Source organism: Pseudomonas sp. COR18 (assembly GCF_048568395.1).
GTDB classification, from domain to species: Bacteria; Pseudomonadota; Gammaproteobacteria; order Pseudomonadales; family Pseudomonadaceae; genus Aquipseudomonas; species Aquipseudomonas fuscovaginae_B.
Map to the genome: position 1 here is coordinate 6,685,540 of NZ_CP183808.1, position 57,004 is coordinate 6,742,543.

General features: G+C 64.3%; 48 protein-coding genes and 2 pseudogenes (2 of these 50 running past the window's edge). 23 read left to right on the forward strand and 27 right to left on the reverse strand.

The features are described 5' to 3' along the window. On the forward strand, positions 1 to 4,900 hold the 3' portion of the coding sequence (locus ACM62G_RS29960; protein ID WP_419736313.1) for a dermonecrotic toxin domain-containing protein. It extends 737 nt beyond the left edge of the window; only the last 4,900 of its 5,637 coding nucleotides appear in the window; the start codon falls outside the window, past its left edge; its stop codon occupies positions 4,898 to 4,900. 1 nt (position 4,901) lies between these two features. Here the strand turns inward: ACM62G_RS29960 and ACM62G_RS29965 are convergent, their stop codons facing one another. The 6 genes from ACM62G_RS29965 to ACM62G_RS29990 all read right to left on the reverse strand — a co-directional run bounded on the left by ACM62G_RS29965 (position 4,902) and on the right by ACM62G_RS29990 (position 11,326). Then, positions 4,902 to 5,609, reverse strand: a complete 708-nt coding sequence (locus ACM62G_RS29965; RefSeq protein WP_419736314.1) for a winged helix-turn-helix domain-containing protein — start codon at positions 5,607 to 5,609, stop codon at positions 4,902 to 4,904. A 128-nt stretch (positions 5,610 to 5,737) separates the two neighbouring features. Continuing rightward, positions 5,738 to 6,370 (reverse strand): TetR family transcriptional regulator C-terminal domain-containing protein, encoded by a 633-nt coding sequence (locus tag ACM62G_RS29970; RefSeq protein ID WP_054056935.1) that lies wholly within the window; start codon positions 6,368 to 6,370, stop codon positions 5,738 to 5,740. Positions 6,371 to 6,417: 47 nt separating this feature from the next. After that, positions 6,418 to 7,119 (reverse strand): NAD(P)H-dependent oxidoreductase, encoded by a 702-nt coding sequence (locus tag ACM62G_RS29975; RefSeq protein WP_419736315.1) that lies wholly within the window; start codon positions 7,117 to 7,119, stop codon positions 6,418 to 6,420. 128 nt (positions 7,120 to 7,247) lie between these two features. Then, positions 7,248 to 9,335, reverse strand: coding sequence for an acetate--CoA ligase family protein (locus tag ACM62G_RS29980; RefSeq protein ID WP_419736316.1), 2,088 nt, complete (start codon positions 9,333 to 9,335; stop codon positions 7,248 to 7,250). Between the two features lie 20 nt (positions 9,336 to 9,355). Next, positions 9,356 to 10,516, reverse strand: coding sequence for an acyl-CoA dehydrogenase family protein (locus ACM62G_RS29985; protein WP_419736317.1), 1,161 nt, complete (start codon positions 10,514 to 10,516; stop codon positions 9,356 to 9,358). Between the two features lie 18 nt (positions 10,517 to 10,534). Next, positions 10,535 to 11,326: an enoyl-CoA hydratase/isomerase family protein gene (locus ACM62G_RS29990; RefSeq protein WP_419736318.1), complete on the reverse strand. Its 792-nt coding sequence runs from the start codon at positions 11,324 to 11,326 to the stop codon at positions 10,535 to 10,537. Between the two features lie 341 nt (positions 11,327 to 11,667). On the opposite strand from ACM62G_RS29990, the gene ACM62G_RS29995 reads away from it, so the two are divergent. Continuing rightward, entirely contained in the window at positions 11,668 to 12,870 is a 1,203-nt protein-coding gene (locus tag ACM62G_RS29995; protein WP_419736319.1) for an MFS transporter, read from the forward strand. Between the two features lie 168 nt (positions 12,871 to 13,038). Then, positions 13,039 to 13,635, forward strand: a complete 597-nt coding sequence (locus ACM62G_RS30000) for an NUDIX domain-containing protein (RefSeq protein WP_273826142.1) — start codon at positions 13,039 to 13,041, stop codon at positions 13,633 to 13,635. A 6-nt stretch (positions 13,636 to 13,641) separates the two neighbouring features. Here ACM62G_RS30000 and nadE read toward each other — a convergent pair whose 3' ends face one another. From nadE to ACM62G_RS30015, 3 genes are read right to left on the reverse strand one after another with little or no spacing between them, the layout of a single operon-like run. After that, positions 13,642 to 14,469, reverse strand: a complete 828-nt coding sequence (gene nadE, locus ACM62G_RS30005; protein WP_054059121.1) for an ammonia-dependent NAD(+) synthetase — start codon at positions 14,467 to 14,469, stop codon at positions 13,642 to 13,644. A gap of 1 nt (position 14,470) precedes the next feature. After that, on the reverse strand, positions 14,471 to 15,700 hold the full coding sequence (gene pncB, locus ACM62G_RS30010) for a nicotinate phosphoribosyltransferase (RefSeq protein WP_419736320.1): 1,230 nt from the start codon (positions 15,698 to 15,700) through the stop codon (positions 14,471 to 14,473). 3 nt (positions 15,701 to 15,703) lie between these two features. Then, positions 15,704 to 16,357 (reverse strand): isochorismatase family protein, encoded by a 654-nt coding sequence (locus ACM62G_RS30015; RefSeq protein WP_054059123.1) that lies wholly within the window; start codon positions 16,355 to 16,357, stop codon positions 15,704 to 15,706. A gap of 168 nt (positions 16,358 to 16,525) precedes the next feature. Here ACM62G_RS30015 and ACM62G_RS30020 point away from each other — a divergent pair, with 168 nt between their 5' ends. The 3 genes and pseudogenes from ACM62G_RS30020 (at position 16,526) to ACM62G_RS30030 (ending at position 18,219) form a co-directional block, all read left to right on the forward strand. Beyond that, positions 16,526 to 17,071 carry an adenylyltransferase/cytidyltransferase family protein gene (locus ACM62G_RS30020; RefSeq protein WP_054059124.1) on the forward strand — a complete coding sequence of 182 codons (546 nt, stop codon included), beginning with the start codon at positions 16,526 to 16,528 and terminating at the stop codon, positions 17,069 to 17,071. Between the two features lies 1 nt (position 17,072). Continuing rightward, a pseudogene (locus ACM62G_RS30025) lies at positions 17,073 to 17,788 on the forward strand (NUDIX hydrolase). A 149-nt stretch (positions 17,789 to 17,937) separates the two neighbouring features. After that, positions 17,938 to 18,219 carry an NUDIX hydrolase gene (locus tag ACM62G_RS30030; protein ID WP_419737581.1) on the forward strand — a complete coding sequence of 94 codons (282 nt, stop codon included), beginning with the start codon at positions 17,938 to 17,940 and terminating at the stop codon, positions 18,217 to 18,219. Positions 18,220 to 18,305: 86 nt separating this feature from the next. Here the strand turns inward: ACM62G_RS30030 and ACM62G_RS30035 are convergent, their stop codons facing one another. From ACM62G_RS30035 to ACM62G_RS30045, 3 genes are all read right to left on the reverse strand, one after another. Further along, entirely contained in the window at positions 18,306 to 19,148 is an 843-nt protein-coding gene (locus ACM62G_RS30035; protein WP_273826139.1) for a PhzF family phenazine biosynthesis protein, read from the reverse strand. Between the two features lie 66 nt (positions 19,149 to 19,214). Further along, positions 19,215 to 20,189, reverse strand: coding sequence for a porphobilinogen synthase (hemB, locus tag ACM62G_RS30040; protein ID WP_054056483.1), 975 nt, complete (start codon positions 20,187 to 20,189; stop codon positions 19,215 to 19,217). Between the two features lie 173 nt (positions 20,190 to 20,362). Beyond that, complete coding sequence (locus ACM62G_RS30045) at positions 20,363 to 20,686, reverse strand: hypothetical protein (protein ID WP_273826138.1); 324 nt, start codon at positions 20,684 to 20,686, stop codon at positions 20,363 to 20,365. Between the two features lie 196 nt (positions 20,687 to 20,882). On the opposite strand from ACM62G_RS30045, the gene ACM62G_RS30050 reads away from it, so the two are divergent. Further along, positions 20,883 to 21,197: a hypothetical protein gene (locus tag ACM62G_RS30050; RefSeq protein WP_273826137.1), complete on the forward strand. Its 315-nt coding sequence runs from the start codon at positions 20,883 to 20,885 to the stop codon at positions 21,195 to 21,197. A gap of 241 nt (positions 21,198 to 21,438) precedes the next feature. Here the strand turns inward: ACM62G_RS30050 and rtcA are convergent, their stop codons facing one another. The 5 genes from rtcA to ACM62G_RS30075 form a co-directional block, all read right to left on the reverse strand. Next, on the reverse strand, positions 21,439 to 22,458 hold the full coding sequence (rtcA, locus tag ACM62G_RS30055; protein WP_273826136.1) for an RNA 3'-terminal phosphate cyclase: 1,020 nt from the start codon (positions 22,456 to 22,458) through the stop codon (positions 21,439 to 21,441). 12 nt (positions 22,459 to 22,470) lie between these two features. Next, positions 22,471 to 23,259: a nucleotidyltransferase domain-containing protein gene (locus tag ACM62G_RS30060; protein ID WP_273826135.1), complete on the reverse strand. Its 789-nt coding sequence runs from the start codon at positions 23,257 to 23,259 to the stop codon at positions 22,471 to 22,473. A 62-nt stretch (positions 23,260 to 23,321) separates the two neighbouring features. Continuing rightward, entirely contained in the window at positions 23,322 to 24,662 is a 1,341-nt protein-coding gene (locus ACM62G_RS30065) for a HEAT repeat domain-containing protein (RefSeq protein WP_419736321.1), read from the reverse strand. A gap of 4 nt (positions 24,663 to 24,666) precedes the next feature. Next, complete coding sequence (locus ACM62G_RS30070; RefSeq protein WP_419736322.1) at positions 24,667 to 25,893, reverse strand: RtcB family protein; 1,227 nt, start codon at positions 25,891 to 25,893, stop codon at positions 24,667 to 24,669. A gap of 390 nt (positions 25,894 to 26,283) precedes the next feature. After that, entirely contained in the window at positions 26,284 to 27,831 is a 1,548-nt protein-coding gene (locus ACM62G_RS30075) for a TROVE domain-containing protein (protein WP_419736323.1), read from the reverse strand. Positions 27,832 to 28,035: 204 nt separating this feature from the next. Between ACM62G_RS30075 and rtcR the strand changes: the two genes are divergently transcribed. The 6 genes from rtcR (at position 28,036) to ACM62G_RS30105 (ending at position 35,376) form a co-directional block, all read left to right on the forward strand. Next, positions 28,036 to 29,643, forward strand: a complete 1,608-nt coding sequence (rtcR, locus tag ACM62G_RS30080) for an RNA repair transcriptional activator RtcR (protein WP_419736324.1) — start codon at positions 28,036 to 28,038, stop codon at positions 29,641 to 29,643. A 173-nt stretch (positions 29,644 to 29,816) separates the two neighbouring features. Beyond that, on the forward strand, positions 29,817 to 30,260 hold the full coding sequence (locus ACM62G_RS30085; RefSeq protein WP_273826132.1) for a CBS domain-containing protein: 444 nt from the start codon (positions 29,817 to 29,819) through the stop codon (positions 30,258 to 30,260). Between the two features lie 369 nt (positions 30,261 to 30,629). Beyond that, positions 30,630 to 31,220, forward strand: coding sequence for a histidine phosphatase family protein (locus tag ACM62G_RS30090; RefSeq protein WP_239687877.1), 591 nt, complete (start codon positions 30,630 to 30,632; stop codon positions 31,218 to 31,220). A gap of 281 nt (positions 31,221 to 31,501) precedes the next feature. Continuing rightward, the gene (gene arnT / locus ACM62G_RS30095) at positions 31,502 to 33,193 is read left to right on the forward strand and encodes a lipid IV(A) 4-amino-4-deoxy-L-arabinosyltransferase (RefSeq protein ID WP_419736325.1); all 1,692 of its coding nucleotides are present in this window, start codon (positions 31,502 to 31,504) and stop codon (positions 33,191 to 33,193) included. Then, positions 33,190 to 34,755 (forward strand): ArnT family glycosyltransferase, encoded by a 1,566-nt coding sequence (locus tag ACM62G_RS30100; RefSeq protein WP_419736326.1) that lies wholly within the window; start codon positions 33,190 to 33,192, stop codon positions 34,753 to 34,755. Before arnT ends, ACM62G_RS30100 begins: the two co-directional genes overlap by 4 nt. Positions 34,756 to 34,851: 96 nt before the next feature. Further along, positions 34,852 to 35,376, forward strand: coding sequence for a DUF2867 domain-containing protein (locus ACM62G_RS30105; RefSeq protein WP_419736327.1), 525 nt, complete (start codon positions 34,852 to 34,854; stop codon positions 35,374 to 35,376). Between the two features lie 55 nt (positions 35,377 to 35,431). On the opposite strand, the gene ggt is transcribed toward ACM62G_RS30105, so the two are convergent. Continuing rightward, complete coding sequence (gene ggt, locus ACM62G_RS30110; RefSeq protein WP_419736328.1) at positions 35,432 to 37,159, reverse strand: gamma-glutamyltransferase; 1,728 nt, start codon at positions 37,157 to 37,159, stop codon at positions 35,432 to 35,434. 185 nt (positions 37,160 to 37,344) lie between these two features. Here ggt and ACM62G_RS30115 point away from each other — a divergent pair, with 185 nt between their 5' ends. Next, on the forward strand, positions 37,345 to 38,790 hold the full coding sequence (locus tag ACM62G_RS30115; RefSeq protein ID WP_419736329.1) for a SulP family inorganic anion transporter: 1,446 nt from the start codon (positions 37,345 to 37,347) through the stop codon (positions 38,788 to 38,790). 228 nt (positions 38,791 to 39,018) lie between these two features. Beyond that, positions 39,019 to 39,417, forward strand: a complete 399-nt coding sequence (locus ACM62G_RS30120; protein ID WP_419736330.1) for a hypothetical protein — start codon at positions 39,019 to 39,021, stop codon at positions 39,415 to 39,417. Positions 39,418 to 39,424: 7 nt separating this feature from the next. Here the strand turns inward: ACM62G_RS30120 and ACM62G_RS30125 are convergent, their stop codons facing one another. Next, positions 39,425 to 40,405: an arsenic resistance protein gene (locus ACM62G_RS30125; protein ID WP_419736331.1), complete on the reverse strand. Its 981-nt coding sequence runs from the start codon at positions 40,403 to 40,405 to the stop codon at positions 39,425 to 39,427. A 66-nt stretch (positions 40,406 to 40,471) separates the two neighbouring features. After that, positions 40,472 to 41,083, reverse strand: a complete 612-nt coding sequence (locus ACM62G_RS30130) for a LysE family transporter (protein WP_419736332.1) — start codon at positions 41,081 to 41,083, stop codon at positions 40,472 to 40,474. Positions 41,084 to 41,300: 217 nt separating this feature from the next. On the opposite strand from ACM62G_RS30130, the gene ACM62G_RS30135 reads away from it, so the two are divergent. After that, positions 41,301 to 42,515, forward strand: coding sequence for an MFS transporter (locus ACM62G_RS30135; RefSeq protein WP_419736333.1), 1,215 nt, complete (start codon positions 41,301 to 41,303; stop codon positions 42,513 to 42,515). An 11-nt stretch (positions 42,516 to 42,526) separates the two neighbouring features. Here ACM62G_RS30135 and ACM62G_RS30140 read toward each other — a convergent pair whose 3' ends face one another. After that, on the reverse strand, positions 42,527 to 43,882 hold the full coding sequence (locus tag ACM62G_RS30140) for an MATE family efflux transporter (RefSeq protein WP_419736334.1): 1,356 nt from the start codon (positions 43,880 to 43,882) through the stop codon (positions 42,527 to 42,529). A 396-nt stretch (positions 43,883 to 44,278) separates the two neighbouring features. Between ACM62G_RS30140 and ACM62G_RS30145 the strand changes: the two genes are divergently transcribed. Next, complete coding sequence (locus ACM62G_RS30145; protein WP_419736335.1) at positions 44,279 to 44,905, forward strand: hypothetical protein; 627 nt, start codon at positions 44,279 to 44,281, stop codon at positions 44,903 to 44,905. Positions 44,906 to 45,124: 219 nt separating this feature from the next. Here ACM62G_RS30145 and ACM62G_RS30150 read toward each other — a convergent pair whose 3' ends face one another. Continuing rightward, positions 45,125 to 45,997 carry a LysR family transcriptional regulator gene (locus tag ACM62G_RS30150; RefSeq protein WP_054056465.1) on the reverse strand — a complete coding sequence of 291 codons (873 nt, stop codon included), beginning with the start codon at positions 45,995 to 45,997 and terminating at the stop codon, positions 45,125 to 45,127. Positions 45,998 to 46,204: 207 nt separating this feature from the next. Here ACM62G_RS30150 and ampC point away from each other — a divergent pair, with 207 nt between their 5' ends. Both ampC and ACM62G_RS30160 read left to right on the forward strand, forming a co-directional pair. Next, complete coding sequence (gene ampC, locus ACM62G_RS30155; protein WP_419736336.1) at positions 46,205 to 47,374, forward strand: class C beta-lactamase; 1,170 nt, start codon at positions 46,205 to 46,207, stop codon at positions 47,372 to 47,374. A 43-nt stretch (positions 47,375 to 47,417) separates the two neighbouring features. Next, positions 47,418 to 47,819: a hypothetical protein gene (locus ACM62G_RS30160; protein WP_054056463.1), complete on the forward strand. Its 402-nt coding sequence runs from the start codon at positions 47,418 to 47,420 to the stop codon at positions 47,817 to 47,819. Between the two features lie 7 nt (positions 47,820 to 47,826). Here the strand turns inward: ACM62G_RS30160 and ACM62G_RS30165 are convergent. After that, a pseudogene (locus ACM62G_RS30165) lies at positions 47,827 to 48,728 on the reverse strand (helix-turn-helix domain-containing protein). Between the two features lie 172 nt (positions 48,729 to 48,900). On the opposite strand from ACM62G_RS30165, the gene ACM62G_RS30170 reads away from it, so the two are divergent. Genes ACM62G_RS30170 through ACM62G_RS30180 form a run of 3 tightly spaced genes read left to right on the forward strand, consistent with a single transcriptional unit; the run spans position 48,901 to position 52,690 of the window. After that, positions 48,901 to 50,259 carry a glutamine synthetase family protein gene (locus ACM62G_RS30170; RefSeq protein ID WP_054056461.1) on the forward strand — a complete coding sequence of 453 codons (1,359 nt, stop codon included), beginning with the start codon at positions 48,901 to 48,903 and terminating at the stop codon, positions 50,257 to 50,259. Positions 50,260 to 50,303: 44 nt separating this feature from the next. Beyond that, entirely contained in the window at positions 50,304 to 51,392 is a 1,089-nt protein-coding gene (locus ACM62G_RS30175) for a polyamine ABC transporter substrate-binding protein (RefSeq protein WP_054056460.1), read from the forward strand. Then, positions 51,389 to 52,690 (forward strand): NAD(P)/FAD-dependent oxidoreductase, encoded by a 1,302-nt coding sequence (locus ACM62G_RS30180; protein ID WP_419736337.1) that lies wholly within the window; start codon positions 51,389 to 51,391, stop codon positions 52,688 to 52,690. Before ACM62G_RS30175 ends, ACM62G_RS30180 begins: the two co-directional genes overlap by 4 nt. Positions 52,691 to 52,693: 3 nt before the next feature. Here the strand turns inward: ACM62G_RS30180 and ACM62G_RS30185 are convergent, their stop codons facing one another. The 4 genes from ACM62G_RS30185 to ACM62G_RS30200 all read right to left on the reverse strand — a co-directional run bounded on the left by ACM62G_RS30185 (position 52,694) and on the right by ACM62G_RS30200 (position 56,346). Beyond that, positions 52,694 to 54,295, reverse strand: a complete 1,602-nt coding sequence (locus ACM62G_RS30185) for an ABC-F family ATP-binding cassette domain-containing protein (protein ID WP_419736338.1) — start codon at positions 54,293 to 54,295, stop codon at positions 52,694 to 52,696. 264 nt (positions 54,296 to 54,559) lie between these two features. Then, on the reverse strand, positions 54,560 to 54,871 hold the full coding sequence (locus tag ACM62G_RS30190; protein WP_162491338.1) for an AzlD domain-containing protein: 312 nt from the start codon (positions 54,869 to 54,871) through the stop codon (positions 54,560 to 54,562). Continuing rightward, positions 54,871 to 55,569, reverse strand: a complete 699-nt coding sequence (locus ACM62G_RS30195; protein WP_419736339.1) for an AzlC family ABC transporter permease — start codon at positions 55,567 to 55,569, stop codon at positions 54,871 to 54,873. Before ACM62G_RS30195 ends, ACM62G_RS30190 begins: the two co-directional genes overlap by 1 nt. 117 nt (positions 55,570 to 55,686) lie before the next feature. Further along, on the reverse strand, positions 55,687 to 56,346 hold the full coding sequence (locus tag ACM62G_RS30200) for a ribonuclease T2 family protein (RefSeq protein WP_054056455.1): 660 nt from the start codon (positions 56,344 to 56,346) through the stop codon (positions 55,687 to 55,689). Positions 56,347 to 56,642: 296 nt separating this feature from the next. Here ACM62G_RS30200 and ACM62G_RS30205 point away from each other — a divergent pair, with 296 nt between their 5' ends. Beyond that, positions 56,643 to 57,004, forward strand: the 5' end (the start) of a protein-coding gene (locus tag ACM62G_RS30205) for an aspartyl/asparaginyl beta-hydroxylase domain-containing protein (protein WP_054056454.1). It continues 463 nt past the right edge of the window; 362 of the gene's 825 nt are visible here — the first part of the coding sequence; its start codon is at positions 56,643 to 56,645; its stop codon lies off the right edge, out of view.

The following is a 57,004-nucleotide window of genomic DNA, read 5'->3' on the forward strand; positions in this document are numbered from 1 at the left end:
ACTGAGCGGTCGCCAGGTGCGGGACGCCCACTGGTATCTGCAGGAAGAGCGCTTGAGCCAGGCCTATGAGGGGCTGTTTCTCAAAAGTCGACAGCACCATGGCGACAGCCTGCGACTGATGCTCTGCAGCGTCGCCAGCCTGCCCGGCTGGCCAGCGGAGGGGGTTCGCCTGGAACTGCGCGACCAGACGATGGACGGCCCATTGCTGGCCGGCATCGGCGCCTCCCAGGCCGGACAGCGGCATATCATCCTGCGCCACCCTGACCACTTCACCCTGGCGGTCACCGAAGGCACGGCGCCAGCCCCGGAGCCCGACCTGCCCTCGGCCCTGGCGAGCCTGCCCGAACCGCTGCGCAGCCAGCTCGGCCTGACAGACACTGAAACCAGCCGACGCCAACTGCAGCAGGCGGCCCTTTCACGCGACCACCTGCGCACCTTGCTGGAAATCCCCGCCATGCACCCCCCGCAACGCCTGCCCGACAGCAATGGTTTCCAGCATGCCTCGCCTGTCGCCTTCGTCTCCCCCGACCAGCTTGCCCAACGCCAGCGAGCCCTCTTCGACAACCTGGCGGCCACCAACGGACGGACCCTGTTACTGGCGCAACAGCAGCCCAACTTCCGCTGGTTCGCTGCCCTGCTCCTGGGGCGGCAACTGGCGCAGGACTTCCCCCAGGCCGCCTCGACGGCCCCCGATGCGATTTACCTCAACACCTTCGAACAGACGCGCTACCGGCCCTTGTCGGAGCTGGGCGAACCCGGCGAGCAGGTGCTCTATCGCCGGGTCACGCAATCGCGCACGCTGAAGGAAGTCTTCGTCCAGCACCTGGTCGGCAACCGCCAGACGTTCGACACGACCCACAGCGGGCTGTATGCCAGCCCGACCGACGCCTATGCGCCGCAACAATTGATCGGCCTGGACCTGGACCGACTGGCAGATACCCTGGACAAGGCCGGCAAGACCTTCGACACGCAGTTCGCCGATCGGCTGGACAATTTCTGGAACGGCGCCGAGACGCTGCTGAAAGAGAATCTGCGCACGCAGATTCGCCAGGAAGCGCAGTTGCGCGAGCTGGACCTGACCCTGGACGAGAGCAATCGACAGGACCTGGAGCGGGTGCTGGACCATCCCACCCAGGCCCAGCGCCTGAAAACCCATCCCGCCGACGGGCCGATCCATGTCTATCGGATCGTCCTGCAGGCGCAGGACGCGCCCCTGGAAGGCAGCCTGGTCATCACCCGCAGTCCCGATCTGGACACCTACAAGCTGCCGGCCGTGCTCTATCAGGTCGGCCGGGGCCTGGAGCAGTTCGTGACATTGCAGGCCCTCAAGCGCAGCCTGGTACAACGCTTGAGCGACGAAACCGAGCGCGAGGCGCTGCTCGACCTGCTCCCCAACCGGCAGCACGCCCTGATTGCCGCCAACCCGCCCGAGCGCACGGCGCCGTTCAGCTACCGGATCGAGACGGGCGACGCCCTGCAGGTGCTGGTCGATGGCCTGCTGGCCAAACAGAAACTGGATTTCGCCGACACCTGGCGCTTCGTCCGGGGAGCGCCGGGGCTCGACAATGATGCCGACGAGTTCGCCCGGCAACTCAACGACTCCGTCAACCTGGCGAAAAGCCTGGACATCTTCCCGGTGCTGGAGCGCCGCAATCGCGACCTGATGTTCGGCGACCTGCTCGGGCGCCTCGAAAAACTTTCGGCAGACGAACAGAGCCGGCTGGCCAGGCTGTGGCGCGCAACCCTGAGGACCAGCCCGGTGCCCGCCAGCCTCGGCGATCTGCCCGCGCTCAGGAGCCATGCGAGCGGCCTGCTGCGCACGTACCTGCAACAGCACTATCCCCAGGCCGCCATCGATCCCGACAGCACCGAGGTACAGGTCACCCACACCCGCACCTACCCGAGCCCCGCCTGGCAGAGCCTGCCATCGACCGTGACCAGCCGCCACCGCAGCCTGTCGCTGACCGCCCTGGCACTGGAGAACATTCCCGGCTCGCGCCTGGGCGAGTCCGTCACGTTCAAGGCCAGGGCCAGCACGCTGACGGGCAGCCCACTGAACCTGTCGAACAGAGACATCACCACCATCGTCCGCACCGTGGATGCACCCGGTCGATACAAGACACTGCTGCGCAACAGGCTACAGGGGCCGGACCAGGCATCGCTGCGCCGTGACTGGGTCGTGGGAGAACGGGCCCGCCTGGAACTGCATGCCTATGTCGCGCACCTGAGTGGCGATCTGCTCGATGACAAGGACAGCCCGTCACAAAACGGCTACAGGCGTATCGAGCATCTGCTCAGGTACCCCTCGGCCAGCAAGCGCCCGCTGCTCGATGGGCATGAAGTCCATGCCAACTACCTGATGCTCGGCGGCACCGGCGAGGCACACAATGGCATGAGCGTGGACGAAGTGCTGGTCATCAGCACCAGCGTGCCAGCCAGCACGCTGCTGTTCCTCGCGCCGCAGGCACCGGACGGCAAGGCCTTGCGCGAACTGGCCAACCCCGCCGCGCTCGAAGCCTTGCTGCGCGAGTCGGGCTGGAAGCAATACTGCATCTCGCGGGCCGCGCGCAACGAGCAATGGGACCCGCAACAACTGTTCGCGCGCCAGTTCCCGCAGGTACGCTACTTTCCCATCGCCGGCGATCTGTTCAGCACCCTGTTCGATGCCCGGATCAGGCATGTGATTGCCAGCGTGGAATATTTCGCGGCGAGCAACCAGCGGGTGGACCGTGACACCCTCTGGTACTGGATCAATGCCGGCCTGCACCTGGCCGCCGAGATCGTGCTGGGCCTGGCCCCCTTGCAACTGAGCATGCCGGCCTACCTGCTGCGCGGCCTGTACGGGCTGGCCCATGCCAGCCAGGCCTTGGCCCTGAGGCACTATGAGGAAGCGGCCGATGGACTGATCAGGACATTGTCCGATGCCGCAGCGCCGTTGCCCCTGCAACCGCTAAAACCGCTGCTGCGACAGATTCCCTCGATGCCCTCGAAACTGTCCCGCCTGATCAGGACCACCCGGGCCGGCCAGGACGGCCTGCGCCAACCGCTACTGAGCGCCGAGCCCTCGACCGTCACGCCGATCCGCTACCTGGCCTCTGACCTCAGGCGGCATGAGGTGCGCAGGCTCCCCGAACTGGAGTACCTGCGCGACGGCCTGTTCGTCGACCGCGCCTCGCGCCTCACGCAGTACATCCAACTGGAGGGCAAGTGGTACCGCACCGGCACCCGTGCCGGCCGGCGCTACGTGCTCATGGAGCACCATTGGACGCAGGATATCGAACTGATCCAGGTTGGCAGGCATTGGCAGCCCCAGCCCATGGGCCGCCTGTCGGGCGGTATGCGCCAGGCGCCGGATCAGGTCGGCGCCGCGCGCTATGAGATCCCGGCCGACCATCGCCAGACGATCGCCACCTACATCGACAGCGGCGCCGCCATCGACCCCAACGCTCCGGGACTTTCCGCAGGCCAGCGGCAGGCCGCCCTGCAATACACTCAACGCCGCCAGCAATTGGTGGCACACGCCGAGCGCTTCTTTGCCGAGGGCCCGACCCTGCCAGCCAGGACACCCATCACCGACCTGGCGAGCGCCGGGTCGGCGACACAACTGTTCGAGCGGGCCTATCGACACAAGGACGGCATCGTCCTTGGGGTGCCCCATGGCGCCAAGGGCGGTCGAAAGATCCTGATCGAGCAGATGCGCTCACTGGCCAGGGACCACCGGCTCAAGACCCTCTACCTGGAAAACCTGATGAACGACCTCGACCAGGCGAGCCATCTCGACGACTTCAACCGCACCGGCTACCTGTCGCCGCTGTTCCGGGAAAAGCTGCGCCAGCTGGATATCCTCGAGGGAATCGACCCCCAGGGCCTGCAGTCAATCCTTCGCCTGCTGCGCGAGGCCCATGAAAATGGTGTCCGGGTCCAGGCCCTCGACTGTGTCGCCAGCTATCGCCTGGGCCTCAACCAGTCGAACCCGAACAGAACCCGCCCCCTCAAGTACTACGCCCGGCAAGTGATCAACGCCGACCAGTTGCAACACGGGCCGGGCCGCTGGATCGCCCTGGTCCAGGACATCCATGCCGCCACCCTCAAGGGTGAACCCGGCCTGGCAGACCTGATGGGCGCGGTGAGCCTGCGCGCCAACGATGTCGGCGGGCAGCCCTTGCCCCTGCAGATCCTGCAGGATACGGGAGACTCCACGCGGAACAGGTTCGGCCAGCTGTGGTTTCTGCGCGCCGATGCCCGACTGGATGTGAACGTCTCCCCCCTGCCCCTGCCACAGGTGCCGAGACCCCATCGGGCGCTGATGAGAACACGAGGGGACTTCCTGATCGAACAACGCGGCGGGCAGTATCACGCGGTCTGGCTGTCCCGGCGCCTGATCGACCCGGGAATGCCGCAGCCGTTCGTGGTGTTCGACCAGCCCATCGTGCAGAGCCGGCGTGTGCACAGCTCGGGGCGCAGCTACGAGGTGTTCCATATCGAGGACCCGACGGGGTTGTTGCGCCCGGAACTCGGCCGTCTCATCGGTACCGAATACAACAGCCTCGCCGACCTGGCCTGGGGGCTCCAGCAATCCGGCCTGAAGCAGGTGGTGGAACTCGACGACCTGGCCGTCTACCTGCGCCAGCCGGTACTCGACACCCACCCACAGTTGACCCGGCCGGGCATGTTCACCATCGAGACGGCACCCCAGGGGCCGGTGCTGATCAGTCGCTCCGTCGATCGCTCGCTGAAGGCCACGCCCATCAGGATCAAGACCGGGACCCGGCAGTTCTATATCCATCAACCGAGGTGGGGCTTCAGCGAAGCCCGCCTGTTCGACAGCATCGACAGCCTCAGTCAGGCCCTGGTGAGCGAACGAGGGCTGGTGCGTTGGGTCGAATCCACCGACCTGTGACTCACGCCGCCCGCGAGGTGCGGGCGGTGAACAGGTAACCCGCGCCGTGAATGGTGATGATCAGTTCCGGCGCGGCCGGGTTGTCATGCAGTTTGCGCCGCAGGCGCCCGACCAGCACATCGATGGAGCGGTCGCTGGGCAACCATTCGCGGTTGCGCAACTGCTCCATCAACTGATCGCGGCTCAGGGTCTGGCCACTGTTGCGCAGAAATACCTTGAGCAACTGGAACTCGCCGTGACTGAGCAGCGTCTCGCTGCCATCGAAGGCCTTGAGCCGACGGCGCTCGGTGTCCAGGGTCCACTCGGCGAAACGGGCGAGGTGGCTGGAGTCGGCCGGTTTGTCCGGCTGTATCCGGCGTAGCAGGTTGCGCGCGCGGCACAGCAGTTCCCGCGGATTCAACGGGCTGCCCAGGCAGTCATCGGCGCCACAATCGAGCGCGGCGATCCGCTCGGCCTCGTCATTGCGCCCGCCGACCAGGATGATCCCCACCTGCGAATTCGCTCGCCATTGACGGACCCGTTGCAGGCAGTCCGGCAACTGCATATTGAGCACCACCAGCGCCACCGGCTGGCGCTCGAGCAGGCACGCGGCCCGCTCGGTGGACGCGACGCCGTCGACGCCATACCCTTCGGCGGCGAGACAGGCCTGCAACTGTTCACGGATCAGGCGATCGGGCTCGACCACCAGTACACGAGGCATGCTCTTCATTGCCAGGCTCCTGTTCGGCCGGCGGGCGGCCGTTCTTGGAATCATGCGAAGCGGTGGGAACTGGCATGCACTCTAGCGACTATTGAACAGTTGATCAACAAGCTTGACGGGGCGCCCTGAATCCTCGTTCAGCGCAGAAAACGCCGGTAGCCGCCCATCTGCAGGCCGTCGACCCAGGCCTCGCAGATCTGCACGCCCTGGGCCGGGGTGAAGGTGTTGGGGTTGAGCCCGCATTCGAGCCACAGACCATCGAGCAAGGCACTCAGGCCGATGGCCGCCAGGTCGCTGTCGAAGCCCTCCCAACCCTCCTCCTCGGCCAGCAGGCTCAGGGCATTGCCCACGATGGTGCGGTACTCGCCGTAGGAATGGTCGTGGGCACGGTCGATGGCATCGGCAGTCTTCACCGCGCCCCAGAAGGCCAGCCAGGCTTCCAGCAGCTCGGGGTCGAGCATGGCCGGGGAAAACGATGATTCGAAAAACGCCGACAGGTGCCGACGGGCGCCCTCGCCCGCCCTGGCCACCGATTCGCGCAACAGGCTCATGACCTGCCCGGTGATGTGCAGGTAGGCATCGGCCACCAGTTCATCCTTGCCGGCGTAGTGATGGCCGATCAACCCCACCGACACCCCGGCCTCGGCGCAGATCTTGCGGATCGAAGTGCCGACGAAGCCGTACTTCTTCAGGCAGCGCAAGGTCGCGGCCACCAGGTTGGCCTTGCGCAATTGGGGGTCCATCCGTAGAAAACGTGCTTCCTCGGCCATAGTGCTCCTGCCCTCTCAAGGTCGATGACTGACGGTACCTGCCCGAATCAGCCGATGGGGTACAGCGCCTCGTCGAACTGCGCCAGGCGCGGAAACACCAGCGGACGGTCCTGGTCGAGGCTTTCCAGGCGCCGATGGTAACCGAGCAGGCATTGTTCGCGAGCCTCGGCACTGATGTAGGGCACGTGCCAGGCCACGTAGGGTGGCAGCACGTCCAGCCCGACATAGGCCAGGGTGCCGCGCAGCAACGGGCGCAGCATGTCCTCCAGCGGCCCGTGGATCGCGCCCTCGCCGAACATGTGCTCGCGCCCGCCCAGGGTCACGGTGACCAGCGCCCTCTTGCCGACCAGGCCACCCTGGTCGTAGAAACGCTTGCCGCCGTAGCAGAGGCCGGACACCAGCACCCGGTCGATCCAACCCTTGAGGATAGCCGGTACGGAGAACCAGTAGAGGGGGAAATTGAGGATCAGCAGGTCGGCCCACAGCAGCTTCTCCAGCTCCTGGCGGATATCCGCGGCCAGGCTGCCGTTCTTCACGCCCACGCGTTGTTCCAGGGCATAGACCAGGTAGTCGAGGTTGTCCCGGCTGGAAAAGTCCCCGGCACTGGCGACCGGGTTCCAGTTCATCGCGTAGAGGTCGCAGACCTGCACGCTGTGACCCTGAGCCTGCAGGGTCTGCAGCGCCTGGTCGCGCAGGGCGGCGGTGAAGGATTGGGGTTCAGGGTGGGCGTGGATGATCAGTACGTTCATGGAAGGTCCTCATGGCGATGCCGAAGCGGCCGGAACAGCGCCGCCAAAATGGTCGCAAAACTCTGTGGGAGCCGGGCCTGTCGGGAGGCCGCACCGCCGCGAATGGGCCCGCCCAGACATAACCCGGCTCACGCCAGGCGAATCAACGCATCCACCGCCAGCGCCCCCTCGGCATTGACCAACAGCGGATTCACATCCAGTTCCAGCAACTGCCCGGCGTTCTCGCAGGCGTAGTCCGCCACCGCGCGAATCGCCGCGACCAGCGCCGGCAACGGCACCGCCGGGCCGCCGCGAAAGCCGCTGAACAGCGGCGCGCAACGCAAGCCCAGCAAGGCCTGCTCGATGGCCTGGTCGGTGGTCGGCAACAACAGGCTGCGGCTGTCCTTGAGCAATTCCACCAGGATGCCGCCGGCACCGATCACCAAGGCCAGGCCAAAACCGGGCTCGCGCTTGACCCCGACGATCAGTTCGGCCAGCGGCGGCGCAGCCATGCGTTCGAGCAACACCTGTTCGAAGCGCACTTGCGGCGCGTGCCGGGCCAGACGCTCGCGCATCGTCTGCAGGGCACTGGCCAGGGCGACCTCGTCCTGGAGATTGAGCGCGACGCCACCCGCCTCGGTCTTGTGCGGCAGCTCGGCGCTGACCACCTTGAGCACCAGCGGATACCCCAGGCTGCCGGCCTCCAGCAGCGCCTGCTGCGGATGGCCGATGCGCGCCTGCGGCAATGGCAGGCCGAACGGCCGCAGGGCCTGCTTGGACTGCCACTCATCCAGCAGGTGGCCTGAGCCTGCCGCGGCCGTCGGGCAGATCGGCACCAGGGCCGCCTGCCCATCGGCCAGCAGCCCTTCGCGGCGCGAGCGGTAATGGGCGATCCGTGCCCAGGCCGCCAGGCCGTCCTCGACCCCTTGCAAGGCCGCCACCCCATGGGCGTGCAGGCGCTCACGAGCCGATGCCGGCAGCAGTTCGGGAAATGCCGAAGCGACGAAACCGGTCCTGCCATGACGCTCGAGCGCCTGGCAGTACAACTCCAGCAACAGGTCGCACTCCTGGCGCTCGCCGGTAAACTCGGCCGGATAGTCGAGCACCAGCACGGCGGCATCGGCCGGCGTTCTCAGGGCGGTGTCGAGCATCCGCTCCAGCGCTTCCCGGTCGCCCCAGATCGCCGTGGTGAAGTCCAGCGGGTTGACCAGGTTGGCGTAGCCGGGCAGCACCTGCGCCAGTTCCGCGCGCTGCCCGGCATCCAGTTTCGGCAGCTTCAGGCCGCTGCGTTCGGCGTAGTCGGCAATCAACCCGGCATCGCCACCCGAGCAGGCCAGCCCGGTCAGGCTCGGCCCCATCGGCAGATTGCCGCAGGCGGCAGCCTTGAGGGTTTCCATGAAGCTCACCGGGCCGCTGACGCGAATCACCCCGAGGCGATCGAACAGGCTGTCATAGAGCGCGTCGGAGCCGGCCAGGGAACTGGTATGACTCAACGCCAGTTCGGCGCCGATCTGCGACACGCCGGTCTTCAGGGCGATCACCGGAATACCCTTTTCCAGGGCCTTGCAGGCCGCGCGGGCAAACCCCGGCACGTTCTTCAGGCCCTCCAGGTGCAGGCCGATGGCGGTGACCCGTGGCTCGTCGAGCAGCACGTCCATCAGCTCGGCCACGCCCAGTTGCGCCTGGTTGCCGACCGAGGCCAGGTAGGCCAGCGGCAACGAGCGGTCGCTCATGGACAGGTTGTAGGCGAAGTTGCCGCTCTGGGTCAGCACCGCCACGCCCTTCTCCACCGTCTTGCCGCCATGGGCCACCGGCCACAGGGCGACGTTGTGCAGGTAGTCGAGCAGGCCATAGCAGTTGGGCCCGAGCAGCGCCATCTCGCCCGCCGCCTGCAACAGTTGCGCCTGCAGGGCCTGGCCTTCGGCACCGGTCTCGGCGAAGCCGGAGGCATAACAGATCGCCCCGCCCGCGCCCCGGGCCGCCAGCTCGGCGACGCAGGTCAGGCTCAGTTCGCGGCGGGTGGCGATGAACACCGCGTCGGGAGCGCAGGGCAGTTCCGCGACCGAAGCCACGCAGGGAATTCCGTCGAGGCTGGCATGTTGCGGGTTGACCAGCCACATCGGCCCCTGGAAGCCGCCTTCGGCGCAGCGCTTGAGCGCCCGCGCCATGCTGCGCCCACCGACGAACGCCAGGTGCCGAGGGGCCAGCAGACGCTTGAGATTGTCTCGAATGGACATGCCGTGCTCTCCTGGTTCGCTCAGCGCAGCAACGGCCGCAGCAGCTCGCGGGAAATGATGTGGCGCTGGATTTCCGAGGTGCCCTCCCAGATCCGCTCGATCCGCGCATTGCGCCAGATCCGCTCCACCGGCCCCTCGTCCATCAGGCCCATGCCGCCGAAGATCTGCACCGCCTCGTCGGCGGCACGGCCCAGCACCTCGCTGGCGAACAGCTTGGCCATGCCGGCCTCGCCGTCGGTCAGGGTGCCCTGGTCCATCTTCCAGGCGGTGTGCAGGGTCATCAGTTCGGCGGCGCGGATTTCGGTGGCCATGTCCGCCAGCTTGAAGGAGACGCCCTGGTAGCTGCCGATGGGCTGGCCGAACTGCCGGCGGTCGGCCGCCCACTGCAGGGCCGCCTCTAACGCGCGCTGGGCCTGGCCGACGCAGTTGGCGGCGACCATCACCCGGCCGGCGGTGAGCCAGGCGTTGGCGACTTCCCAGCCCTTGTCCACCTCACCGAGCACCTTGGACGCCGGGACGCGGCAGTCGTCGAAAAAGATCTCGCTGGTGTGATACCCACGGTTGCTCACGCATTTGGGGCCACGGCGGATGGTCATGCCAGGGGTGTCGCAGTCGACCAGGAAGGACGTCACGGCATTGCGCCGGCGGCCGTTGTGCTCGTAGGTGTCGGTGACCGCGAAGACGATGGCGAAGTCGGCGTGCCCGGCATGGCTGATGAAATGCTTGCTGCCGTTGAGGATGAACTCATCGCCCTCGCGCACCGCGCGGGTCTTGATCGCATTGGCGTCGGAGCCGGCACCGGGTTCGGTCAGGGCGAAACAGTCGATCTTCTCCCCGCGCACGCAGGGCAGCAGGTAGTCCTCGATCTGCGCGCCCTGGCAGGCCATGAGGATCTTCGACGGCCGCGCGACGAAGACGTGCAGGGCCCAGGAGACCTTGGACAGCTCACGTTCGATCAGCGCCTGGGACAGGTAGTCGAGGCCGCCACCGCCGACCTGCTCCGGCATGTTGAAGGCATAGAAGCCAGCGGCAATGGCCTTGGCGCGGATCTGCGCGGCAAGCTCCGGCGGCACGGCATCGGCGCGGTCGACCGCGTCTTCGTGGGGCAGCAGTTCCTTCTCGACAAAACTGCGCACCGCTTCGACCAGCATGTCCTGCTCTTGGGTCAGTTGGAAATTCATGGGTTACCTGCTGTCCGGTTACTGGCCAATGAAGTGGGGAGCACGTTTTTCCACGGCGGCCCGCAGCGCCTCGACGCCATCGCGGCTGCGGCCGCAGAGCAGGCCGGCGGCCTGTTCGGCCTGCAGTTGCTCGGCCAGGCTGCGAGCGGCGCCCTCGCGCAGCAGCGCCTTGGTCTGGGCGAAAGCGAAGGTCGGGCCGGATGCCAGCCGCGCGGCCAGTTCGTTGGCGGCGCCGGCCAGTTGTTCATCGGCGCAGACTTCACTGACCAGGCCGGCGGCCAGGGCCCGCTCGGCACTCCAGAGTTCGTCGAGGAACAGCAGGCGCTTGGCCTGTTCCGCGCCGATCAACCGTGGCAGGTGCCAGCTGGCCCCGGCGTCCGGCGAGTAGGCCATGCCGGTGTAGCCGGCCTTGAACCGCGCGGTTTGCGCGGCCAGGCGGAAATCGCAGCACAGGCTCAAATCCATGCCCGCACCGACGGCCGTGCCGTTGACAGCGGCAATGGTCGGCTTGGCGAAACCGTGCAGGCGGCTCATCAGCACATGGGCGGTTTCGGTCCAGCCATAGGTTTCGAGGACGCCGCGGCGTTCGGCGTCGGCCCATTCGGCGAGGTCGGCGCCAGAGCAGAAGCTGCGGCCATGGCCGGTCAGCAGCAGTACCCGCACCGCCGGGTCGGCGGCATGCCGGTCGAGCAGATCGATCAGCGACTTGAGCGTGGGGATGTCCAACGCATTGCGTTGCTCGGGGCGGTTGAGGGTGATCCGGGCGATGCCGGCCTCCACCGTATCGAGCAGGGTCGGTTGGGAGCTCATGGAAGGCCCTCGGCTTGTTGTTCTTGGGTGTGAGGTGGAACGCTGAGGGCGATACTAAACAAGTGTTCAGTAGAGTCGCAATCGCTTGAAGTCCTTCATTCAATTTCTTGGAATATTCATCAATCTATTGATTTATATGAATTTATCTTGATGAAAAAGCCTGCCGGCAGGGGAAGTTGTTACATCTTCGAACAACTCGCTGGAGGGGTTGACCGGGGGCCGTCAGCAGCAGACCAAAGAACATCAACACCGCTGATATCAACTATTCCTGCCACCGCCTTACACCACCTCGGCCCAATCACTAAACTGCCCTACCCGTCCCGTTCCAGAGCTTCCCGACCATGTCGACCCACCCCCACGCCACGCCCGTGATGACCCGCGCCCTGGTGATGCTGTTCGCCTTCTGCTGCGGTGCCATCGTGGCCAACATCTACTACGCCCAGCCGATCATCGAACTGATCGCCCCGGACCTGGGCATCTCCGCCCACAGCGCCAGCCTGATCGTCTCCCTGACCCAGATCGGCTATGCCCTGGGGCTGTTCTTCCTGGTGCCGCTGGGTGACCTGCTGGAGAACCGCAAGCTGATGATCGCCACCGTAGTGGTCTCGACCCTCAGCCTGGTGGCCGCCGGCCTGTCGCGACAGCCCGGTGTGTTTCTGATGGTGTCGCTGCTGATCGGCTTCAGTTCGGTGTCGGTGCAGATCCTGATTCCCCTGGCCGCGCACCTGGCCCCGGAGGCGTCCCGCGGGCGGGTGGTCGGCGGGATCATGGGCGGCCTGCTGCTGGGCATCCTGCTGGCCCGGCCGCTGTCGAGCGTGGTGGCCGACCACTTCGGCTGGCGCACGGTGTTCATCGGTGCCGCGGTGTTGATGCTGTTCATCATGCTGGTGATCCTGACCACCATGCCCAGGCGCCAACCCAGCCACAGCGCCACCTACGGGCAACTGCTCGGTTCACTGGGCAAGCTGTTCCGTGACCAGCCGGTGCTTCGCCAGCGGGCCTGGTACCAGGGGTTGATGTTCGCCACCTTCAGCCTGTTCTGGACCGCCGTGCCGCTGGAGTTGTCACGGGTCCATGGCCTGTCGCAGTCGCAGATCGCGCTGTTCGCCCTGGTCGGCGCGATGGGCGCGATTGCCGCGCCACTGGCCGGGCGCCTGGCGGATGCCGGACACACCCACCGCGCCTCGCTGCTGGCGATGCTGCTGGCGACCCTGAGCTTCGTTCCGGCACTGGTTCACCCGGCCTATAGCGTGATCGGCCTGGCCGTGACCGGCGTGCTGCTGGACTTCGCCGTGCAGATGAACATGGTGCTCGGCCAGCGCTCGGTGTATGCCCTGGATGCGGCCAGCCGCGGGCGGCTCAATGCGCTGTACATGACCAGCATTTTCATCGGCGGTGCCATCGGTTCGGCAGCGGCCAGCAGCTTGTACGAGCAAGGTGGCTGGGCGGCGATCATGGCGCTGGGCAGCGCCCTGCCGCTGGTGGCGCTGCTGAGCTTCCTGGTGGTGGCCGGTCGGCAGAAACGGCTGGCTGCGGTGGCCTGACCATCGGGATTGGTGGTGACCGGTCTTTGGTTTTCGCGGATGAATCCGGCTCCCGGTTTTGTGGCGCACACAGGATTTGGGCTCGGCACGTGATCCGCGAAGGCGCCCCCCACAGCCACCACCGAATCCAAGTATGATCGACATTTTGCTCACCACAGGGCGTGGATCATGACCGCAACGAAAGACCGGGTTCGCATCGTCGACAGCACCGTCCTCTCGGACGACTGGTACCTGCTGAAGAAAACCACCTTCGATTTCCTGCGCAGCGACGGCACCTGGCAACGCCAGAGCCGCGAGACCTATGACCGTGGCAATGGCGCGACCATCCTGCTGTTCAACCGGGAAAAACGCAGCGTGGTGCTGACTCGCCAGTTCCGCTTCCCGGTGTTCGTCAACGGCCATGACGGCATGCTGGTGGAGGCCGCCGCCGGCCTGCTGGAGAACGCCTCGCCCGAGGAGCGGATTCGCGCCGAGGCCGAGGAGGAAACCGGTTACCGGGTGCAGCACGTGCAGAAGATCTTCGAGGCCTACATGAGCCCCGGCTCGGTCACCGAAAAGCTGCACTTCTTCCTGGGCGAGTATGACGGCGACAGCAAGGTCGGCCATGGCGGCGGTCTGGAGGCCGAGGGTGAAGACCTGGAGGTCCTGGAGCTGTCCCTGGAAGATGCCCTGGCGGCAGTAAGGCGCGGGGAAATCGTCGATGCCAAGACCATCATGCTGTTGCAGTACGTGGCCTTGAACAACACCCTCGATATCCCGCGCTGATCCACCTCAGACCGGCGAGTACGGCAAGGCCCGCTTGTGCGCGGTCCGGGCGTAAGCCGCTTCGATGATTGCACTGACCTGCGCCGCCACCGGCTCGCCCAACAGGTAGGCGTCGATCTCGGCGTAGGTGCAGCCATAGGCGGCTTCGTCCGGCTTGCCCGGCACCAGTTCCTCCAGGTCCGCCGTCGGCGTCTTGAACACCAGGTGCTCCGGTGCGCCCATGGCCGACGCCAGCCGACGCACCTGGCCCTTGGTCAGGCCCGACAGCGGCGCCAGGTCGCAGGCCCCGTCACCGAACTTGGTGAAGAAGCCCATCAGCGCCTCGGCGGCATGATCGGTGCCCACCACCAGCCCGTCGACGAAATTGGCCAGCGCATACTGGGTCATCATCCGCGCCCGGGCCTTGACGTTGCCCTTGACGAAATCCACCCGGGCCGGGCTGGCTTGCAACGCCTCGACGTCGAGGCTGTCCATCAGCCCCTCGACACAGGCCGAGATATTCGCGCTGCTGATCTCGTCCGGCCGGATGAACGCCAGGGACGCCTGGGCATCGCTTTCGTCGGCCTGGGACCGGTACGGCAGGCGCATGGCGATGAAACGTGCCGCCACGCCCTCCTCGCGCAACTGCTCGACCGCCAATTGGCACAGCCGGCCGGCGGTCAGCGAATCGACCCCGCCACTGATGCCGAGCACCAACGCCCGGCAGCCGGAACGCTTGAGCGTCGCCTTGATGAAGTCGATACGCCGGGCCAGTTCCACAGCCTCGTCACCACCGGCCAGTTGCCGGTTCACGCCGAGTGCCTGGGCAATACGATCCTGGGTCGCGGTTCCCATCTCACACCTCCAGTTGCCGATTGATTTCAGTCACCTTGAACACCTGCGCCGCGTAGCGCAGGAACGACGGGTCTTCACAGACGTTCTTCACCGGGTCGTCGGAGAACTTCACCACCGGTTCGCCGTGCACCCGCACCAGCTTCATCACGATGCTCAGCGGTTCGACACCCTCGACGTCGCACGCCAGGCTGGTGCCCATGCCGAAGCCGAAACGTGCCTTGCCCCGCACATGGCGCATGATCGGCAGGCACTTCTCGAAGTCCAGGCCATCGGAAAACATCAGTTCCTTGCTCATCGGATCGATGCCCAACTGCCGGTAGCGCGCCAGCACCTTGTCGGCCCAGACCAGCGGATCACCGGAGTCCTGCCGCAGGCCGTCGTAGAGCTTGGCGAAGTACAGGTCGAAGTCCTTGAGGAAAAAGTCGGTGCTGATGCAGTCGGTCAGGGCGATCCCGAGCCGGCCGCGATACTCGCGTACCCAGTTTTCCAGGGCTGCGTTCTGGCTTTCGCGCAGGCGACCGAGTTGCTGGTGCACCATCAGCCACTGGTGGGCCATGGTGCCGATCAGCGGCAGGTCGAACTCGTAGGCCAGGTGAGCGTTGCTGGTCCCGACGAACACCCCGGGGAAGTCGCGGCGCATGATGTCCACCACCTCGCGCTGGGCGCGGAACGACAGCCGCCGGCGGGTCGAGAAATCCGAGACCCGCAGGTCGGCCAGTTCCTCGCGGCTGAGGTTCTTCTCCAGCCATTCGAACTTCTGGTAGAGCTTGCGGCTGACGTCCTCCAGCAGCACATCCGGGTACTTCTCGCGGTTGCGCAACTCACTGACCAGGGCCAGCACCGGCTGCTCGAACATGATGCAGTGCAACATCGGCCCGCGGACGCGGATGGCCAGTTGCCCATCCACTTCGCTGACGTGGATGTAGCGCAGGTTGAAGCGGAACAGGCCGAGGAACTGCTCGAAGTCCGCCGTCAGGTACTCGCGAAACCGCCGGTTGAACAGGAAGCGCAGCTCGCCTTCGCGCATCTGCAGGCCGGCGAGCTTTTCCAGCTCGGTGCGCACTTCGGGAATCAGGTGGCAGAGCTTCTCCCGGGAACGGACGATGAACTGGTATTCCACCTCGACGTTGGGGTGCTGGTGCAACACCGCCTGCATCATGGTGAAGGTGTAGTAGTCGGTATCCAGCAAGCCCTGGATGACGCCGCCTTCGCGGTTGAATGCGCTTTCCATGAATTACTCCTTGTGGCCGGTCGCACGGACCAGCTGTTCGCGACTGTTGACGACTTCGATACGCGCCTGCTGCAGGTCGTGGATGGCCTGCTGCGCGCCCTCGGCGCTAATGGCCCGGCAGGCCGGCAGGTAGACGATGACCTTGAAACCGGCCCCCGCCAGTTGCAGCGCGGTGGTCTTGACACAGAAGTCCAGAGCCAGGCCGCCGACGATCACCTGTTGGACCCCGCGGGCATTGAGGTACTCGATCACCCCCGTGGAGAGCTGGTGGTAGAGGTCATGGAAACAGGCCCCGTAGGGGTGCAGCGCCGGCTCCACGCCCTTCCAGACGAAGTAATCGTAGTCCTGGGGCGCCGGCAGTTCGTCAAGCAGGGTGAAACCTTCGGTACCGGGGACGCAGTGGCTGACCCAGGTCAGGTCGGCATGTTCCAGGCCGGTGGGCTTGAGCATGTCCTCGTGGGACTCGACCACCCAAGGCGCCTGGGGACTGTGGGCGTCCTTGCTGCCGACGCGGATCCCGGCCAGCGAGGCCATGAAGTTCAGCTCGGCACCGATCAGGTGGCCACCGACGACCGGCAGTTCATCCGGGCAGAGTGGCGTGAAGCCCTTTTGGGCATCGACATCGAAGGCGGCGGTCGTGATCACTTGAGCAGTCATGGCAGGTTCTCCCTTTGCGATGAGACAACGGTACATGTCATGTACTTTCAAATCAAGCCTGGTTTCAAAAATATTCAGATAACCCATTTAAAAGCTATTAATCGCGAGAAACCCTTCTTGACCAATAAGTACATGACAAGTACTTTTAAGAAAAAGGAGATACCTTCCATGTACGAGCTCGCAATTTACGGCGGCGCCTTCAACCCGCCCCACGCCGGTCACGCCCAGGTCATGATCGAGGCTTCGCGCCACGCACGCTCAGTGTGGGTGGTGCCCTCCTTCAGGCACCCCCATGGCAAGCGCATGGCCGAATACGAGCGGCGCCTGGGCTGGTTGCAGGCAATCGTCGAACAGGTGCGGCCGGCCTGCGCCTCGGCGATCTCGGTGAGCCGGATCGAGCAACAGTTGGCCCGACTGACCGATGCACCGATCTACAGCTATGGGCTGCTCTGCACCCTGGCCGACATCACCAGACTGCCAACCCGACAGATCGCCCTGGTGGTCGGGCATGACGTCGCCGCGCAACTGCCGGACTTCCATCTGGGTACGCAACTGCTCGAACGGTTTTCGGTGCTGTGCGTGGATGAACAGGTGGGAGTGCGCAGCACCCTGCTGCGCGAACGGCTGGCCCTGGGCGAGACACTGCCCGCCCACTGGATGGCACCGGGGATGAATCCGGTAGACTACGGACTCTATGCCGCACACAGGAACTGACATGCCGGACCCGATCCCCAGCTCACCGAAGAAAAGCGACTACCTGCACACCGTCGACCTGTGCGTGCTTTTCTACTGCCGCGAGACGCAGGCGCTGCAGATCCTGCTGCACCAGCGCGAGGCCGAGCCGTTCCAGGGCCATTGGGCGCTGCCCGGCCTGGTGGTCAACGGCGCGGTGCCCGACCTGACACTGGCCGACGCGGTGGAACGCCTGCGCGCCAGCGACAAGGTCAACCTGCCGCTGGCCTGGATCGAACAGGTCGGTACCGTCGGCGATGCCTTCCGCGATCCCCGCTGCTGGTCCTCCTCGACCTACTACCTGGCGATCGTCGCCGAACCGCCGAGCCTGAACGAACACCAGGCCTGGTTCGCCCTCGACAGCGTTGCCGACGGCTCGTTGCGCCTGCCGTTCGATCACAACACGCTGGTGGCGGCGACTCAGGAACGCCTGCTGTCCAAGTCGCTCTACAGCAGCCTGCCGTTGACCTTCCTCGGCACCGAGTTCAGCGCCCCGGAGGCCACTGCGATCTTCTCCCTGGTACTGGCGCGCCCGGTGCTCAAGACCAGCACCCGCCAGCGCCTGCTGAAGATGACCGAAGCCGGTTACCTGCGCGAAACCGGGCGCAAGAAACAGGGGACGGCGGCCGCCCGCAGGCCACCCTGGAAAACCTCAAGCCCGGTGCCCTCTACCTGTTCGACCGCTGTTTCCTGGAGTGAAAGCCCGCATGAAGCCCGATACCGAATCCGAATGCCTGTTGCACACGCCCTACTTCGACGTGGTCAAGCAAGGCGGCTATTTCATCGTCAAGGAACGCCAGGCCATCAACGGCGTGGTGGCGATCCCGGTGATGCCCGACGGACGCCTGATGCTGGCGGTGCTGCAGCGCCGGGCCATCGGCGCGCAATCCATCGAGTTTCCCCGTGGCGCGATCGACCCGGGCGAGACCGCCCGCGATGCCGCGGCCCGCGAGCTGCTGGAGGAGACGGGCTGGCCGGCGCGCAATGTCACGGAGCTGGGGTTGCTGCACAGCAACACCTCACTGATCGCCAGCGCAGTGGCCGTGTGCAAAGTGGACATCGAGGGGCGGCCAGCGAAAACACCGATGGCGAAGTCGACAAGGTACTGTTCGTCACCCGACAGGAACTGATGGCGATGATCGCCGCGGGCAGGATCACCGACGGCCACACCCTTTCGGCCGCCATGATGCTGGTCGCCCAGGCTCCCGGCCCGGCGTTATAGCGTCACGCTGCCGCTGATGCAGGTCACGGCGGCACCGCCGACCCAGATCTCGTCGCCGACCTGTTCCACCCGGACCCGCCCGGCACGCCCCATCGCCGTACCCTGGCTGACCCGATAGGACTGCGGCGCCCGCCCCTCGCCCAGCAGCCAGCGGGCGATGCCGGCGTTGAGGCTGCCGGTGACCGGGTCCTCGGGCATGCCGTCGCCGGCGATGAAGGCCCGCACCTCGAACTGGCACTCATCGCCATCGAGTTCCGGATGCCAGGGCGCAACGACACCCACGGTCAAGCCTGCCAGTTGCACGTAGTCGGGCCTGATCGCCAGCACCCGCTTCCGGTTGGGCAACATCAGCACCATCCAGTCCGCCCCGTTGTCGACCCACTGGGCCTCGAGCACGTCTTCAGGCGCCAGGCCAAGGCCCAGTCGGACCCGCTCGCGCAGTTCCGGCTCGACCGGGCCGGCACGCAGCAGCGGTGGCGCAAGAAACGCCAGGTCCTCGCCCTCGCGGCGAATCCGTACCAGGCCGACGCCACACTCCTGGATGATCTCGTCGCCCCTGGGGACACCGCCGGCCTCCAGCCAGGCATGACAACTGCCCAGCGTTGGGTGGCCGGCAAAGGGCAGTTCCCGGGTGGAGGTGAAGATCCGCACCCGATAGTCCGCCCGCGGGTCGCGGGGTACCTGCAGGAAGGTGGTTTCGCTGAGGTTGGTCCAGGTCGCGAAGGCCTGCATCTGCTCGTCGGTCAACGCATCGGCGGCGAACACCACGGCCAGCGGATTTCCCTTGAGGGGTTGGCGACTGAACACATCCAGTTGCTTGAAATCGTGCTGGCTCATGGCGCTACTCCCTGTCGAAAGAACGTGATCGGTGGTCAGTGCGCCATTTCAACACACAACCCTCGTTCAAATCCCGTCGCGGGCAATGTCCATCGCAAAGTAGGTCAGGATGATATCGGCGCCGGCGCGCTTGATCGCCCCCAGGCTCTCGCGCACCACGCGATGCTCGTCGACGGCACCGGCCTGGGCGCCGAACTTGATCATCGCGTATTCACCGCTGACCTGGTAGGCCGCCAGAGGCAGGCGCGAGGCTTCGCGGATATCGCGGATGATGTCGAGGTAGGCCCCGGCCGGCTTGACCATCAGCGCGTCAGCGCCTTCCTGCTCGTCCAGCAGCGACTCGCGCACCGCTTCGCGGCGGTTCATCGGGTTCATCTGGTAGGCCTTGCGATCACCTTTCAGCGCGGTGCCACCGGCTTCGCGGAACGGCCCGTAGAGGGCCGAGGCGAACTTGGTCGAATAGGCCATGATCGAGGTATCGAGAAATCCGGCGGCATCCAGCGCACCGCGGATGGCCTGGACCTGGCCATCCATCGCCGCGGACGGCGAGATGAAATCGGCCCCCGCCTGGGCCGCGACCACCGCCTGGCGGCCGAGATTGCGCAGAGTCGCGTCATTGTCCACCGCATCGCCATGCAGCACGCCGCAATGACCGTGGGAGGTGTACTCGCAGAAACAGGTATCGGACATCACCACCATTTCCGGCACGGTGTCCTTGCAGATCCGCACCATGCGCGCCACCAGGCCCTGCTCGTTCCAGGTGTCGCTGCCATCCGCGTCGAGGTGGTGAGACACTCCGAAAGTCATCACCGACTTGATCCCGGCACGGGCGTAGCGCTCGATCTCGCTCGCCAGTTTCTTCTCGGGAATCCGCATCACCCCGGGCATGCTGGTGATGGGTACGAAATCATCGATACCCTCCTCGACGAAGATCGGCAGGACCAGGTCGTTGAGGCTGAACTCGGTTTCCTGGAACAGGCCGCGCAGGCTTTCGTTACGGCGCAGGCGACGCAGGCGCGTGGTCGGGAATAGCTGTGACATGGAATTTCCCAAAGCAGATTCAGAGACGGATTCAGAGGCTGCCGAGCTTAGGTCAATCGACCAGCGGTTTACACCGGCAGATCAGGAAAGCTCTATTGCACCCCCTGCAACAGTCTGCCGCCCACAAGACCCGCAGCACCAGCGGTTTTCACGGCGAAATCAAGACTTGCCGGTCATTTTCCGGCCATCCGGCCTATTGGCCAAACCGCCAGCGGTGGTGAATTTGCAACATGTAGTGCGATAAAAAAATCACTACAAAACCATTGACGGGCGCTTTTTGCCCTTGCATGATGAAGCCACTCCCCGATCGGGAGTGCTGCAAAAAGCTGTTGTGACAACAGGCTCGACAAGCCGTCGAGCTGTTCCGGATCTGTACTGCCCACAAGGCAGATTGATGAAGCTGACCTGTCGTGATCGTCCCAACGGACGAGAAGCACCGGCCTAACATCCTCAAAATGCTTGTGGCTGACTTCGTTACTGTCGTCGGCGCCGTTCAAGGATCGCGCTGCTGCTTCTTTTCGTCGAGACGTCCTGTGTAGCGGGCCTGAACCCACGCTACACGAATCATCACCAGGGCTGGCGCCACATTCCACGGGCAGTATTGCCCGCATGCGGCACCTCAGCAATTCGCCGTCTTGGCAACGATACACGCGTAAACCAGACAGATTAACGAGTGGTCAAAGGGGCTTTAACATGAATCTGAACAATCAACCAACTCTCGATCAACTGGCTGAACTGTTCGCATCCCGCAAGGACAGCCACGACGACCATATCCTCTGGATCAGCGAAACCGGAGAGGTAAGGCTCGATCGCCGCGCGTCCCATGTCGACGAGCAGCATTTCAGCCGCGCCCAGCCCAACCTGCTGGCCTGCCTCGTGATGTACCGTCGCGGCCAGGGCTACACCGGGAAAAAGGCGGCGGCGGACAAGGACTTCATGGGCCGCGTCATGCAGTCCCTGAAGGCCGAATGGGCTTCCCACCATCACGCGCTGGCCAAGAGCGCCTGACGGCTTGAGCCATCGAGCCCACCCATGATGGGTGGGCTCACTCCCACGCTCCCACCGACGTGCAAAAATCCAGAGTCCTGCCGGATTTGCCCAGCTCAGCGTAGCGCCTCTCTTCCACACTGGAGTCATTGCCGATCACCTGCGGCCCGATTCCATTGAGGAGAACCCCACGGGCGACCGTGCCTTCGCGCCCAGGGCCTGCCACCGGGTCAGTTCCGGCGCCAGCGGCAGCCGCGCTTAGTCAGGCCCGACACTCGACGTGCAGCACACCGTCCGCGCCTGACGTGCAGCGCATTTCCAGTGGCAGGAAGGCTTCGATCACCCGCATGTTGCTCTGCAGGTGCTCGGTCATCTGCGGCGTGGTAAAACTCCCACCGCCCGCCATTGCCATGGGCAGTAGCAGTTGATCGGCCAGATGCTCGCCCACCGCCGCCTTGCTGTTCAACCAATGCCGTGCCGCGTCGACCGCCGCATCGGCGACCGCCTCGGAGCGCACGTTGAACTGCCCGAAGGCGCAGAACACCTCGCTCAACCGCTCGCAGCGAAACTCCAGCAACAACACGTTGCCAGGGCTGTCCGCCGCGATACGCTCCGTGCGACAGGCCTCTTCGGGCAAGTGCAGGCGCTTCGCTACCCGGGCCAGCTCACGCTGGGCAACGTCTTCGACAATACCGCCGAGCAGCACCCGCGCATCACGCGCCAGCACTTCACCGCGCTCGGTCAGGTACAAGGGCTGCAAGGTGGAAGGCTGGACGAACACTTCCAGTTCGCCACCCCCGGCCGGCACGAAGCCGTGGCGCAGCAGTTGCAACTCGACCGTTGCGCCCATCCGCCGCAGCAGCGGCAACCAGGCGCGCTCGAGGAACTCGTATGGCGGTGCCAACGGGTTGTGGGTTCCACCACTGATCAGCACCCGGCTAGGCTCCGACGCCCGCAGCAAGGCCGGCAGCAAGGTCTGCAACACCAGCGAACAACTCCCGGCCGTACCGATGGCAAAGCGGAAATCCCCGCCCCGAATCGCCCCCGGTTCGAAATACAGGCTTTGCGAACCCAGCTGTGCGCCTTCCACCTGAGCCCCACAAACCTCGGCAGCCGCCAGCACCGCCGTCAGGTGCTGACGCAGCAGGCCGGGCCGGCTGCGCCGCGCCCGAATGTTACCGATACGCAGTGCCCGCCCGGTCAACATCGACAGGCTCAGGCCGCTGCGCAACACCTGGCCGCCGCCCATGGCGCCGTCCAGTTCGATCATGTCCTTTTTCATAGGCTTCCTGAATCATGCATAAGTACGGACCATCTCCCTCAGGTAGTGGTCCAGTCGTTCACTGTTCTCATGGGTGCGCGGCAAGACCGGCACCGGCCGCTCCAGTTGCGCCTCGATGAAGCCGTGCAACGCCGGGCGACGCGGGCCATGGGCAGCCTCGTCGGCGCTGCGCTTGAGTTGCAGTAACTCATCGACTTCCGCCAGCAGCAGCGGATCGTCGATCGTCCCGAGCAGCGCATCGAAGGTCATCGGCGGCCGCCCCCGTCCCAGGTCGATCCAGCGCACCGCCAGCAGGGGCCGCAGCACGTAGAAGTACTTCTTGAAGCGCACCGTTTCCCCTTGCAGGTAGCCACGAAAATTCTTCCTGGCCATCGACAGGTAGTGATTGCGCGCGGCGGGCGGGCTGTAGAACGCCTCGGCCAATTCACGCAACGAACGGGTCGCGGCCTCCTCACGGCGATACACCAGGGGCGAATCGAGCCATTCGAGCAGGGTCGGATTGGACTTGCGCAGCAACCCCAGGGTTTTGCGCAACTCCCAGCCACCGATATCCAGCTCATCGTCCAGCGGCCGCTCGATCACATCCCGTGCCTCGTTGACCTGGATGAACCAGTCCGGCTTTTCCACATAGACGAAGCGCACATCGTAATCGCTGTCCGTCGAGGAAAAACCCCAGGCACGGCTGCCCGATTCGCAGGCATACAGCACCTTCACATTGCGCTCGCGCTCTATCCGCGCCAGCTCCTGCAACACCCGGGCACGCATGGCGTCATCCAGCGGGTGGCGTTCGAAGTGTTCCATTTCCCTGTCCACTCCCAATCCCAATCAGTCACGCTCATGCGCAATAGCCAGGCTCTCCTGCCCTACCGGAGCCAATCGACGCTCCCCTTGGGCAATACCCCTTGCTCCTCCAGCGCCTGCAATTGTCGCTGCAATGTCTGGCGTACTTCCCGGGGTGTGCTCATGTCGCCCGATGTGCATCGACGAGCGCAGTAGTCGACCAGATGCTCGAGCCATTCATTCGAGCCACTTGCGTCCTGCCCATGACGCCGCAGCAGATACTCCAACTGCCGCCACCCCGGCTTGAGGCTCAATAGCCGCAGGCGACGCGACTCGGGCAACTGGTACCAACGGTCATCCATAAACCGCTCCAGCTCAAGCTCGAAGCACCCCCAAGGCTGCTTTCGAAGCAGTGCCACCGCCGTGTTGAAAACCTTGTCCGATGAATCGCCAAGGGCCTCGACCTGCTGCGCCACACCCCGTTCGCCCAACGCATTCAGCGCCTGTGCACGAACGTTGAGCGAGCAGGAATGCAGTGCCCGAGCCAGCATCAGATCAGCCTGAGGCTCGTTCAAGTCCCGGGCTAGCCCAATCAATCCCAGCCACTCGCGTCGGGTACCGGGAGCTGGACCAGCCAACCGTTCCAGCAGTACCTGGCGGGAATCCAGCTGCCAACGTGGTGCCGCCCAGATCGCCAGGTTACGCATGCTCGCCGACACATCGAACAGAGCCTTGCGCAGGGCTTGCCGCGGGTCGTCGAGCAGCGTCAACAGCACCCGCAGTACCTTGACCCGGACGCTGGCACCCGAAGTGCGCATCGCCTCCTCCATCAACGGGAGAGCTTCAGAGGCCGGTAAGTCGGCACAGGCCTCCACCGCCAGCTGCCGCACGCTCATGTCCGGGTGACGCACCGCCACCTTGAGCAACCCTGGGCGCGCCGTCGAGTCTTCGAGCAGGACACCGAGGAGGAACCGTCCGATTTTCCCTGTGGCACCCCGAAAAACCTCCTCCATCGGTTGCCGCACAGGCGCCAGCAACAGCGCCGAGCGCACCCGGGCAAGGGTGTCGCCATGATCGGCACGTCGACCACCCGCCAATGTCAGCAAGGCCTTCAGCGCCTGCAGCAACAGCACTGCGTTGTCGGAGACCAGATACGACTCCAGCGCCAGGGCCGCCTGCCGCCGCACCTGCGGCACCCAGTCATTCAGGCGTTCGAAGAGCGCCTCCAGCGCTTCGACGCTGACATGGGCGGACAACTCGCGAACCGCGGCCTCACGGACGAAGCCGTTGCCAGAGCGACTGAGGATCAGCAACGCAGCCCGAACCTCGTGATTGTCCAGCAGGTCGTGAACATGTACCGATTCGCAGTCTTCCAGCAACGGAAGCCAGCGCCGCACTCCCTCCGATTCGTATCCATTACTCATCATCCTACCCCTTCACACAAACCACCTGCCGCAAGGTATGCAGCACTTCCACCAGCTCACGCTGGGCGTGCATCACCTGGTCGATGTCCTTGTAGGCCATCGGGATCTCGTCGATCACCGCTTCGTCCTTGCGGCACTCCACATGGGCCGTCGCGCGGATCTGGTCTTCGACCGTGAACATCTGCTTGGCCTTGGTCCGGCTCATGACCCGCCCGGCACCATGGCTGCAGGAGCAGAACGATTGCTCGTTACCCAACCCGCGGACGATGAAGCTCCTGGCCCCCATGGAACCGGGAATGATCCCCAATTCACCCTTCCTCGCCGAGACCGCGCCCTTGCGGGTCACCAGCACCTCTTCACCGAAATGCCGTTCCTTCTGCACGTAGTTGTGGTGGCAGTTCACCGCCTCCAGCGCCACGTCGAACGGCTTGCGAATCACCTGGCGCGTGGCGGCGATCACCGCCTCCATCATCACCGCACGGTTCTGCCGGGCGAAGTCCTGGGCCCAGGCGACCGCTTCGACGTAGTCGTCGAAGTGCTGGCTGCCTTCCTCGAAGTACGCCAGGTCCCGGTCCGGCAGATTGGCGATGTGTCCGCGCATATCGGCACGGGCCAGTTCGATGAACAGGTTGCCGATAGCGTTACCGACACCACGCGAACCGCTGTGCAACATGAACCAGACCCGGTTCGCCTCATCCAGGCAGACCTCGATGAAGTGGTTACCCGACCCCAGGGTTCCCAGGTGCTTGCGATGGTTGGCGTTCTTCAGTTTCGGGTACTTGTCGGCAATGGCCTTGAACCGCGGCTCCAGCGCCGACCAGGCCAGGTCGGCCACACTCGGTACCTCTTCCCAGGCGCCTTTATCACGGCCGCTGCGTGGGCTGGTACGACCATGGGGAACTGCCCGCTCGATGGCGCTACGCAGGCCCTGCAGGTTGTCCGGCAGGTCGCTGGCGGTCAGCGAGGTGCAGGCGGCAATCATCCCGCAGCCGATATCCACGCCCACCGCCGCCGGGATGATCGCGCCCACCGTCGGGATCACGCTACCGATGGTCGACCCCTTGCCCAGGTGCACATCGGGCATCACCGCCATGTGCTTGAAGATGAACGGCATCTTCGCCGTGTTCATCAGTTGCTGGCGAGCCTCGGGCTCGACCGGAACCCCCTGGGTCCAGAGTTTGATCGGTTTGCCGTTGGCGACTTCGAGCAAGGTGTAGGTCTGGTCTTGCATATTCTTCATTTCCTGATGGCCGCAACTTCGGCCTTGTCCTGGTTTGACGGCGACAACGAGGGGTGAAACCTGCGCCACGCTCTGCCATTGAGCTATCACCTTGCGGTGTACGGGAATCGAACCCGCGACCACGGCGTACTGTAGTTCCACCGGCATTCGCCGGGTAAATCATCAAAAGGGTGGTACGACAAGGGAAGTGACTGATCCGTGTTGCCACGGGCCGGATTCAGACCGGCATTCAGATGTACAGCCACTGGCATTCGTACCTTTCGTGACAACCGACAAGAGGGTGGTGAGACGTCTTTGGATGTAGTCCCACCGGCATTCGGTTGCCGCGAAATTCAACAGGGTCGTGCCCTGCCCATCACGGGCGAGCAGGCTTTCCTTCGTTCAGATCGGCAGTTCGTCGATCACCTGCACCCAGTGCCGCGCACTGTAGGTGCCGGCGGTGAACTGGTCGATGACATCGAACACCGTGTCACTGAAACCGCCGACATTGAGGATGTCCGGCCGATCCGCTGCCTGGGTGCTCGCCCCGGGCTGCAGGTCGATGCAGATCAGGCGCACATCGGGGTTGATCCGGCGCAGACGCTCCCACTGCAGCAGGGTTTCACTGGCGCCATAACGGCGGTCATCGATCCATGACTCGTTGTCAGAGACCAGGATCAGCGTATCTACCCTGGCCCGCTCGCGAACCAACTGCGCCAGCGGTGCCGAGCAGCAGGTTCCCCCGCCACCAATCGCGGCCAGTTTCTGCGCATTGCTCATCACACTATCCCGCGGGTTGAGCTGCACCTTCACCACCTCGTTTTCAAAGGGCATCACCCTCGCCTGCGGCGTCTTGCGCAGCACGGCGGCCGCGATCATCGCCGCCACATCGATGCAGCGCACCGCCGTGGTCGCCCCCTGGCGATAACCGGTGACCGGGCTGTGCATGGAACCGGAAACATCCGGGCAGACCACCACCGAGCCGCGCAAGGCCGGGACATTGTCCAGCGACAACTCCAGGGCATCCTGCAACGCCTCGCCAATCACCGCCGGCACCTCCTCGCCGATCATCCGGTAGGCCGCGAGCAACTGGTACGGATAAACCCGCGCCTTGGCCACCTCCTCCGGGTTCGACAACCGCGCGGCCACCGCCGCGGCACATCCCGCAACCTTGAAAGCACCGTGGCGGGCCAGGGTGTTCAGGTTCATCCGCAGTGCCTGCCAGCCCATGTTCATCGCCAGCTCCGCCCACTGCTGCGGGTCCAGTGCCTCGTTGCCCAGCAACTGGAACGGTACCTGCGGCAGTTGCCGGCTCGCCCCGCCACGAAACTCCAGCAGCGATCGGGTCAGCGGCGGCAAGGCATCGAACGCCACCGGCTTGCCGATCACCCAGGCGAAGAATGCCTCGCGCCAGGCCTCTGCCGGCTTGGGATGAACCATCTTCAGCACATCGGCCAGGGACGGCTGGTTACCCACCGAAGCCTGCAGCAACTGTCGCTCGCTGGCGTTGTTCAGCCACTCCTGGACCAATCGCTTGGGCTGCGAGCCCAGCGACTTGCGCCCGGTGACACCGCTGCGCAGGATCTGCACGAAGTTGCGCAGCATCTTGCCGCTGTCCACCACCTGGGCGAATACCACCGGCAGCATCACCGACCGCTGGGCCGCCAGGGCTGCCAGCAGCAAGGCCGGCATATCCTTCATGTGACCGTGCTGACGAGCGTAGATCGCCGCCTTGGCGACGAAGGCACTGTCGACCTCGGCCACCCGCTTGAGCACTTCGTCCAGCTGACCTTGTGCGCTGGCATGGTAGGTCTGGTTCAGGCAACCGGTCACCGCCAACTGTGCCAGGGCATGGCGAGCCGTGTAGGCGTATGCCGCAGCGCCGGAGGCATTGTGGGTATCACAGGCCACAGGCTGGGTGCGGGCCTGGAACAGTTGGGTGTTGGCCATCTTGGCTTCTCGCTCTGTTGTCTCGTTCGTTGCCAGAGATATTGCAGAGCACGTGCCAGCTTTTCAGAACTCGCCCAATATTTTTATAAGTAATTGATTTTATTGATAAAAATATTTTAACCCAAGAAAAACCAGCTCAATGACCCGACGAGCCCGTGATTTTTATTTATCATTGGGTATCGTCATTTATCCAAAAAGATAAACATGTCCAGCAAGCGTACGGTCACCATCGGCTTCATCGGTTCCAACCTCGATCGCGTCGGCAAGGGCGCCAACCGCTGGGGGCATTGGCGGCCCAGCATCGGCCTGTGCCAGCAGCCCGACCTGCTGGTCCATCGCTTCGAACTGATCCACGGCACCGATGCCCGCGATGTCAGCCTGGCCGAGCGGATCCGCAACGACATCCGCCAGGTATCGCCGGAAACCGAGGTGCGCCTGCACCCCATGACCCTGCGCAACCCCTGGGATTTCGAGGAGGTGTACGGCGCGCTGGACGACTTCACCAACGCCTACCACTTCGATACCGAGCATGAGGAGTACCTGGTGCATATCACCACCGGCACCCACGTGGCGCAGATCTGCTGGTTCCTGCTGACCGAAGCGCGCTACCTGCCGGCACGCCTGGTGCAGACTTCGCCGGCCCGACGCCTGGACGAAGAGGCCCGGGCCACCGGCACTCACACCCTGATCGACCTCGACCTGTCGCGCTACGACCGGATCGCCAAGCGCTTCAGCGACAGGCGTCTGGAGGGCCTGGCCTTTCTCAAGTCCGGGATCGCCACCCGCAACGCCGCCTTCAACCGCACCATCGAGCAGATCGAGCGGGTCGCCGTGCGCTCACGTGCACCAATGCTGCTGATTGGCCCGACCGGGGCCGGCAAGTCGTTTCTCGCCCGACGCATCTATGAACTCAAGCGCAACCGGCATCAGGTCGAGGGCCGGTTCGTCGAGGTCAATTGCGCCACCCTGCGTGGCGATGGCGCCATGTCGGCGCTGTTCGGCCACACCAAGGGCGCGTTCACCGGCGCGCAGAACAGTCGCGAGGGGCTGTTGCGGGCAGCCGATGGCGGCCTGCTGTTTCTCGACGAAATCGGTGAGCTGGGCCTGGACGAACAGGCGATGCTGCTCAAGGCCATTGAGGAGAAACGCTTCTTCCCGCTGGGCTCGGACAAGGAGGTCGACAGCGATTTCCTGATCATCGCCGGCACCCATCGCGACCTGCGCAGCCGGGTGGCCGAAGGCCTGTTCCGCGAGGACCTGTACGCCCGCATCAACCTCTGGACCTTCGACCTGCCCGGCCTGGCGGACCGCCGCGAAGACATCGAGCCGAACCTGGATTTCGAGCTGGAGCGCCACGCCCGCGAACAGGGCCACCTGGCGCGCTTCAACGTGCAGGCGCGGCGCCGCTACCTGGCCTTCGCCTGCTCCAGCGAAGCGAGCTGGCTGGGCAACTTTCGCGAGCTGTCGGCCTCGATCACCCGCATGGCGACCCTGGCCGACAGCGGGCGCATCGACGAAACCCGGGTCGAGGAGGAGATCGGCCGCCTGCGCCGCGCCTGGGGCCTGAGGGAAGCCACGGACGCCGTGGAGCGCCTGCTCGGCGAGGGCGCCGGGGATATCGACCTGTTCGACCGCCTGCAACTGAAGGCGGTGATCGAGGTCTGCCGCCGTGCCAGCAGCCTCTCGGATGCCGGCAGACAACTGTTCAACGCCTCGCGCCAAGCCAAGACCAACCCGAACGATGCCGACCGCTTGCGCAAGTACCTGGCACGGTTCGACCTGGACTGGAAACGGCTGAAGGACGACGTCTGAGGCCATTGCATGGGATAAGGGCGCTTAAATGAGCGGAAAATGACGTTTTTTCGCGTCTGGAGGCCGCTTTCTGTATCGTCCTCGCGGGATCAGTCTACGATTCTGTAAGACCGGTCGCCAAGGAGTGTGGCCGCGACACAAGAACCAGATGAAACCGCAAGAGAGAGCCATCCATGAAGACCGTCGCAGAACTGTTGAAACTCAAGGGTAGCCAGCGCCAGGAGGTTTACACCGTCCGCAACGATCACACCGTGTTCGAGGCGCTGATCAAGATGGCCGAGAAAAACGTCGGTGCCCTGCCGGTGGTCAGCGAAAGTGGCCAGGTGGTCGGCATCATCAGTGAACGCGACTACGCCCGCAAGGTGATCCTGCACGGGCTGAGCTCGGTGACCACCAAGGTCAGCGAGATCATGAATGCCCCGGTCATTACCGTGGACACGCACCAGCGGGTCGAGACCTGCATGGCCATCATGACGGAAAAGCACCTGCGTCACCTGCCGGTGGTGGAAGACGGCCGGCTGATCGGCCTGCTGTCGATCGGTGACCTGGTCAAGGAGGCCATTGCCGAACAGGCCGACCTGATTCGCCAACTGGAACAATACATCCGCGGCGAATAACCGTTTTTTCCACTGAGTTGCCAATGTCGATCCAGCTCCGATCGGCATTGGCATGCCGGACATCCCCCGCAAACCCCTCGCACCAATACTCCCGGATACGGCCCAAAGCCCCGTAAATCCGGGGGAATTCGCACTTCCAAATTTTTCACAACGCTTTCACTTCGCGCCCACCTGCGCCTCTTTAAATTCCCACTATCGCGATCAGCCCTCGGTGGACGCCTGATCACGAGGGTCATTTACCGGGCCGATGCCCTTTCAAAGTTGCCAGACCAGTCGATGGGTGAATTCGTGGTTATCCTTACTGCCGTCCAATCCGTGTTGCCGCAGCCCCTCAAGCCCCGCGTCAGGTCGGCACTGCTGGCAGTCGGCATGGCCCTGGCTGCTCTGATGGCCACCGGCTTTGCCCTGTGGCCCAGGACCCCCATCGACCTGGCGGTGCGGGATCACCTGCGCAGCACTGGCGTCTATGCGCAATGGAAAGCCGGGGATGTGATCGTACTGGTACGCCACGCCGAGCGCTGCGACCGTTCGAGCAACCCCTGCCTGGGTCCGGAGGATGGCATCACCCGCCTGGGCAACCGCTCCGCCGCGCAGGTGGGCAGGGCCTTTCAGCAGGTCGGCATGAACAACACCGACGTACTGAGCAGCCCGACCACGCGCACCGCCCAGACCGCGCAGGCGATGTTCGGCAAGAGCGCCATCACCGCGGACTGGCTGGTCAGTTGCGGGCCAACCCTGGGACAGGATGCGCTCGCCCACAAGGCGGCTCATCGCAACCTGGTGCTGGTGACCCACAGCGGTTGCATCGACGACCTCGAAAAACAACTGGGTTATCGCCACGTCGCCAAGAGCGAATACACCAGTTCGTTATTTGTCTCGGTAGGTGCCGACGGCCAGCTGAAAATGCTCGGCATTCTGAATGCCGAAGATTGGCCGACCGCCCTCGGCACCAGGATATGAGCGGCATGTAACGGACACTTTGCAATTTTAAACATCACGACCATGGAACCGGGTCGTCAAATGAATGCATCTTGCTTCGCCCACTTCGGTTGAAGTCTCGCCCGCTGCCAGATCCGGCATTTACGTCTGCGCCACAATCCCCCCAGGCTCGGTTCCTGTCGTGAACCTGAATCTGTCCGGGCAGGCGTGCGCCCATGGTTTGCAGCGTTACCGGTCGGACAACCGCTGTCGCGAATCCTGGTTAAAACCCTTGTGGCGGTAGAGACCGCTAAGGCCAACTCATGAACGCTCACATTCCCTACCTCTCCCCCGCGACGCTCAGGCGCTGGTCGCTGCCGACCCTGATACTCGCCTTCGGACTCTTCTATCTGTTGCCGATGATGTTTCACGGCCTGTGGATCCCCGACGAAACCCGCTACGCCCAGATCAGTCAGGAAATGTTGCTTAGCAGTAACTGGACCGCTCCACATTTCATGGGCCTGCGGTACTTTGAAAAACCCATCGCCGGCTATTGGATGATCGCCATCGGCCAGGCCATCTTCGGCGAAAACCTGTTCGGTGTGCGTGTCGCCTCGGCGCTCAGCACCGGGCTCAGCGTGTTGCTGACCTACCTGATCGCCCGCCGCCTGTGGAACGACCCGCGCAAGAGCTTCGCCTCGGCCCTGCTGTTCATGAGCTTCGGCCTGGTCGCCGGACAGGCCGGCTATGCCAACCTCGACCCGCAGTTTACCCTGTGGTCGAACCTCAGCCTGGTCGCTTTCTGGTTCGCCAGCGACAGCCAGCAGCGCCACCAGCGCCTGTGGGCCTGGGCCGTGCTGGGCCTGGCCTGCGGCATGGGGTTCCTGACCAAGGGTTTTCTGGCCCTGCTGCTGCCGGTGCTGGTCGCCCTGCCCTACATGATCTGGCAGCGCCGCCTGGGTGAGTTGCTGCGCTGCGGTCCGATCGCCGTGGTGGTCGCACTGGCCGTCGCGCTGCCGTGGGTAATGGCGGTCAACGCCCAAGAACCCGACTACTGGAATTTCTTCTTCTGGCACGAGCACATCCAGCGCTTTGCCGGCAACAACGCGCAACACGCACAACCCTGGTGGTTCTACCTGCCGTTGCTGGTGGTGTCGTGCCTGCCCTGGTCGGTGCTGCTAGTGCCGACGTTCAAGCAGGCCTGGCAGCAAAGGCGCCAGTCCGGCATCGGCTTCCTCTGGCTGTGGTTCGCCCTGCCGCTGGCGTTCTTCAGCCTGAGCAAGGGCAAGTTGCCGACCTACATCATGCCCTGCCTGCTGCCGCTGGCACTGATGATGGGCCATGCGCTGATCGATCGGGTGGCCCGTGCCGAAGGCCGCATGCTGCGCCTCAACGGCATACTCAACCTGACCCTGGGCGTGGTGGCGCTGGCTGGCCTGCTCGTGCTGCAGGCGACACGCGGCCTCTATGCGAACAGTCATGCCGAGGTGTTCAGCCTGTCGCTGGTGTTCATCATGCTGATGGTCTGGATCATCGCCAATGCCCTGCAGGTCCTGCGCCCCGTGGCGTTCTGGGCAATGCCGGCACTGGGTATCGCCCTGCTGGTGAGCCTGCTGCCGGCCGGCATGCCGGCCAGCGTGGTGAGCCACAAGATGCCCGACCAGTTCATCGCCGAACACCTGGATGAACTGCGCCAGACCAGGCGCCTGCTGAGCAACGAGCTGGGCACTGCCGCGGCGCTCTCCTGGCGCCTGCAACGTCCACAGGTCGATTTGTTCAACACCGTCGGCGAACTGAAATATGGCCTGGATTACCCTGATGCGCAGGGGCGCCAGGTCACGCTCGAAAGCGTCGGGCAGTGGATGAGCGAAGCCCGCAGGCAAGGCTCGGTGGGGGTGGTCATGCGCGTCAGGGACACTGCGCAAATGGAGGAGCTCGGACTGCTGCCACCCGATGGCAAGCGCTACCACAAAGGTGACAGCGAGATCATTATCTTCCCGCAGACCCGGCCATGAACCTGAGCCACTGGAAAACCGACACAGGCGCCCTGGCCCTTTTGCTCGGCGTCTCGGCCCTGCTTCTGCTGTCGGGCCTGGGCTCGCGGGAGTTGTGGGGCGCGGAAACCCGCTGGGCAAACATCGCCTTGCAGATGCTGCAGTCGGGCAACTATTTCGACCCGTACCTCAAGGGACTGCCCTACTACGACAAGCCCCTGCCCTCCTACTGGCTGATCACCGCCAGCGCCAAGCTGCTGGGGGGACTGGGCAACGTTTCGCTGCGCCTGTCCTCGGTGATTGCCGCCTGGCTGAGCGTGTGGCTGGTCTACCTGATCGGTGAGCGCCTGTGGCGCAAGGGCACCGGCCTGGTGGCCGGCTGGATGCTGGCGACGACCTTCTACTTCGTGTTCTGGGCCCGCGTGGCCACCGCCGATATCCTCACGGTGTTCGGTGTACTGGCCGCTGTCTGGTGGTACTGGCGCGACCCGGATGACACGCGCCTGGGACGCTACGCGATGTTTTTCCTGATGCTGGCACTGACCTCGCTGCTCAAGGGCCTGATCGGCTTCGTACTGCCGGGACTGTTATTGCTGCCACACCTGTTGGCCGGGGGCCGCTGGAAGCGCCATCTCAACCTACGGCTGCCGACCGCCCTGCTGGCCGCCCTCGCGCTCTACGCTGTGCCCTTCGTGCTGTCGAACCTGTACGGTGCGCCGACCTACGGCGAGAGTGGTCTGGCACTGGTGTTCAGGGAAAACGTCGTGCGCTTTTTCGATCCTTTCGACCACATGGGCCCGATCTACACCTACCTGATCTACCTGCCGGCCTACACCCTGCCCTGGGCTCCCTGCTGGATGCTGGGCCTGTGGCTGGCACTGCGCCAATGGAAACGGATCGAGCCCAATACCCGCTGGCTGGTCTGGGGCCTGGGCCTGTTGTTCGTGTTCTTCACCGCCAGCGGCAGCCGCCGCAGCTATTACGTGCTGCCACTGGTGCCGTTCGCCCAGTTGCTGGCGGCCTGGTGGGTGACCCGAAGCATGGCGCAAAGACGCGCCGACGGCAAAGTCAGCGGCCCCGGCTGGACCAAGGGTTTCGCGGCGGCGGCAGGATTCGTGCTGCTGGTCGTTGGCATTGCCTATCCGTGGAGCAATGGCGGTGGCGGTGCCATGCGTTTCGCCGACGACGTGCAGGCCAAGGCCAGCCAGCGGGCGCCGTGGGACGAATGGCAGATGGTGATGATCGAGGTCGACAACAAGCTGCCGATGTACCTGAACAACCAGGGCAGACCCTTTTACTACGTGCAGGAAAACCAGGATTACCCGCGCAACGGCGACAGCGACGACCTGATCGACTGGCTGGAAAGGACCAGCGGCCGCCGCTGGGACCCGACGCGGACGCTGATCGTCACCAGCTTCCGGGCCGGCGAGCCGCTGCCCCTGAACTACCTCGCGGCCGATCATGACGTCGTGCTGACCCAGCCCACCAACGGCGCGCGGCTCGCCCATACCCGCGAGGATGGCAGCGTCGCCTATATCCCGCGGCGTGAAGGCCCGCTGGAAGCCGTGGGCCGCCCGCAATAGCGGATCGGGCCGGATGCATGCAGCGGCCGGTTCACGTAGAGTGGAGACCCCGACATGGCTCGGGGCTCCATTCATTTCCCGCAAGGATCGCCATTGATGAAGCCCGCCGTGCACCGCTGCCCGGTACCACCCGACTCGAGTATCAACCGCCTGCTGGCCAACGCCGACTTCGTCGACAGCCAGTGCATCAGCGATAGCCATCTCGACCGCACGGCCCTGCGCCATGCGTTGAACATGATGGCGACGACACCGGCCTGGATCGACGGGCTGATGCAGTTGCGCAATCGCCTTGTGGGCCTGTTCGGGCTCAAGGACCTGGGGCGCCTGACCCGCATCGACCTGGCGCGGGCGGATGCCGACTACCGGGAGAACGATCGCGTCGGGATCTTCACGCTGGTCTCCAACCAGCCGGACGAAGTGATGCTGGCCGACCGTGACAGGCACCTCGATGTCTATCTGACGCTGCACCGCTCGCCCGTCACCCCAGAGGGTACGCGCACCCTCACATTGTCGACGGTGGTCCACACGCACAATCGGCTGGGCCGCCTGTACATGCTGCCGGTGGCGCCGTTTCACCGGCTGATCGTGCCGATCACCCTGCGAAACGCCGGCCGCCACTGAGCCGGCCAACGGCCCCGGACGCCCGCAACGCGCCAGGGCCGCCGCCTGCGAGCACTCAGTAGCCCAGCGACAGGCCGGTATTGCGCCGCGGGTCATTGGCCCCGTAGAAGCGGTTGTTGCCCACCGGCTTGCCATCGAGCGACGGCGCGCCGACCAGGATCGCCGCCAGGTGATTCAGCGGCTGCGGGCCGGTGAACCGGTGCCCCCAGCTTTCGAGAATCTTCTGGGTATCCGGGCTTATCGCGTAGGTTTCGAGATTGGTCTCCTCCGGCAGCCATTGCTGATGGAAACGTGGCGCATCCACGGCTTCCTGGATATTCATCCGGTAGTCGATGACATTGAGAATGGTCAGCAGTGTTGCGGTAATGATACGGCTGCCGCCGGGCGTACCGACCACCATGACCGCCTTGCCATCCCTGGTGACGATCGTCGGGCTCATCGACGACAGCGGCGTCTTGCCAGGCGCGATGGCATTCGCCTCGCCCTGCACCAGGCCGTACATGTTCGGCACGCCGACCTTGGCGGTGAAGTCGTCCATCTCGTCGTTGAGGAGGACCCCGGTCCCGCTCGCCATCACCCCGGAGCCAAACCAGTCGTTGAGGGTGTAGGTCACCGACACCGCGTTGCCCCACTGGTCGACGATCGAGTAATGGGTGGTGTTGTTGCCTTCATGGGGCGCCACACCCGGCTTGAGGTCCCGGGAGAGTCCGGCCTTGTGCGGATCGATCGCGGCCCGCAGCTTCTCGGCATAGGCCTTGTCCAGCAGTTGCGCCACCGGGTTCTTGACGAAATCGGGATCGCCCAGGTAGCTGTTGCGATCGACATAGGCGTGGCGCATGGCCTCGATCTGGTAGTGCAGGCCCTGGGCCGAGTGATAGCCCAGTTGCTGCATCGGATAACCTTCGAGGATGTTCAGGATCTCGCAGATCACCACGCCACCGGAGCTGGGTGGCGGTGCCGAGACGATGTGGTAGCCGCGGTAGTCGCACTCGATGGGGGCCAGCTCGCGGGTCTTGTACCTGTCGAGGTCATCCTGGGTGATGATGCCCTTGCCGGCCTGGCTGGAGTCGACAATGGCCTTGGCCACCCAGCCCCTGTAGAAGCCGTCGGTACCCTTGGCGGAGATTGCCCGCAGGGTTTTCGCCAGGTCCTTCTGCACCAGTTTCTCGCCGACCTGCAGCGGCTCGCCCCTGTTCAGGAAGATTGCACCGGAGTCGTGGATATCCTGGCGGAACTCGTCAGTGGCGGTGTGCAACAGGTCGATGTCGCCCTGCTCCAGTGCGAACCCCTCCTCGGCCAGCCTGATGGCCGGGGCGATCACGTCGGCGCGCTTTTTCGTGCCGTATTTTTCCAGTGCCCGTTCCAGGCCGGAAACCGTGCCCGGCACGGCAACCGCCAGGTGTCCTTTCGAACTCAGGTTGGGGACGACGTTGCCGTCCCTGTCCAGGTACATGTTGGCCGTGGCGGCCAGCGGCGCCTTTTCACGGAAGTCGAGGAAGGTCTTGCGGCCATCGGCCAACTGCACGGTCATGAAGCCGCCACCGCCGAGGTTACCGGCTGCCGGGTAGACCACCGCCAGGGCGTAACCGACCGCCACCGCGGCATCCACCGCATTGCCGCCCGCCTTGAGCACATCCACCCCGACGTGGGTGGCCAGGTGTTGCGCGGTGACGACCATGCCGTTCTCACCGGCGACCGGTGCCTGGGACGCCGCATGGGCAGGGGTAACAGCCAGAATCAGCGCCGTCGCCAGCAGCGAGCGCGCAAGGGTTTCGAATTTCATGAGCCGAATTCTCTTTTTCTTATTTGCTGGGAACGCAGACGCCTGTCTGCGCAGGCCCTTGACAAGGTAGCCGCTGCGAATGCCCGTTACCGACTTTTTTGCAGGACCTGTTACATTTCCGTAACATTTCCCGCCTTTCATATAGCCCTCGCTTGCTCCCCGCTGGCCCCCATCTCAGGTACACCATGAAACCCGCCCGCCTACGCGCCGATGTCCTGGCCGGACTCACCACCGCTTTCGCCCTGGTGCCCGAGTGCATCGCCTTTGCCCTGGTCGCTCATCTCAACCCGCTGATGGGCCTGTATGGCGCCTTCATCATCTGCACACTGACCGCGCTGTTCGGCGGCCGGCCGGGCATGATTTCCGGTGCCGCAGGTTCCATGGCGGTGGTGATCGTCGCCCTGGTGGTGCAGCACGGCGTGCAATACCTGCTGGCGACGGTCGTGCTCGGCGGCCTGATCATGGTCGCCTTCGGCCTGTTGCGCCTGGGCAAGCTGGTGCGGATGGTGCCGCACTCGGTGATGCTCGGCTTCGTCAACGGGCTGGCGATCATCATCGCCCTGGCCCAGCTGGAGCAGTTCAAGGACGGCGAGGGCTGGATCCGCGGTGAACCGCTGGCCGTGATGCTCGGCCTGGTAGCACTGACCATGGCCATCGTCTACCTGCTACCGCGCCTGAGCCGCAGCGTACCGCCGGCGCTGGTGGCGATCCTCGGGGTCGGCCTGCTGGTCTACCTGTGCGGCCTGCCGACCCGCACCCTGGGCGACATGGCCCACATCGCCGGCGGCCTGCCGCTGCCCACGCTGCCGCAAGTGCCGTGGAACCTGGCAACCCTGCAGATCATCGCCCCCTATGCGGTGCTGATGGCCCTGGTCGGCCTGCTGGAAACCCTGCTGACCCTCAACCTCACCGACGAGATCACCGAAACCCGCAGCTATCCGGATCGCGAGTGCACCGCACTGGGCGTGGCCAACATGGTTTCCGGCCTGTTCGGTGGCATGGGCGGCTGCGCGATGATTGGCCAGACGGTGATCAACCTCAGTTCCGGTGGCCGTGGCCGACTGTCCGGCGTGGTGGCCGGGCTGATGGTCCTGCTGTTCGTGCTGTTCCTGTCACCACTGATCGAACGTATCCCGCTGGCCGCACTGGTGGGAGTGATGTTCGTGGTGTCCCAGCAGACCTTCGCCTGGGCTTCGCTGCGGGTGCTGAACAAGGTGCCGGTGAACGATGTGCTGGTGATCATCGCGGTCACGGTGATCACGGTGTTGACCGACCTGGCGATGGCGGTGCTGTGCGGGATCGTGATCGCTGCGCTGAACTTCGCCTGGCAGCATGCCCGCGAACTGTACGCCGATACCCATCAGGAGCCCGACGGCAGCAAGCTGTACCGCTTGCACGGCACGCTGTTCTTCGCCTCGACCACGCCATTCCAGAACCTGTTCGATCCGGCCAACGACCCACAGAAGGTTGTGCTGGACTGCCGCCACCTGAGTTTCGTCGACTACTCGGCGATTGCCGCACTGAAAAGCCTGCGGGAACGTTACGCCAAGGCCGGCAAGCACCTGCGGGTCGAACATCTGTCGGAACGCTGCAAGCAGTTGCTCAAGCGGGCGGGAGTGCAACCCGGATAGGCACCCGGTCTCTGCCTGATCGCCGCGCCGTCTATTCACCCGGGCCCGGTATACGAAGTGGCTGACAACAAGCGGAATAATGGCTTGGAAATATCGGGACACAACTGACAAACCTCGGGACAGCACGCCTGCACAATCTGCGAAGATGGAGAAACAGCCTACCCGGCTGTCCGTTTCCATCGGTCGTCACCGATTGAAAAAAGCGTACATGGAACAAGGAGTGTCAGGATGAAAGCCCTTCTATTGATGATCGCCGGCCTGCCCCTGGTCGCCTGCGGCAGCGACACCCCGCCAACCGCCAATGCGGTACTGGATGCCCTGAAGGCCAACGGGGTGCCCTTCGGGGCCGTGAGCTACCCGAAGCGCAAGCCCCTGAGCCTGCTGCCCAACACCTACAAGGAGCGGGTGGAAGTGGCATTCCCGAGCATCGCGCCCAAGGGCGGCCAGTTCTTCGTCTGCGAGACCCGCGAATACTGCGATCATCTGCAGGAGCACTTTCATGCCTTGCGGGCCCTGGCCGGCCCGCATGTCTATCGCTCGAAAAGCGGCCGGGTCCTGGCCCAGCTCTACAGCACCCTGGAGCAGCCGGTCGCCAATCAGATCCGGGCCGCCATCGAGGAACTGTAGAAGGGCGTCAGCCCAGGGAGTCATCCGGGCGATTGCGCCAGACCAGCGCCGGAATGGCACGCACATAGATCAGTTCCCCCACCAGCTCGACCAGGGTCTGGGTGATCACGGCGGCAGCTGCCAGGCTGCGGATATCCTCGGGCAATGCCAGGGCCAGCGGCAGTACCACCAGGGAATTGCGCGTGGAGGCACTGAAGACGACGGCACGGGCCGCGCTCGCCGGCAGCCGGCACAGGCACGCAGCCAGTGCGCCCGCCAGCGGTGCCAGCAGCAGGAAGCCGAGGTACACCGGCAGCACCGGCGCAAGACGCTCGATATCGCGCACCACTCCGGCGATCTGCGATCCGATCACCGCCACCAGCACCGCGGCCATCGCCGGTACCGGCAGCCAGGCCCAGCTGTCGTTCCAGGCCGTGACCACTCGCGAACGGCGGGCCAGTGCCGAGGTCGTCAGGGCCAGCAGCAATGGCGCGACGATCAGCATGAGGAAGGCTTCGACAAACGGCCCGACCGCTATCACCACCGCGGACTGACCACCCAGCATGCAGGCCAGGTAGACCGGCAGCAGTATCAGTTGCAGCAGCAACAGGATCGGCGTCGCCGCCAGTACCCGCCGCGAATCGCCCCTGCCGATATGGGTGAACACCACCACGTAGTCGATGCAGGGCGTGAGCAGGACCAGCAGTGCCCCTACCAGAATGGCCGGATGCGCCACCAGGCCGCGACTCAACGCCCAGGCCAGCAGTGGCACCAGCACGAAATTGGCCAGCAGCAACGCCGACATGAAGCCCTTGTGGCCAAGGCCCTGGCGCAAGTCGAGGAAGGGAATCTGCAGGAACATCGCGTACATCAGCACCGCGATCGCCGGCGTCACCAGGGCATCGAGGCCCCGGGCGATACCGGGAGCCATCAGCCCGAGCAGTATCGCGATGATCACCGCAACGAAGTAGAGCGGTATCTGGTTGCGCTCAAGTGCGTCCCGATTCAAGCCACGTCCCCCTGCCGCAAGAGCGGGTAAGCCCATGCAACGGCGGGACGTTCGTCGAGCGGCGAATTACTGGACCGCCACACGGATGCCGAAGCCGATCAGGAACATGCCGGCGACCTTTTCCAGCGCCGTGGTCAGCTTGCGGCTGGACCGTACCTTTTCGGCGAAGAAGTGCGTCAGCAGCACCACGACCAGGCCATAGAGGAAGGTCAGCGACGAGACGGTCACCGCCATGAAGGCGAAGGTCAGCACGCCCGGATGCTGGGCCGGGTCGATGAACAGTGGGAAAAACGCCATGTAGAACAGGATCGCCTTGGGGTTGAACAAGGTGATGATCATGGTCTGGCGCAGGTACTGGTGGGCTCTCATCTCGAAGGGCATCGCCGTGCCGGACTTGGCGAACAGCAGTCGGCTGCCGAGATAGAGCAGGTACGCCGCGCCCATCCACTGCACCAGGTGAAACGCTGCCGGATAGGCCTTGAGCAGCGAGGCCACGCCCGCGACCGCCAGCCACATCAGTACCTGGTCACCGAGGATCACCCCGACGGTCGCCGCCAGCCCTGCGCGCACACCCCCCTTGCCGGTCGAGGTGATCAGGGCGAAATTTCCCGGCCCCGGAATCAACAGCAGAATCACGAACGCGAGCACGAACGCCCCGTAGTTACTGACACCCAGCATCACCTGCACACCTCCTCGGTTCCACGAGGCACCAGCATGCGCATCCCCCGCCAAAGAAGCAACAGATCGAGGTGCCCTTGCCCAGCCCGGCGGTCACTTTCAATCTGGCGTTGAAAGTTCATTAAGGAACCGGCCCATTATCAAATGTCCTGCGATGCCGCAGATTACCGCCCTCGCCGATGCGATCCCGAATCCACCCTGGAAGGTAGTCCCGGACATGAACCATTCCCTGCTCGCCAGCCAGCCTACGCTCACGGCTGCCCGCCTGCCGATTGCGCGCCTGCTGGCGCTGACCATGACCAGTTTCATCGCCACCGCCAACGAAACCGTCCCGGCCGGGCTGCTGCCGCAGATCGCCCGGGGGCTCGATGTTTCCGAAGCCCTGGCGGGCCAGTGGGTGACACTCTGCGCCCTGGGCTCGGGGCTCGCGGCGATCCCGTTGACGCTCGCCACCCGTGGTCACGGACGACGCTCGTTGCTGCTGTTGACCCTCGCCGTGTTCTTTCTCGGCAATGCCCTGAGCGCAGTGTCGTCTTCCTATGCCCTGACCCTGCTTGCCCGTCTGCTGATCGGCGCGGCCACCGGCCTGGCCTGGAGCCTGCTCGCCGGCTGCGCACGGAGCATGGTCGAGGTGCCCCTGCAAGGCCGTGCCATGGCCCTGGCGATGCTCGGCATTCCGCTGGCCCTGGCGCTGGGCGTACCGCTCAGTGCCTGGCTCACCCACTGGGTTGAGTGGAGAACGATCTTTGCGCTGCTCTCGGGGTTGAGCCTTGTGCTGATGCTCTGGGTAAGGCTGGGAATTCCCCAAACCCATACGCCAGGACCCATTGCCCGCCTGCCCCTGCGCAGGGTGCTGAACACGCCGGGCGTACGGCCGGTGTTGCTGGTGGTCTGGCTCTGGATCATGGCGCACTACAGCCTCTACACCTATATCGCCCCCTTCCTGGAAAGTGCCGGCCCGGCCGTATCGCTGGAACGTGTGCTGCTGGTTTTCGGCATTTCGGCCATGCTGGGCATCTGGCTGGTGGGCCTGCTGGTCGATCGCTGGCTACGCCGGCTGGTTCTGCTCAGCCTGGGCATCTTCGCCGCCGTGGCGTTGACCCTGGGTCTGAACGGCGCCTCGACGGCCGTGCTGTATGTGGGCGTGACACTCTGGGGCCTGAGCTTCAGCGGCGCGCCAACCCTGCTGCAGACCGCATTGGCCGATGCCGCCGGCGAGGCTGCCGATACGGCGCAGTCGATGCTGGTGACCGCCTTCAACCTGGCGTTTGCCGCCAGTGGCGTGATGGGCGCACTGCTGCTGGACACCTTCGGCGCGGCGTCGATTCCCTGGTCGCTGCTGGCCTGGCTGCTGCCGGCCTGGCTGATTGCCTGGGCAGCCCGCCGCCACGGTTTCCCGGCGGGACGACGCTCGCCACGCAAGCCGGCCTGAGCGCACGACGATCAGATCAGCCGTTCGATCCGCTTGTGCCGCCAGACCAGCTGATAATAGACGGCCTGCAGCAACAGCATGCCGATATAGGCCGCCGGGAAAGCCATCCATACGCCCTCGAGGCCCAGACGGGCATCGAGCAGATAGGCCACCGGCAACTCAATTGCGACAATGCAGAAAATGATGATCAACACCGGCGCCATCACCGTGCCACTAGCCCGCATGATGCCACCGATCAACGCCTGGAAGCCGAATATCAACAGGCTCCAGAGCAGGATGTGCAACAGGTGCCCGGCGGTGGCCCGGGTCGCCGGATCGGTGATGAACAGGCCCAGCAGCCAATGGGAAAGACCATATCCGAGGGCGATCAACCCACCGGTCAGGCCGGTGTTGATCAGCATGCCCGTGCGCAGGATCGGCCCGATCCGCTCCAGGCGCCCTGCCCCGATGGCTTGTGCGCCGAGGATCGAGGCGGTGATGGCGATCGACAGCGCCGGGAACTGTACGTAGTTGACGATCTGCGTCACCGCGCCATAGGCCGCGGTGGCCTGGGAACCGTGCTGGTTGACCAGCGCCAGGATGACCAGCTCGGACAACGACAGCACGATCATCTGCAGGCCGGTCGGCAGGCCGATACGCAGCACCTTGCCGAGGATCGCCCGGTCCAGGCGCATCGCCGCCAGCATTTCGCGGTCCGGTGCCATGACACTGTCCTGCTGGCGCAGACGCAAGCCCAGGAACGCCATCGCACAGGCCGTACTCGCCAGGCCAGCCAGGGCCGCGCTCTGAATACCCATCTGCGGCAGCCCCAACCAGCCACGGATCAGTGCCGGCGTCATGACCAGACCGATACCGGTGGACACCAGCAAGGCCAGTAGGGGCGACAGTGTGTCGCTGATACCACGCAACAGTTGGGTGAACAGGATGAAAATCAGCAACAGCGGCATGGTCAGCATCATCACCTGCGCGTAGCCGACCGCGTCGTCCAGGACATCGGCGGGCGTACCCAGCGCCTGCAGGGCCGGCCGGGCGAAAATGCTTCCGAGTACCGCCGCCACCAGCCCGATCAGCATGCCCAGGGTCAGGGTCGCGCCCACGACGGCCTTGAGCGCATGCAGTTCACGCGCGCCCCAGGCCTGGCCGATCAGAACCGAGGCGCCGGCTCCCAGGCCAATGATCAGGGCAATGAAGAAGAACACCACCGGAAACATTCCAGACACCGCCGCCAGGGCTTCGGTGCCCAACATCTGACCGATGTAGATACTATTCAGCGTGCCGGAAAACGACTGCAGGAAGTTGGACAGCACCATGGGTGCGAGGAAAACCAGATAGACCTGCCAGAGAGGACGCTGCGGGTGTGGCTGCATGTAGGACTCGGATCTCGGATGAGGTACATCGACGTAGGCGCCGACTCTAACCTATAGAAGATTCGTGAGGGACTTTTGTCACCTGCCCAGCTTCAGGGCGAAGGGATTTTCCTGACGTTGTCCAGCCATTGCGGGTCCGGCCTCGCCTGCCCGGGATCGACCTGGGTGACGCGCACCAGACTGCGCCTGAGCCGAACACAGGGCTGCCCGGATCACTAAAAGGTGTTTCAGCACTCGCCTGTGAGAGTGCCTGGACTGCACAGCGGACATCGTTGAATGGCAGGCAACAAGCTAGGCAATTGCCCACAAAATCTGAAGAACGAACTGACTATTAGGCACTGCCAGTTTGAATCGACTATCGCACCTGGATCGCTATCGTCTATCGCAGGAGCAATGATGAACTTATCCCTGAGCCTATACGAGGCGCTGACCACCGCCAGCGCTCCCCCCGATAAAGCCAAGGCCGCGGCAGATGCCTGGGAGGCCGAAATGCAAAATCTTGCGTCAGGATCCGATCTGCGACAGACCGAGGAACGCCTGCTGGCATCGATCTCCGAGCAGGGCAAGGACTTGCGCGCAACGATGAGCGAGCAGGTTCATGAACTGCGCACCACGATCAGCGAGCAGGTTCACGAACTGCGCACCACGATGAACGAGCAGGTTCACGAACTGCGCACCACGATGAACGAGCAGGTTCACGAACTGCGCGCCACGATGAACGAGCAGGCTCACGAACTGCGCGCCACGATGAAAGAACAGGCCCATGAGCTGCGTACCCTGCTCAAGGAACAGAACCACGAATTGCGTACCCTGATGTTCCAGCAAGGTGCCGAACTACGCACGCAGAGCCACGAACAAGGCAGCGAGCTTCGCCTGTTGATGCAGCAGCAGGGCGCGGACCTTCGGTTGTCGATGTCCGGGTTGCAGGCACAGATCAACGTGATGCGCTGGCAGATTGGCCTGATCCTCATCTGTGTCGCGATACCGCTGCTCAAGCTGGCGTTCGACCTGCTGACCCGCTGAGCCGGCCAGCCACAAGACGAGTGCCACTGACTCCAGGCACCGAGTCATCATTTCAATTGATCATTCAAATCGTGAAACGGAATTTTTTATTTGCCTCGGTTCCCGACAGGATAAGTCACCTTTCAACCGTCGGATGCTCCACCATGAACCTGAACCTGGCCATTGCCTGCGCAATCGTAGTCTCTTTCGCCGTTGCGCTGATTCACACCTGAGTTCCCATCAACGCAACTGCTCGACCAGCCAGTTGCGAAAGGCCGCCATCGCCGCCGTTTCGGCACGCGACTGCAAGCGGGTCAGCCAGTAGCTGCCCGTGACGATACCGATATCGAAAGGCTGCCGGATATCTCCGGTATCCAATTGGCGAGAGAACATCATCGGCGGCGCCAGCGCCACCCCCGCTCCCTGCAATGCAGCCTCCATCATCGCCAGCGACGAATCGAAAACCACACTGTCGGCCACCAGGCTGTTGCTCGGCAAGCCGGCACGCTGGAACCACTCGGGCCACTCATCGGTGCGGTAGGAACGCAGCAGCGTCTGTTTCAGAACATCCGCTGGAGACTGCAATTGCTCGGCGACCTGCGCAGTGCACAACACCGAGAGCGGTGCCTCCAGCAAGCGCATGGCGTCGACGCCATGCCAGGCTCCCGTACCGAAACGAATAGCGAAATCGAGCCCCTCGGCCGCCACATCCACCCGGTTGTTGTTGGTGGACAGGCGCAGGTCGATAAACGGGTGGCTCTCGCGAAAATCCGCCAGCCGCGGCAACAACCACCCCACGGCGAACGTGCCCACCGCCCCCACCGTCAGCACCTCCCGGTAGTGCCCACCCTCGAACCGGCCCAGGGCCTGGGCAATCCGGTCAAACGACTCGCACAGCACCGGCAGCAGGCTCTCGCCTTCGGCGGTCAGCATCAGGCCACGGGGCAGGCGCTTGAACAGAGCGACCTGCAACTGGCTCTCAAGGCTCTTGACCTGATGGCTGACCGCCGCCTGAGTCACGCACAACTCGACCGCTGCCCGGGTAAAACTCAAGTGCCGCGCGGAGGCCTCGAAAGCCCGCAGGGCATTGAGTGGCAAATGAGGGCGGACCATGGCGCTTGCTCCTAGTTTTTCTAATGGCTAATCCGAAATTTCATCGTTTGTCGAGGGGCGGACTCATCCCCTAGATTGAGCTTCGCCCCGCAACTGCGCCGTGAACCAGGCAAGCCTCACGCCATGGGCCGGAACATGAACGACGGTCCAGAAAACAGCCCGACAGGATGCGGACAAACAATCAAAATCATGGAAAACAGCCAGATTATGCCGATAAGACTCACAATGCGTGACAAATTACTCACCAGCCTCTTGTGCCTGTTCAGTGCCGGGAACAGCTTTGCCGGCCAGAGACCCGTCGACCCGCTCAAGGCCGTCGTGGATGCGGCGATTGAACCGATCATGCAGGAACAGGGCGTCCCCGGCCTGGCCGTGGCGGTACTGGTCAACGGCCAGGCACATTACTTTAACTACGGTGTTGCCTCCAAGACGGACAAACAGCCGGTAACAGAAAACACCCTGTTCGAGATCGGTTCGGTCAGCAAGACCTTCAACGCCACACTCGCGGCCTATGCCGTAGCCCAGGGCAAACTGTCGCTGGCGGAAAACACCAGCCACTACCTGCCCGAGCTGCGGGGCAGCGCCTTCGACAGGATCAGCGTGCTCGACCTCGGTACCTATACCCCCGGCGGCCTGCCGTTGCAGTTTCCCAACGAAGCGGACAGCACCGACAAGATGATGGGTTACTTCCAGCACTGGAAGCCGATCTACCCTGTCGGCGAGCGCCGCCAGTATTCCAACCCGAGCATCGGCCTGTTCGGCTACGTGGCCGCCAGGAGCCTCGGCCAGCCATACGACGACCTGATGGAAAGGACCCTGCTGCCCAAGCTGGGGCTAAAGCACACCTACCTCAGGGTTCCCAAGGACCAGATGAGCCGCTACGCCCAGGGCTACACCAAGGATGACAAGCCTTCCCGGGTCGGCCCTGGCGCGCTGGACTCCGAGGCCTATGGCATCAAGACCACCGCCAGCGACCTGCTGCACTACGTCCAGGTGAACATGCGGCCCCGGCAACTCGACGCGCCCCTGCAACAGGCGATCAGCCTGACTCACAGTGGCTACTACCGGTTCGGCGACACCACCCAGGGCCTGGGCTGGGAGTTCTACCCCTCCCCGGCCAAGCTGGACACCCTGCTCGAGGGCACCTCGTACAAGATGCTCGAACCGCAGGACATCACCCGGTTCAAGACCCCACAATCACCGCAGGCCGATAGCTGGGTCAACAAGACGGGCGCCACCAATGGCTTCGGCGCCTACGTGGCGTACCTGCCGGCGAAGAACATCGGCATCGTGCTGCTGGCCAACAAGAACTACCCCAACCCGGTGCGGGTCAAGGCCGCCTACCAGGTACTGAGTGCCGTGCAAGGCATGCAGTAACCCCATGGGCAAAAGCCCTTGCACTTGGCTATGATCGGAGGTCATGAACACCCTGCCTCCGATCCGCCAGCCCTGTCCTCCCGGCGCCTGCAATTGCGAGCGGGAACGGCTGCTGGAGACACCCGGTAGCGACATCCGCATCCTGCGCCTGACCCGCCAGGAAGAGAAAATCCTGCTCGAACGCCTCGAAGACCTCAAGAGCCTGGCCGACCTCGAACGCCTGCAACAGCGGATGTACGAGCAACTGGGCATTCGCCTGACCATCGCTCCTGGCCCCAACGAAGTGCGGACCATGCGCGGTATCGGCATTCACATCGAAGAGCTGCCGGGCCTGTGTCGCAAGACCCGCCAGTCGATCCCGGCAGCGATCCGCCGCGGCCTGGAAAAACGTCCGGAAATCGCCTACGAACTGCTCAACGCCCACGACCTGCTGGGCGGTCTGTGAACCCCTCTCAGCGGCTCATCTGCCGACGCTTCAGGGTCTGGCTCGGCAACTCGCGGAACAACGCCCGATAGCTGCTGGAAAACCGTCCCAGGTGCCAGAACGACCAATGCATCGCCACTTCGGCGACGGTGCTCTGTGCCTTGCCGTGCAGCAGTTCGTGGCGCGCGCCGTTCAGACGGCGCAAGCGCAGCCATTGGGTCGGGGTCATCCCGGTGAACGCCTTGAAGGCATGCTGTAACTGGTGCAGCGACACGCCGGCCACCTGAGCAAGTTCCAGCAGGTTCAGGGTTTCCTCGGGGCATCGGCCGCCCATTCGCCAATGCGCTTCATGATGCCGCGCTCCTCCGTACGCCGTTGCCACGAGCCGCGGTCCAGGCAGGCGTTATCGAGAAGGTACAGGCAATCCTCCAGCAACTGCTGGGTCAGGGCCTCCCGGCTTGGCGGATCGCCAGCCTGACTCAGACGAGTCAGGGTAGCGCTGAGCCAGCGGCCGAACAACGCGTTCTGCTGCGAGTTGAGCGGCGCCATGAACAGGCCGTCGAGCCGGGCGATGTCCAGGCCGTGATGCCGAACGAACTCCGGGCCGAACACCACCGCCACTTCCTGGTAGTTCTCCGGTGTGATCCAGATGTTGCGGCTCTCGCCATTGAGCATATACAGGGCGTTGTCGCTGCGGTCGAAACAGAAGGCCAGCGCGCCCGACGGGGCACTGAAGTTCTGCTCCACCCGGGTGTTCATGCACTCCTCGTAGATCTGCACGCCCTGCAGGTCCAGGTAGCGAATCTGCCCGGCGAAATGCCCCGGCGACATCTGCTGGTAATGCTGGACCCAACCGGGTGTCGCCCGGATCTGTTCGGTCACGTCGGCGGTCTTGAACGCCTGGACCCGCAAGGAATTTGGCTCTGTCATGGGAGACCATTGCGCACCTTTATGGTGCATCTTGGTATTGGAAAAGTGGATAGATGGAACCGCGCAGTTGACAGCAAGATAGTCGCCAACGCGCTGCAGGGGAAGCCTCCCGCCGCTTTCAGGCAAGCGGAAGGCCCAACCTGGCGTCGATGAAACCAACGACGAGGTCCTTATGAACGCCCCTTTCGATCAGCTGTCCTCATGGCTGAAAGAACACAAGATTACCGAAGTGGAATGTGTGGTCAGCGACCTGACCGGCATCGCCCGCGGCAAAATCGCACCCACCAACAAGTTCCTGCATGAGCGAGGCATGCGCCTGCCGGAAAGTGTGCTGCTGCAAACGGTAACCGGGGACTTCGTCGAGGACGATGTCTACTACGACCTGCTCGACCCGGCCGACATCGACATGATCTGCCGCCCCGACGCCTCGTCGATCTACCTGGTGCCGTGGGCCATCGAACCGACCGCGATCGTCATCCACGACACCTTCGACAAACAGGGCAACCCGATCGAGCTGTCGCCACGCAACGTCCTCAAGAAGGTCCTGCAGCTCTATACCGACAAGGGTTGGCAGCCGATCGTCGCGCCGGAGATGGAGTTCTACCTGACCCAGCGCTGCGAAGACCCGGACCTGCCGCTCAAGGCCCCGCTGGGTCGCTCGGGCCGTGCCGAAAGCGGTCGGCAGTCGTTCTCCATCGACGCCGCCAACGAATTCGATCCGCTGTTCGAAGACGTCTACGACTGGTGCGAAGCCCAGGGCCTGGACCTCGACACGCTGATTCACGAAGACGGCCCGGCGCAGATGGAAATCAACTTCCGCCACGGCGATGCCCTCGACCTGGCCGACCAGATCACCGTGTTCAAACGCACCCTGCGCGAAGCGGCGCTCAAGCACAACGTCACCGCGACCTTCATGGCCAAGCCGATCGCCGACGAGCCTGGCAGTGCCATGCACCTGCACCAGAGCGTGGTCGACATCGCCACCGGCAAGCCGATCTTCGTCAACGCGGACGGTTCCAAGAGCGAGCTGTTCCTGCACCACATCGGCGGCCTGCAGAAGTACATCCCCAAGGTGCTGCCGATGTTCGCCCCCAACGTCAACTCGTTCCGCCGTTTCCTGCCGGACACCTCGGCGCCGGTCAACGTCGAGTGGGGCGAGGAAAACCGCACCGTCGGCCTGCGGGTGCCAACCTCCAGCCCCGAGGCCATGCGCGTGGAAAACCGCCTGCCGGGTGCCGACGCCAACCCCTACCTGGCAATCGCCGCCAGCCTGCTCTGCGGTTACTTGGGCATGGTCGAAGGCATCGAGCCCAACCCGCCGGTGGAAGGCCGCGCCTACGAGCGGCGCAACCTGCGCCTGCCGATCACCATCGAGGACGCCCTGGCCCACATGGAAGATTGCCCGACCCTCGACCGCTACCTGGGCAGCCAGTTCGTGCGCGGCTACGTGGCGGTCAAGCGCGCCGAACACGAAAACTTCAAGCGGGTGATCAGCTCCTGGGAACGTGAATTCCTCCTGCTCAGCGTCTGATCCCCAACCCGACCTCACCCACAACCACTCAACGAGGTGTCGACATGCGTCTATTGAAATCCGTGGTCCCCTTCACCCTGGCGCTGCTGTTCGGCGCCACGGCTCACGCCGAACCGACCGTCAGCGTCTACAACTGGACCGACTACATCGGCGAGACCACCCTCGCCGACTTCCAGGCCAAAAGCGGGATCAAGGTGATCTATGACGTGTTCGACTCCAACGAAACCCTGGAAGGCAAGCTGCTCGCCGGCCGGACCGGCTATGACGTGGTGGTGCCTTCCAACCATTTTCTCGGCCGCCAGGTGAAAGCCGGAGCGTTCCTCAAGCTCGACCGCGCGCAACTGCCGAACTGGAAGAACCTCGACCCGCAACTGCTCAAGCTGCTGGAAAAGAACGATCCGGGCAACGCGCACTCGGTGCCCTACCTGTGGGGCACCAACGGCATCGGCTACAACGTCGACAAGGTCAAGCAGGTACTGGGTATCGACCACATCGACTCGTGGGCGGTGCTGTTCGAACCGGAGAACCTGAAGAAGCTCAGCCAATGCGGTGTCTCGTTCATGGACTCGCCGGACGAGACCTTCCCGGCGATCCTCAACTACCTGGGCATGGACCCACGCAGCTCCAACCCCGAGGACTACAAGAAGGCCGAGGCCAAGCTGCTGACCCTGCGGCCGTACATCACCTACTTCCACTCCTCCAAGTACATTTCGGACCTGGCCAACGGTGACATCTGCGTTGCCTTCGGCTACTCCGGCGACGTGTTCCAGGCCGCCAACCGGGCCAAGGAGGCGAAGAACGGCATCAACATCGCCTACTCGATTCCCAAGGAGGGCAGCAACCTGTGGTTCGACCTGCTGGCGATCCCGGCCGACGCCGCCAACGTCAAGGAGGCCCATGCCTTCATCAACTACCTGCTCGATCCGCAGGTGATCGCCAAGGTCAGCGCCACGGTCGGCTACGCCAACCCCAACCCGGCCGCCCAGCAGTACATGGACGCCGACCTGGTGCACAACCCCGAGGTCTACCCACCGCAGGAAGTGCTCGACAAACTGTACATCTCGACCACGCCGACCCCGGAAATCATGCGCCTGATGACCCGTTCCTGGAGCAAGGTGAAGACCAACAAATGAGCCACGACAGCACAATGGAACACGCCCGTTCCTACTATGCTGCCACCGCCCACTCGATGCCGGACCGCCCCCGGCTCGAGTCGGACCTGGTCGCAGACGTCTGCGTGATCGGCGGCGGCTTCACCGGCGTCAATACCGCGATCGAGCTGGCCCAGCGCGGCCTCTCGGTGGTCCTGCTCGAAGGCCGGCGCATCGGCTGGGGCGCCAGCGGGCGCAATGGCGGCCAACTGATCCGTGGCATCGGCCATGATGTCAGCGGCTTCGCCCGCTACGTCGGCACGGACGGCGTGCGCTACCTGGAGCGGGCCGGCATCGACTCGGTCGCGCTGGTTGGCGAACGGATCCGCGAACATGCCATCGACTGCGACCTGCGCTGGGGCTTCTGCGAACTGGCCAACACCGCGGCGCAGTTCGCGGCATTCCAGGCCGAGCAGGAACACCTGGCCCAACTGGGGTATGCACATCAAACGCGAATCGTCGAATCGCGGGACATGCGCCAGGTGGTGGCGTCCAGCGCGTATGCCGGTGGCCTGATCGACATGGGCTCCGGGCATCTGCATCCGCTCAACCTGGTACTGGGCGAAGCGCGGGCAGCCGAGTCGCTGGGGGTACGGATCTTCGAACAGAGCCCGGTGCTCGAACTGCTGCATGGCAGCCGCGTGCGGGTGCGCTGCGCCCACGGCAGCGTGCGCGCCGACAACCTGGTGCTGGCCTGCAATGCCCACCTCGATGATCTCGAACCGCGCCTGAGTGGCAAGGTGCTGCCGGCCGGCAGCTACATCGTCGCGACGCAACCGCTGACCGCGGCGCTGGCCGCCGAACTGATCCCGCAGAACCTGGCGCTGTGCGACCAGAAGGTCGGCCTGGACTACTATCGGCTGTCCGCCGACCGCCGCCTGCTGTTCGGCGGCGCCTGCCACTACTCCGGGCGGGATCCGGCGGATATCGGCGCCTACATGCGGCCGAAGATGCTCAAGGTGTTCCCGCAACTGGCGGATGTGCGCCTGGACTTCCAGTGGGGCGGCAAGATCGGCATCACCGCCAACCGCTTCCCCCAGGTCGGCCGCCTGCGCCAGCAGCCGAACGTGTTCTATGCCCAGGGCTATTCCGGTCACGGCGTCAATGTCACCCATTGGACCGCCCGGCTGTTGGCCGAAGCGATTCACGCCGGACAGAGCCAGGGCATGGACATCTTCAGCGCGGTCCCGCACATGACCTTCCCCGGCGGCAAGGCCCTGCGCTCGCCGTTGCTGGCGCTGGGCATGCTCTGGCACCGGCTGCGCGAGGTGCTGGGCTGAGCATCACGCCCAGGGTTGCAGTTGCCAGCCATCGACGCCGGCCTGCAACCGTTCGGTCAGTTGGAGCCGATCGAGAAAGCACCGGTCATGGGACACCACCAGCAGCGCACCGTGAAACTGCACCAGCATGCTTTCCAGGGCCTGCAGCGACGGCAGGTCCAGGTGATTGTTCGGCTCGTCCAGCAACAGCAGCTGCGGCGGCTCGTCCGCGTAGAGCACGCTGGCCAGCGCACCCTTGAGTCGTTCGCCACCGCTGAGCAGGCCGCTGGGCTGCATGACGCATTCGGCCCCCAGGCCCAACTGCGCCAGACGGCTACGCAACTCGCCTTCGCTCGAATGCCGATTCACCGCTCGCAACTGTTCCAGGATCGAACGCTGCGGATCGACAGCGGACAAGGCCTGGTCAAGATAGGCCAGCGTGCCATTGACCGTGAAGTCACCCCCAGTCGTCGGTAGTTGCCCTGCCAGGACCTTGAGCAAGGTGGACTTGCCGCTGCCGTTGCGCCCCACCACGCCGATCCGCTGCTGCCCATGCAGGACCAGGCTGAGCTGTCCCTTTACACGGGGCAGGCGCAGGTCGTCGAGGACCAGCACCCGCCGTCGCGCAAATTGCGCACTGGCTGGCGCCTGCAGCACGACCGCCACCTCCTGCTCCACCGCACGGGCCGCTTCACGCACCTGTTGCGCCAGGTTTTCACGTACCGCCGCCTGCTGTGCCTGCTGCTTGCCACGAGTGTTTTCACTGATGCCCTTGCGACGCCCCAACAGGATCGGCGCCTGGTTGGCCTGCCCGGCCTGCCGTTCGGCACGGGCCTGGCGCTGCTCCTGGCGCGCCTGCTGAAGCCGTAGGGCCTGCTCGGTACGCTTGCGTTCGAGCCGGGCGTGCTCCAGCTGGCGCACCGCCTCGTCGCGCTCGACGGCCTTCTGCTGCAGGTAAAAACTGTAGCCGCCGCCGTAGCTGCGCAGGCCCAGGCTGGACAGTTCGACGATCCGGCTCATCTGCTCCAGCAGCTCCCGGTCATGGCTGATCACGATCAGGCCACGGGGCCAGTGCCGCAGTTGCTCCATCAGGGCCTGACGCGCAGGCCGGTCGAGATGATTGCTCGGCTCGTCGAGGATCAGCGTCTGCGCATCCGACAGGCTGGCTCCCGCCAGGGCCACGCGCATCGCTTCGCCACCGCTCAGGCTGGCGACGGGACGGCTGATGTCCAGCCCCTTCAGGTCATGGCGCTCCAGTTCGGCCTGCAGTTGCTGGCGAATATCCCAGCGCTCGCCGACCTGGTCGTAATCGGCCGTATCGAGACCACCGGCCTCGATACGCTCCAGGGCCGCCAGCAGTTCCTGCACGCCGAGCAATGTCGCGATCGAGGCATGGGGGTCGAGCTGCTGGGCCAGATAGTGGACCTTGCCGCCACGCCGGCAATACCCTTCGGCCGGCGATAGCTGCCCCGCGAGCAGGCGTGCGAGCACGCTCTTGCCGACGCCATTGCGCCCGACAATCGCCGTCGGTTGTCCATCGAAGCGGGCATCGAGCCCGGAAAAAAGCACCCGGCCATCGGCCAGGACATAGGAAACGCTTTCCAGCGTCAGGTACGAATTCGTCATGCGAACTCCCATCAATGCCATGGACTCCACCCTGCAGCAGGGGGTACGGAGACTGGCCGTCGGAACAGACGGCGGCATCAATTGCGCATTGGACGAACACCTCGAAAAAGCAATGGGCAGTCAGTATCACCGTGACCGACGCCCCCTGACAAGCCTATGCCAACGCGCAGAAATCGCTGCGGCCGTCACAGGTGACCCGGATCGTCAAGGAAGGCGACGTCGGCACGCTCGCAGCCCCTGGGGCTGAACCACCGTTTCCAGAACCTACAGCCACCAGCGCAAGAGGAAGAAGAACGCCATGCTCAGCAACATGCTGAGCAGCGTGTTGCGGGTATAAAGCACCAGGCCGACGGCCACCAGCGAACTGATCAGGTAGGGATTGTCCCACTGCAGGTTCAACTGCCGGTCCGGCATGAACACGATCGGCCCGCAGATCGCCGTCAGCATCCCCGGCACGGCAAAACCGAGAAACTGCCGGGCATTGCTGCTCAGGCGCAACGGCAGGCGCGGTTCGAGAAACACATAGCGGTTGAGGAACACCAGCAGCCCCATTCCGACAATCACGGCCCAGACCATCATTCACGCCCCCGATACAGCTTGTTGCAGACGAAACCCGCCGCCATCCCCGCCAGCCCCGACAGCACCAGCGCCGACCCCCACTGCCAGTAGCTGAACAGCACCGAACAGAACAGCGACACCGCCACGCACACCACCGTCGGCACATTGCGTACCACCGGCGTGATCAGGGCGATGAAGGTGGCGGCAATCGAGAAATCCAGCCCCAGGTGTTCCAGCCCGGGAATGCTGCTGCCCAGCACGATTCCGGCCAGGGTGAACACATTCCAGGCGATATAGAACGTCAGCCCCACCCCCAGCGCGTACCAGCGATCGAACTGGTGTCGGTCGTGCTGGCTGGTCAGGGCGAACAGCTCGTCGGTCAGCAGAAACCCCAGGCCAAGGCGCCAACGTCCCGGCAGCGGCGCGATCACCGAGCGCATGCTCATGCCGTAGAGCAGGTGTTGCGAGGTCAGCAGCGCGGTGGTCAGCAGGATCGAGAAGATCCCCGCCCCGCCCTTGAGCATGCCGATAGCCACCAATTGCGCGGCGCCGGCGAACACGATGCCGGAGAGCCCCTGGCCTTGCAGAGGAGTCAGATCGGCCTCGATGGCCATGGAGCCGGCCAGCAGCCCCCAGGGTGCGGTCGCCAGGGACAGCGGCATGATCGCCACGGCACCGCGCAGGAATGCACTGCGGGGCAAGGAATGTTCGGACATGGAAGCTCGGACGTCAGTAAAGGGCTGCCGACTGTGGCAGGCCCTTTGCGCCGTGTCTTGAACAATCTTGCAACGCTGAGCGGCGCCAGCCGGCACCGCTCAGGATGCGAACCGCGCTCAGCGGATCGGCGGCAGACGTACCTTGCCGTCGCGGCACTGGGTTTTCACGCCCTTGCCGCACGACTCGAAACCCAGGTCCTTGTTCAGGCACACCCGGACTTCCGACAGTTGCGGACCGCTGCAACCCACCGTGACGCCATCGGCCGGCAGGCCCGGATTGCCCTGCTGGAACAGCTGGACGATTTCTGCGGCGGAGTACTCCCGGACGCTGGTCGACGGCTGCAGCTCATCGGGGATGTGCACCTTGCCCAGGGCCTGGTCGGTGGTCTGCAGGTAGCGGTCGGCGCCCAGGCCACTGCAGGTACCGTGCTTGCTCCACTCATGTTCGAGCAGCTTGGCCGTCGGGAACATCGTGCTGCCCTGCTGGCGCTGGGCAGCCGTCAGCGGTGTCAACGGCGCACAGAACTGCGGCCAGCCGCCCTTGGCATACTGCGGCCAGAGTCCGTGGAGCACAAAGCCGTAACCCTTGCCCTTGCACTGTTCATTCCCGGCATGGGTCAGGCAGAAGGTCGGCGACCACGACAGGCTCAGCAGGTAATAGTCGAACTCGCCGGCCTGCCCCTTCTGCCTGTTCTTTCCCGATGAAGACTGCTGATCCGCCTGTGCGCCGCCCATCGACAACATCAGCACGGCCAATACCACGCAAATCCACTTCATACTGACTCCCTGCTCCTGGTTGGGTTGGACATCGATCCCCGATGTCAATGATGGCTCTACACGAATCCCGTTAAATAAATTGTTAAGAAACCTTACAAAACAGTAACATTTGATACGATTATCCCTCGTCCGAACTTCTATCATGGCAGGCATCGCTTGACCTGCCCGGCCTGCTGGTTCGGGCAAACCGTCGCCCCGGACGGTTGCGCACCCGAACACGGTGCTTTCCTGGGTTCCAACGCGCCATCCGGCGCCCGCCACTACCTGCTGCAATCGCTCTAAGGGAGCCCCGGTTCATGAGTATCCGCAACATCCGCAAGAAAGTCGTCTCGCTCCTCTGGACGCTGGGCGTGCTTCTGGTCATCTACTGCTTCCCGAAAACCGTGTTCGGCTTCCTGGCGCTGGTGGTGATCTGCGGTATCTACGATTTCCTGCGCAATGGTATCTATACCGCCGAACTGGCGAAGAAATATTTCATCGGCAACGGCCGCAATACCTGGGTCCTGTCGCCGTTCAACACCCTGTTCGACCTGGTGAGCCGGCGCAACCGCGGCGTCTATCGCATGCAGGACCTGCCCGAAGACTGCCAGCGCGAGTTGCAGCAGGTCATCGACCGGGCCATGGACCACAAGGACGAGATCATCCAGTACCTCGACGG

What these genes read in the sequence shown, in the direction of transcription:
- ACM62G_RS29965 (WP_419736314.1), bottom strand. Translation starts at nt 5,609, where the DNA reads ATGAAGAGCATGCCTCGTGTACTGGTGGTCGAGCCCGATCGCCTGATC.
- ACM62G_RS29970 (WP_054056935.1), bottom strand. Translation starts at nt 6,370, where the DNA reads ATGGCCGAGGAAGCACGTTTTCTACGGATGGACCCCCAATTGCGCAAG.
- ACM62G_RS29975 (WP_419736315.1), bottom strand. Translation starts at nt 7,119, where the DNA reads ATGAACGTACTGATCATCCACGCCCACCCTGAACCCCAATCCTTCACC.
- ACM62G_RS29980 (WP_419736316.1), bottom strand. Translation starts at nt 9,335, where the DNA reads ATGTCCATTCGAGACAATCTCAAGCGTCTGCTGGCCCCTCGGCACCTG.
- ACM62G_RS29985 (WP_419736317.1), bottom strand. Translation starts at nt 10,516, where the DNA reads ATGAATTTCCAACTGACCCAAGAGCAGGACATGCTGGTCGAAGCGGTG.
- ACM62G_RS29990 (WP_419736318.1), bottom strand. Translation starts at nt 11,326, where the DNA reads ATGAGCTCCCAACCGACCCTGCTCGATACGGTGGAGGCCGGCATCGCC.
- ACM62G_RS29995 (WP_419736319.1), top strand. Translation starts at nt 11,668, where the DNA reads ATGTCGACCCACCCCCACGCCACGCCCGTGATGACCCGCGCCCTGGTG.
- ACM62G_RS30000 (WP_273826142.1), top strand. Translation starts at nt 13,039, where the DNA reads ATGACCGCAACGAAAGACCGGGTTCGCATCGTCGACAGCACCGTCCTC.
- nadE (WP_054059121.1), bottom strand. Translation starts at nt 14,469, where the DNA reads ATGGGAACCGCGACCCAGGATCGTATTGCCCAGGCACTCGGCGTGAAC.
- pncB (WP_419736320.1), bottom strand. Translation starts at nt 15,700, where the DNA reads ATGGAAAGCGCATTCAACCGCGAAGGCGGCGTCATCCAGGGCTTGCTG.
- ACM62G_RS30015 (WP_054059123.1), bottom strand. Translation starts at nt 16,357, where the DNA reads ATGACTGCTCAAGTGATCACGACCGCCGCCTTCGATGTCGATGCCCAA.
- ACM62G_RS30020 (WP_054059124.1), top strand. Translation starts at nt 16,526, where the DNA reads ATGTACGAGCTCGCAATTTACGGCGGCGCCTTCAACCCGCCCCACGCC.
- ACM62G_RS30030 (WP_419737581.1), top strand. Translation starts at nt 17,938, where the DNA reads ATGCTGGCGGTGCTGCAGCGCCGGGCCATCGGCGCGCAATCCATCGAG.
- ACM62G_RS30035 (WP_273826139.1), bottom strand. Translation starts at nt 19,148, where the DNA reads ATGAGCCAGCACGATTTCAAGCAACTGGATGTGTTCAGTCGCCAACCC.
- hemB (WP_054056483.1), bottom strand. Translation starts at nt 20,189, where the DNA reads ATGTCACAGCTATTCCCGACCACGCGCCTGCGTCGCCTGCGCCGTAAC.
- ACM62G_RS30050 (WP_273826137.1), top strand. Translation starts at nt 20,883, where the DNA reads ATGAATCTGAACAATCAACCAACTCTCGATCAACTGGCTGAACTGTTC.
- rtcA (WP_273826136.1), bottom strand. Translation starts at nt 22,458, where the DNA reads ATGAAAAAGGACATGATCGAACTGGACGGCGCCATGGGCGGCGGCCAG.
- ACM62G_RS30060 (WP_273826135.1), bottom strand. Translation starts at nt 23,259, where the DNA reads ATGGAACACTTCGAACGCCACCCGCTGGATGACGCCATGCGTGCCCGG.
- ACM62G_RS30065 (WP_419736321.1), bottom strand. Translation starts at nt 24,662, where the DNA reads ATGAGTAATGGATACGAATCGGAGGGAGTGCGGCGCTGGCTTCCGTTG.
- ACM62G_RS30070 (WP_419736322.1), bottom strand. Translation starts at nt 25,893, where the DNA reads ATGCAAGACCAGACCTACACCTTGCTCGAAGTCGCCAACGGCAAACCG.
- ACM62G_RS30075 (WP_419736323.1), bottom strand. Translation starts at nt 27,831, where the DNA reads ATGGCCAACACCCAACTGTTCCAGGCCCGCACCCAGCCTGTGGCCTGT.
- rtcR (WP_419736324.1), top strand. Translation starts at nt 28,036, where the DNA reads ATGTCCAGCAAGCGTACGGTCACCATCGGCTTCATCGGTTCCAACCTC.
- ACM62G_RS30085 (WP_273826132.1), top strand. Translation starts at nt 29,817, where the DNA reads ATGAAGACCGTCGCAGAACTGTTGAAACTCAAGGGTAGCCAGCGCCAG.
- ACM62G_RS30090 (WP_239687877.1), top strand. Translation starts at nt 30,630, where the DNA reads ATGGCCCTGGCTGCTCTGATGGCCACCGGCTTTGCCCTGTGGCCCAGG.
- arnT (WP_419736325.1), top strand. Translation starts at nt 31,502, where the DNA reads ATGAACGCTCACATTCCCTACCTCTCCCCCGCGACGCTCAGGCGCTGG.
- ACM62G_RS30100 (WP_419736326.1), top strand. Translation starts at nt 33,190, where the DNA reads ATGAACCTGAGCCACTGGAAAACCGACACAGGCGCCCTGGCCCTTTTG.
- ACM62G_RS30105 (WP_419736327.1), top strand. Translation starts at nt 34,852, where the DNA reads ATGAAGCCCGCCGTGCACCGCTGCCCGGTACCACCCGACTCGAGTATC.
- ggt (WP_419736328.1), bottom strand. Translation starts at nt 37,159, where the DNA reads ATGAAATTCGAAACCCTTGCGCGCTCGCTGCTGGCGACGGCGCTGATT.
- ACM62G_RS30115 (WP_419736329.1), top strand. Translation starts at nt 37,345, where the DNA reads ATGAAACCCGCCCGCCTACGCGCCGATGTCCTGGCCGGACTCACCACC.
- ACM62G_RS30120 (WP_419736330.1), top strand. Translation starts at nt 39,019, where the DNA reads ATGAAAGCCCTTCTATTGATGATCGCCGGCCTGCCCCTGGTCGCCTGC.
- ACM62G_RS30130 (WP_419736332.1), bottom strand. Translation starts at nt 41,083, where the DNA reads ATGCTGGGTGTCAGTAACTACGGGGCGTTCGTGCTCGCGTTCGTGATT.
- ACM62G_RS30135 (WP_419736333.1), top strand. Translation starts at nt 41,301, where the DNA reads ATGAACCATTCCCTGCTCGCCAGCCAGCCTACGCTCACGGCTGCCCGC.
- ACM62G_RS30140 (WP_419736334.1), bottom strand. Translation starts at nt 43,882, where the DNA reads ATGCAGCCACACCCGCAGCGTCCTCTCTGGCAGGTCTATCTGGTTTTC.
- ACM62G_RS30145 (WP_419736335.1), top strand. Translation starts at nt 44,279, where the DNA reads ATGAACTTATCCCTGAGCCTATACGAGGCGCTGACCACCGCCAGCGCT.
- ACM62G_RS30150 (WP_054056465.1), bottom strand. Translation starts at nt 45,997, where the DNA reads ATGGTCCGCCCTCATTTGCCACTCAATGCCCTGCGGGCTTTCGAGGCC.
- ampC (WP_419736336.1), top strand. Translation starts at nt 46,205, where the DNA reads ATGCCGATAAGACTCACAATGCGTGACAAATTACTCACCAGCCTCTTG.
- ACM62G_RS30160 (WP_054056463.1), top strand. Translation starts at nt 47,418, where the DNA reads ATGAACACCCTGCCTCCGATCCGCCAGCCCTGTCCTCCCGGCGCCTGC.
- ACM62G_RS30170 (WP_054056461.1), top strand. Translation starts at nt 48,901, where the DNA reads ATGAACGCCCCTTTCGATCAGCTGTCCTCATGGCTGAAAGAACACAAG.
- ACM62G_RS30175 (WP_054056460.1), top strand. Translation starts at nt 50,304, where the DNA reads ATGCGTCTATTGAAATCCGTGGTCCCCTTCACCCTGGCGCTGCTGTTC.
- ACM62G_RS30180 (WP_419736337.1), top strand. Translation starts at nt 51,389, where the DNA reads ATGAGCCACGACAGCACAATGGAACACGCCCGTTCCTACTATGCTGCC.
- ACM62G_RS30185 (WP_419736338.1), bottom strand. Translation starts at nt 54,295, where the DNA reads ATGACGAATTCGTACCTGACGCTGGAAAGCGTTTCCTATGTCCTGGCC.
- ACM62G_RS30190 (WP_162491338.1), bottom strand. Translation starts at nt 54,871, where the DNA reads ATGGTCTGGGCCGTGATTGTCGGAATGGGGCTGCTGGTGTTCCTCAAC.
- ACM62G_RS30195 (WP_419736339.1), bottom strand. Translation starts at nt 55,569, where the DNA reads ATGTCCGAACATTCCTTGCCCCGCAGTGCATTCCTGCGCGGTGCCGTG.
- ACM62G_RS30200 (WP_054056455.1), bottom strand. Translation starts at nt 56,346, where the DNA reads ATGAAGTGGATTTGCGTGGTATTGGCCGTGCTGATGTTGTCGATGGGC.